The following is a 57,671-nucleotide window of genomic DNA, read 5'->3' as shown; positions in this document are numbered from 1 at the left end:
CCGTTGCACCAGCTGTACTCAACAATGTTGCCATGATTGGGCGCTTGGAAATTGGTGTGAAGTTGCAAAAAAAATGGGTGACATATGAGGATGATCCAGAGCTGTTGGGGAAAATTCCTGGCACCTTGGCAGAAGGAGAGCCTGGAGCCGCACGCGAAACAGCAAAGCTTGTTTGGGCACTCAAAGAGGATGCTCAGAGTGGCACTTTCTTTCCCGTTTATATTTTACAAGATGGTGTTCTGATTGATCAAAAATCACCCTCATTGCTTGAACCCGCCATGCAAGCTATTGCGACGTACGACCGTGCCCATGGGCATTATATCGTGAGTGGCTGCCGTGTGAGCGCATTGGGAGCAAATAACGGTTGCCAAGTGTTTAGTATTCAAGAAGGAGAAGCCAATATCAATGGCTTTAAACGCAAACGCTTAGCCGCCTTGCGCCATGAAGAGCCAGAGGATTTTTCGACAAGCGTTGTTCCAAGCGAAACGCATATTTTTGCGCCTCCAAAAGGGAAAACAAGTTTTACCTTTAAACCCTATTATTTTCCTATTGCTGATATTCAGTCTCTTTTGTTGACAAAAGAAAAAACCGTTAACGTCACCCGTGGTGCCGTTGCCGCTGGGCGTGATGGTGTTCCTGATAAAAGCATCACCGCGTTTATCAAAATCGTTCAAGGAAGCAAGGAATTTAAAGAAGGCACAGATTTTAAAAAAACCGGAGACACCATTGATTGGGCACCCGTGGGAGACGAACCTTTAGCAGGGAGTAGCTATAAGGTGACTTACCGTTACCGCGCAAAAATCACGGCTGATAAAGTAACAGCACAGGAAATCACTGTCTCAGGTGGGGCGCAAGGTGGTGATATTATCGTCAGTTACACTTACAAATTGCCCCGCATTGACCGTATAGGTCTCAATACAGGGGGCAATGTGGTTTACATCAAAGGTATCTCGGCAGATCACCCCATGGCACCAAGTGTTCCTGATGATGTGTTGTCCCTTGCAACGATCACCAACAATTGGCTTGAAACGCCGGTTGTGGTCAATGATGGAACGCGTGTTGCCCCCTATGATGAGATGTGGCGCTATTTTCAACGGGTGCTCTCGCTTGACCGTCTCATGCAATTAGAGCGTATTAAAAGCAATGTTGACTCTAAAGAACCTGTTGCCAAAAAAGGCATGTTTGCTGATCCCTTTCTTGATGACTCTTACAGAGATGAAGGCTTTCAACAAAGCGGTGCTGTAGGCAATGGCATTTTACAGCTCGCCATTGACCCAATATTCTATACCGCTCCTTTAAAAGCGCCTGTTACGCTTGACTGGACAAATGAAGTGATCATTGCGCAAGAGTTGACAACCGCTTGCGAAAAAATCAACCCTTATCAAAATTTTGCACCCCTGCCTGGTACAGTAACCCTCACACCCGCGACAGACTTCTGGCACGAACAGCGCACCGATTGGCTCTCGGGTATCACCAATCAGATCATCATGGGCAGGAACCGTGGCAGAACTATTCGTAACACAGAAGTGCGTGATGACTTGGTCAATGAGACTCAAGAGCAAATCGATTTTTTGAGACAAATTACCCTTTCCTTCAAAATTGAAGGTTTTGGCAAGTGGGAACAATTAGAAAGCCTCACTTTTGATGGTGTGAATGTCTTGCCGAATTATCTCATTTTTGCCGATTCTTATGGCGCCATTGAGGGCACTTTTAAAATTCCACAAAACATTACCGCTGGTACAAAAAATGTTGTGGCACGAGGCAGAGGTGGAACAATTGCAACAGGTCTTTTTACTGGTCAAGGTGTGATTGATGTGAAAGTGATGCGGCGCACCACCACGGTGAAGATATGGACGCAAGTTGACCCACAAGCGCAAGTTTTTACCCCCGATGAAACACGGCAAATAACAGGGATTGACTTTCATCTTTGCAAAATCGGTAATCATAACCATGATTTGGTGATTGATTTGGTCACCACTGAAAACGGTTATCCGACCGCCGATATCCAAGCACAAAGCTTTTATTCCATGAAGGGCGCAAAAACTGGTTGGGCAGAGGCACGCTATGATGTACCACTCCTTGTCCCCGATGACCGCTTAACGGCTTTCGTTATCAAGACAGATGATGCTGATCATTCCGTCTCTTTAGCAAAGCTTGGGGATTTTGATGCAGAACACCAGAGATACGTCTCAAGCCACCCTTACGTGACCGGTCCACGCTTTTCTTCTGTCAATGCGCAAAGCTGGACAGCCCATCAAGATGAGGCTTTAGCCTTTCGTGTGTTGGCAGCCCGCTACACACAAACAGAAAAAACCATTGATCTTGGCACTTTTGACCTTGTGGACTGCTCTGATTTGCAAGTACGCGCGGCGATTGAATTACCTTCAAGCGATTGTTCTGTCATCTTTGAAATTGAACGAAACAATGGCACGGTTTATCAACTCCTACCCTTTCAATTGCTAAGCCTTACCGAATATATCAGTGAAAAGGTAAAGCTTCGTGCCATTCTCAAAGGCACCGAAAAGCTCTCACCTATCTTGTTTGCTCCTGTCCAATTGATTGCAGGAAAGATCCATAAAACAGCCACTTATGTCACCCGTGCTTTTTCCTTTGGAGAAAAGGCAAGGCTGACCAGTTATATCAAAACCTTTTTACCGGGCGGTGCAACCTTCTCACTCGAGATGCAACTGGATGATGGTGCTTTCACCCCTTTGAAACTCGACGAAACAGAGCAGTTATCCGAACCACTTTGGACAGAGCGCAAATTTGTAAGCAGCGACAAAACAGCCAAACAAGCGCGCTTAAAACTCACCCTTACCGGCGGACCAGCGGCACGGTCAATGGTGAGTGATTTTGGCGCCGGTATATTGTGATGGGAGAACAGAGATGACCAAAACCAAAAAACTCGACATGGAATTGCCTAAAGAAGGACGCTTTATCAGTTCTGAATTCCCAATCTTGCGGGAAAACTTGACAAAAGTTGATCAAGCCATTGTTGATATTGAGGAAAAGGTAGACGAAAAAGTACCTTCAAAACACACGCATAGCATAAGTGATGTTGCAGATCTTGAAACAGCCCTCAATGGCAAAATGGCAGCGGATAAAACCTTCTCATTTGCTGATTTAAGCGATATCGAAGGCGCAAAAGATGCTGCCAACAATTATGTTCTCTATAAATCAAGCAACAATAACTTCACTTTTGGCAGTGCTGTCTCACTGTTAGGAACGCACCAGCATAAAACAGAAGATATTGTTGGATTGGATGAATTTAGAGCCAAGATCAATGAAGATCTCACAAGCTATGGGCGCCTCACAAGCCCAAATGAATGGCAAAGTTATAATAAATTTACCAGTAAAGTTACTATAAATGGTGGTTTAGAACTGTTGGGTAATTCGTCGTTTAATCTCACCCATAATGGTGAAGTGGTCACAAGTTTAAGTGCAACGGGAAGCATGTTGAAAGGACCGCTGAAAGTGGATGGTGACCTTATTTATACCAAATCACAAGTGGATGCAGCTATCTTAGCAGAAACAAAAAAGATCTTAAAAAAAGCTTTGAGTAATAAAGTCATTAATTGGTCTGCGCTTGTTGATGCTGAGTTACTTTATACACAGGATGGGAAAATTCAATGGCCAGATTGGGTAACCGATAAAACCAAAGTAGAAATCCAAGCATGGGGCGGTGGAGGTAGTGGTGGTTCCTCTTGGTCTTATGGTGATGGTGGAGGAGGAGGAGGCGGAGGTTGTTCCGTGTGGTATGGCTATAAATCCAGTTTAAACGGGCATGAGGATATCATCATTGGTAAAGGAGGAACTTCTGTTGCAAAGCATGGTGCGACAGGAAACTCTGGAGGAACAACAACCGTTGGAAAGAATTTTATTACCGCTACAGGAGGACATGGTGGTGGGGGTGCTTATTATAGTATATCAAGGGGAAATACTTATTACTATTCAGGCACTGGTGGAACTGGGGGCATTGGTGGAAATTTTGGTTGGGCAACAGATGATCTCCTAGGACTTGCCAAAGGAGGAAATGGTTATGCTGGGACGAAAGGAATTGAAGGAGACACAAGTGGTAACGGAGGTGATGCTGGAGGCGATACATCAAGGGGAGGTGGTGGAGGAACGGCAGATGGTAGCTTTCCTTCAGGAAAAGCAGGACGTGGTTTTGGGGGCGGAGGTGCCGGTGCTAGTAGGGATGGATATGACAGCGGTGCTGGAGCTGATGGCGCTGTTCTTATAAGATTATGGAAAGATTAAATACAAAACTAAAAATAGCACAAGTCAAATGGATAGCTGTTGTATAAGCAGGCTTATATGTTTTTAAGTCCTTTAAAGCCCTTTGAAAGGGCTTTTTTTGACTGACAGTGTCAGTCTTATGGAGCATGGTGATGCTTGTTATAGTCTCTTCATTGATTTGGAGAGCAAGATGGCAATAGAATTTAAATTTCGTATTCACTTTATTAAGAATGGCAAGGGATCTAAGTTTTTAGCAATATTTGATCAGACAGCCGTTGGTATGGTCGTAAAATCATTGATGTTAACGTGCAAATTTATCCCCTCCATACACCTATTCTTCTCTTTACGCACGATGTGGAGAAACAGGATAGTGTTCTGTTTCATAAGCTTCAATTAACAAAACAAGAGTTTTCATTCTATCAAATTCTGGAGTATTCTCTTTAGGTTGCTTGTCAAACATTGCAGACACAATTTCTAAAGCTTCTTGGTAATCTCTCTCTGTACAAATTGGTTTGATATTCATTTCTTAAATTACACAGTATTGATGTTATACTGTTTAGATTGTAATGGTTTTTAAGTTAATTGCAAAGAAGACTATCTATGACTATACGCAATCCTAATCGTTGTCCTACTCATCCAGGAGAAGTTTTAGCAGATATTATTCCTGAAACAGGCAAAACAAAGTCAGAAATTGCACAAATGCTCGGTATATCACGCCAACATCTCTATGATATTTTAAATGCCAAAAAGCCTGTCTCTCCTTCTCTTTCGGCTTGTCTTGGCAAAATGTTTGGGAATGGAGCTGCCATATGGTTACGTATGCAAGCCAATTATGATGCGTGGCATGCTGAACGTGAAACAGATGTTAGCAAAGTTCCAATACTCCACGCTGTTTGACTTTGTGACTCAATCTCTAGAGACTTTTCCAAGTGGTTTTATTGCTTTAACTTCTTTAATTTTAAGTGCAATTTTACGAACGAAAGCGAGGCTAAAACGCCCTTGTGGTTTTAAATCTTCAAAGTCAAACAAAGATTCGCAAGGAACAACATTAAATTCATCAACACGCACCCAAGATTGCTTTTGCAACCCCGCACGTCTACATTCTATCTCAGGTACTTTTAAGCTATATTGTAAATTAATAGGCTCCTGAGAAGTAATAGGAAACAAAAAAATATGGCTTTCAGTTTTAACCATAACACAGGAAGGACGCGCTTTACGTCCTGAATGTTCACCTTTTTGCGCTTGTTCGTGCCATAAATAATAATATTGAACAACATCCCCTGCTTTAAACATGTTCATCACTATTCAAAATGTCATCTAAACCACGATCTAAATCGTCTAATATATTTTGCGGTGCATCTGCATAAACAAAAGATTGTGCACCAGAACGTGCTTTTATTAATTCATGATATAAATCAACAGGAAGCATAATGATTTTTTCACGCCCTCGCTTTGTCAAAGCTACAGGTGTAGACATAGCCTCGTCTAAAATATCGCCTGCCCCGCGGTTTACATCTGTAAAACTATATTTTTTCATATGCACATCCTATCTTTAATGTATAATACGTATTATACGTACAATATGTATTATGTAAAGATATTTTACGGCATTAACCACCTCCCCGCCTAAAAGACGAGGAGATAAAATCATGTTTTTAAAGTTAAGCAGCTTTTACAACAGGGCTTGCTAAAACGCGCTTAGCTTCTTCAACAAGCGTTTTATAATGTTTGCTCTCTTCTGCTAGTGTAAAGGCTTTAACAAGATGCATGTGAAGCGGTCCATAAATGTAAACAGCTTTTTCAGTAGGTCCCATTTCATCCCAGTTGCTTGGAAAATCAAAACGTGTATCACGGTCACTATCAATTAACTGGTTTTTAAAATCATAGAAAGCTTTTACAAGCGCTTTTTTGAATGCACGCACCGTATCATTGTTACGCATATAGGTCATGAGTAGAGTGGCTTGTGGTTCGTTGAGGATAGCAACTTCTCTCTTTTTACCGCCTTTACCGTCTCTTTTACTCACTTGGATTTCAAATCCAAGTGAACCAAACTCTTCAAAATCCTTACGATTATTGCGTACTAACTGTATAACTGTTTTATGCGTATTACCCACACCCTCTGCAATTTTTAAAGAAGTTGTAACAGCAATACCAGCATTGTTGATTGTCACTAAATTGTTCATGATGAACTCCTAATGGTCTTAATGTCTCTATTGACACCCCCAAGGGTGCCGGGCGTTAGAAACACGGCCATTAGTCCGTCGCTATGTCTTCCCCTCGTGAGAAGGTATTGTATAGCATAGCTACACCCGACAAAATCGTTATATGCCAATAATAGCATAAAAGACAATCAGTATTTTAAATGCATGGGAGAGATCTTACGTGACCTATCCGCTAATGGTTTAGTGTTTCTAGCACTTGTGATTCGAATAACATGAGGGTTTATTAGTGTCAATATGCTTTTAAAAAATTATTTCACATATTGTTGTTTTCAAAGGATCGCATTTGAAATGCTACCCTTTACTATTCACTCGCATTTGAAATGCGAGTGAACCAAAATCCTTATGATTTGCTGTTTTAAAGGGCGCGATTTCAAATCCAACCCTCATTTTTTCCCATTCATTTTCATTCACCCCTCATTTAAAGGAGCATAAAGTATGGCAAAAGGTTTTCTACACGGTGTTGAAGTTGTCGAGGTTGACGACTGCACCCGTCCCCTTCGCGCGGTACAATCGGCAGTTATCGGAATTGTTGGCACAGCACCTGATGCCGATGACCGAGCATTTCCTCTTAACACACCCGTTTTGGTAACGGGTTCTCTTTCACAAGCCGCTAAACTGGATAAAACGGGTAAGCGTCAAGGTACCTTACCCAATGCCCTTGATCTTATTTTTAAACAAGTAGGAGCAATTGTCGTTGTCGTGCGTGTGAACGAAGGTGACAATGAAAATGCAACACTCACCAATGTTCTAGGTGGTGTGAATGCAAATGGCGCTTATGAAGGCGTCCATGCTTTGATTGGAGCGGGGTCCATTGTGGGACAAACACCACGCATTCTCATCGCTCCAGGCTTTACACACAAACGCCCTTCCAGTGTGAATATTGAAGAGAATGGAACTGGTGCAACTGCCAACCCCGTCGCAGCAGAACTCATTGGCATTGCAGAGCGTCTGCGTGCTATTGTGGTGCTTGATGCACCAAACACAACAGATGAAGCAGCCCTTAGCACAGCAAAGGATTTTGATTCAAAGCGCGCTATTATCGTTGACCCGTTTGTAAAAGTGAATCGTGATGGAAAAATCTTAGAACAGCCAGCAAGTGCAGCAGTTGCTGGTGTCATTGCTAAAACTGATTTTACACACGGTTTTTGGCATTCTCCTTCAAACAAAGTGATTAATGGCATTGTTGGCACTGCGCGCCCCATTGATTTTTCCATTGGTGATCGATCAAGCCGCGCTAACCTTCTTAACGAACAAAACATCACAACAATTATCCGCGAAAATGGTTATCGTCTTTGGGGGAATCGCACCCTTTCAAGCGATACAAAGTTTGCTTTCTTATCGGTGGTGAGAACCGCAGATATGATCAATGACGCCATTTTGCGCGGGCATCTATGGGCTGTCGACCGCAATATCAAAAAAACCTACATGAATGATGTCAGTGAAAGCGTCAATGCCTATTTGCGTGATTTAAAAGCACAAGGCGCCATTCTTGGTGGGCGTTGTACGCCTGATCCAGAGTTGAATACAGCAAGCGCTATTGAAGGCGGCAGAGTCTATTTCAATGTCGAATTCACACCAACAACACCAGCAGAACACATCACATTCCGTTCACGCATTGTGAATGATTATTTAGAGGAGATTTTTTAATGGCTATCCCCGTTTTACCAAGAGTTTTGAAATATTTTAACATTTTTGTCGACGGCATTCCCTATCAAGCAAAATGTGAAAGCGTAACATTACCGAATTTGAACTTGGTTGTTGAAAGTTATCGTGGCGGAGGCATGGACTCCTCCATTGAAGTTGATCTTGGTCTTGAAACTCTCACACTTAGCATGACCATTTCTGATTGCTCTCCAGAGTTAATGGCACTGTTGGGGCGCACTGATGTCGACATTTCATTACGAAGTTCAATGCAAGCGCAAGGCACACCCGCAGAAGGTGTTGTCATTACCATGAGAGGACTATGCAAAGGCTTTGAAATGGCAGAATGGCAACCGGGGAGCAAAGCAACATCCACAGCAACATTCACATTACAGTATTTCAAATATGTCCAGAAGGACGTTGAAATTGTTGAGATAGACGCCCTCAACCTCATCAGAAAATTCAATGGCGTCAATCAATTAGCAGATCATAGAGAAAACATAGGATTATAAAAATGACAGTACAAACAAGCATTACACATAAATTACTTGTACCGGTTACCTTTGAAGGAAAAGAGCATACCGAAATCACCTTACATCGCCCCAAAACAAAAGATGTGCAAGCAATCGACAAAAAAGAAGGCATAGAGCAAACAATTGCTATGGTTGCACGCCTTTCTGGATGGGCACATGAAGCGGTTGGAGAACTCGATATTAATGACTTGTCGAGCATTGGAGAGATTTTAGAGTCTTTTATCAAGCGGCGGGATACCTCGACTGGGAAACTGCCGCGAAACTCATAGCCGATATTGCCATTGTTTTTCATTGGTCCCTTTCAAAGATGATGGAAATGGAACCGCAAGAACTCATATTCTGGCGAAAACAAGCAGTAGAAAGGTATAAGACAAAATGAGTGAAAAAGTTGCTGATGCAAAGGTGAAACTGTCTCTTGAAGACAAACTCACCGCGCCTCTTAAACGTGTACAAAAAAAATTCGATACATTGTCTAAAACACTCTCACATAGTTTGGGTATTCCGCGCTTTTCTGCTGCTGTCAAAAACATGACAAAAAGCCTTCATGGCGTTCAAAGTGCTCTTGGAGTGGCGGCAAGCCGTGCTTCGGTCTTTACCGGTGTCTTAGGGCTTGCTGGTGGTGGTCTTGTGGCAAGTGTAGCTGCCCTCACCATGAAAACCATGCATCTGGGAGATAGTCTTTATCACGCATCACACCATTTAAATATGAGTGTTGCATCACTTCAATTATGGGGTGATGCAGCCGATAATTCAGGCACTTCTGCCGAACTTTTTCAACAATCCTTAGCGGTTTTAAATAGGCGTTCAGCACAAGCCTATGCTGGACAAAAAAGAGGCTTGATGGGCTTTGAAGCACTTGGCATTTCTGTCAAAAACACTTCTGGAAAACTCAAATCCACTTCTGTCTTGTTAGAAGAAATTACCGACAAGATGAGTAAGATGAAAAATCAAGCACAAAGACAGCATATTGCCGCTCTGCTGTTTGGGGGCGATGGTAAAGAAATGGCGACCATGCTTGCACAAGGCATGGCACCCATTAAAGAACTGTTTGCAAAGGCGCGAAAAGGAAAATGGCTCATAGGTGCCGATGTTGCACGCTATGCAGCAGATTTGAGTGATAAGCTTGGTGCTTTTAAGAAAAAAATAGGCGGTATCGCGAGCTTTATTGGCGCCCGTTTCATGCCCGTGATTAATGATATGATTGACGGTTTTTCAAAGTTGATTGATGAAAACCGCGACCTCATTCAAACAACCGTTGCGAGCTGGGCAAAAACCTTAAGAAAAGTCCTTAATGATTTGCTTAATCCTACCTCCGATTTAAGAAAAGGCATCAGTGATCTCACAGAGAGAATTAAAGGCTGGTTCCAATGGCTAGAACCTCTGATTGGTGAAATAACCCTTTTCAAGGTAGGACTTGTGGCACTTGGTTCGTTCATTTTTGGTCCACTCATTGCCGCATTAGCAGCCGTAGGAACAGCGTTTGTTAGCCTTGGTATCACAATTATGACGACACCTATCGGTTGGTTAATGGGTGGCATTGCAGCGCTCTTCGTCCTCTATCAATATTGGGACAAACTCAATGGTTGGGTAGCAGCATCCTTAGCTGCAGTTGGAGCAGTTCTTACTGGGGCATTCATTTCGGCAATGGCACCGGCTGCTTCCGCAATTGCTGGTCTTGCTGTAACTCTTGTAGCTTCACTCATTCCAGCAATAACTGCCGTTAGTTCTGCTTTTATATCGCTTGGTATCGCAATCATGACCACTCCTATCGGCTGGATCGCTGGCGGCATAGCAGCCCTTGTTGGAGTTGGATATCTGCTCTACAAAAATTGGGATACGGTAGTAAGCTTCATAAGTAACTTGTGGAATTCTTTTGCGAGCTTATGTAGTAACGTTTTCAATAACCTCTTGACGCTCTTTAAAAACTTTTCACCGCTCTCTTGGATTTCAAAAAAAATCAATGCATTGATTGAGTGGCTGTTTAGCATCGATTTAATGGAAGCAGGTTCCAATCTCATTGGTAGCTTGTGGGACGGCATCAAAAGCCAATGGAATGCTCTGTCTGATTGGTTTGGCGGCATGATAAGCAAATTAACCAGCTGGATGCCTAATTGGATGAAAAAAAAGCTAGGCTTTAATGTTTCAATCAACAAAACTTCAACCCAGACCATTAAAACCTTTACCAATGAAACCAATGCACGGGCAAAAAAAATGCTGGATACAGTAGTGGTTACAAACACCCCGCCTGAAAAACGCAAGAGTGGTTTTAATACAAGTGTCGTTGAAACAGGACAAATGCAGGCAACAAATAAAGTGGGTGCCTTTAAAGCTCCAAAGCCAATTACGGTTCATAAACCTGTTGAAGTAGATGCCCGTGTAACCATTACAAATCTAAATATTTCAGTACCAAATGGTCTCAAAGACGAAATCAGAGACGCTGTCAATCAAGCACTTGAACGCTATGCAAAACAGCAACGTTTAGCCATAGCCTCTAGCCTTTCGGATTAAATACCATGATGTTAGCTTTGGATGGTTTTATTTTTTCGATTGAAACAGCAGCTTACCAAACACTTGATATGTCTTATGGTGTTCCATGGGTGGAGCAAGGGCGATTGGGGAGAAAGGCTGCTCTTCAATTGCCTGCTGTTGCAAATGCGGAATTTTCTTTAACTGGCGTGATTTATCCAGATTTCAAAGGTGGTCACAGACAGCTCGAATATTTGCGACAAATAGCGCATATGGGACCTCACATTCTTGTGACCGGTCAAGGCAAAATCTTAGGTAAGTTTGTCATTCTTTCTGTAGAGGAAAAACAAAGCGTTTTTCATCATAACGGCACCCCCAAAAAACAAGAATTTACGATAAAGTTGAGAGAATATGGTGAAGACCTATGAGTGACCTTATATATGACCAAAGATGGCGATATGGTGGATGCCATTTGCTGGAAATACTATGCCAAAGGTCAACAAGCGCTTGCTGTTGAACGCGTCTATGCAGCGAATTTGGGGCTTGCAGACTATGGACCCATTTTAAAAGCAGGCATCACCATAGTTTTGCCGTCCCTCCCCTATCCGAAAGCCACACCAGTGATCAGAATTTGGGGTAGCAAATCATGAAACCTTTTTGCATGGTTCTGGCAAATGGAGAAGACATCACCAAAACGCTCATGGATTATGTTTTATCAATTGAAATTACCGATGAAGCAGAAAACAAAAGTGATCGTATCACTATAGAGCTTGATGACCGTGCGCGTGACAGTGATAACGGCTTTCTTGATATTCCTCTTATCGGGACAGTTATTTCCATAACACTTGGCTATGAAGGCGGGAAAAACCGCGATATGGGAGCCTATCTGATAGACGAAATTTCTGTAAGCAGCCCACCGCAAAGCTTAAGTGTTACAGGACGCGCCGCATCAATGAACACGTCTTACAGAACCCCAAAAAGCCAATCCTACCACCAGAAAACCCTTGGCAGTATTGTTCAAGAGATAGCAGAGCGTAATGGCTATACACCAAAGGTTGATCCTTCTCTTGCAAAAATCGTTGTGCGTCACATTGACCAAACAGCTGAAAGCGATATGGCTTTTGCTACACGCCTTGCAGAAGAATATGATGCGGTAGCAAAGCCCGTTGATGGCAAACTTGTGCTCGCCAAACGGGGTGAAGGCAAAGCCATCACCGGTGAAACACTCCCTATTGTTGTTATTCATGAGAAACATTGCACCTCTTGGGATTTTAAATACAGCGCACGAGATGAAGCAGCTGCAGCCAATGGCTTAGAAACGGATGTGGGGGACGATCAAAAAGCTGCAGCTGATGCACGAGAACCAGAAGAGATTGATGATGATGAAAACTTTATCCATATGGATGACAATGACAGAGCAACACCATCATCATCTGAATCGGAAAAAGCAGAAACAACACCTGAGAAAGAAGAAGACAAAGAGAAAAAAGGCGGTGTTCTCGCAACCTATCATGATATCCGCAGTGGTGAAAAAAAAGAAGTCAAAGTTGGTAACCCACCGTTCCATGAACTCAAATACACCTACCATAACCAATCAGAGGCTGTTGCGGCCATTGCTGCTTATCGCAATAAATCATCACGCGGTAAGTCTTCTTTCTCATGTGATATCGGTGGTGATCCGTTTGTGCAAGCAGAAGCAAAGCTTGTTCAAGAGCCCCCTTTCCGCCCCTATATTCCAGCAGAATGGCGTATCAAAAGTGTTAAGCACAAACTTGATAAAACGAGTGGTTACACCACAAAAATAGAGTGCGAACTTTTTGATAAAGCGCAAGAAGATGCGGCTGGAAACGTTGCAAACACAACACCAGACAAGGATGATACCCTTGATCCAAACGCTCCACCAGACGCATGTGATGAAGGTGAAGGCGTTATCCATATGGATGAAGAGGATACATGATAGGTTATAAACTAGATGTAGAGCCCCTCATTAAAAATGATTGCTTAAATACCTCCCTTCCCCATCTTTAAAGGTGGGGAGTGGAACTAAAGTTACACGTGTGGAACTGGTCGTTCAAGAGGCTGTACAGCCAAACGAAACCCCATGGTACGCAGTAAAGCATTCAAGCTGCGGAACTCTGGATTACCTTTTTCTGAAAGTGTACGGTAAAGTTGTGTTGGGTTCAAGTTGGCTGCTTTAGCTACAGCTTGAACACCACCATAAGCTTTGGCCATTTGGCGTAGAGTTACAAGCAGCTCACCCTGATCACCATCTGCTAGGATTGCATCAAGGGTAGCTGCTGCCAACTCAGGATCATCACGGAATATTTCTGCCATTGCATCATCATGGTTACGGTCTTTCATTTTTGCACTCCTTTAATCTTCACGGTTTTGCCAATCACGCCAGCAAGCACATGCACGAGTGATATCAGTCTCTTGTGTTTTTTTGCTGCCACCGCATAATAGCAACAATACGGTCTTTCCAGATTGGACATAATAAACTCGGTAGCCAGGACCAACATTAATACGCAATTCATGAACACCCTCACGAAGCGGCTTGAAATCGCCAAAGTTTCCCTGCTCTAAACGATTAAGGCGGCGAATAATTGCAGTTTTAGCCTGCATATCACGGAGCTTTCGCAGCCAATCAGCTATCAAGTCTTTGCCATCAGAAGTAAGGTAGTGACGTATTTCAAACATGATGTATATTCGTTTATAAACGAATATTTGTCAAGAAAGAAATTAAAAGTTGAGAAAAAATCTTCTTTTATTCCAATGAAAAAGTGACATGAAGCTTAACCAAGCTATCTTTCCGAATGAAAAAGATGTCAATTTTTTAATCCAGCTCTGCTTTTTGCGGAGCTTTTTTTATGGAGAAGCATATGCGAAAAATATCATCAGAAGGACTAGCACTTATCAAACAATGGGAAGGCTTGCGTTTAAACGCCTACAAAGATACCATTGGGGTGTGGACAATAGGCTATGGACATACAAACAATGCTGGAAAGCCTTTTGTTTATGAAGGCATGACCATCACGGAAAAGCAAGCAGAAGAACTTCTTTGCCAAGACTTAAGACAATTTGAAAATGTCGTTGAACGCGCTGTTACAGTTTCATTAACAGATGAACAATTCGCGGCGTTAGTGTCGTTTTGCTATAATGTAGGAACAGGAGCCTTTTGTAACTCGACACTGTTAAAAAAGCTCAATCAAGGTGAATATGAAGCTGTCCCTGCCGAGCTACAGAAATGGACCAAAGCAGGCGGGAAGCGTCTTGAAGGTCTCGCACACCGGCGTGCGGCAGAAACAGGCTTATGGGCAAAAGGGGCTTATGTTTCCTCCAATTATCAAACAGTAGAAACGCAAGCACCAACGGGGGTTTTCAAAGCAGAAGCACTTGCACCGATTATTGGTTCTTTTTCTGGGCTTGGTGGTTTGTTAGCAGGCAATGGACCCATCCAATGGGCTTTGGCAACCATTATGGTTTTAGCCGCATGTGCTGGTATTTTCTTTGTTGCTAAACGCTTTCAGGAGCATCGTCTATGATCTTATGGATAAAAAGAAATCTGATGCTAACAGGTGCGGCTTTAGCCGCTTTTTTTATTGCATTAGCAAGAGCTTTTACTCTTGGGAAAAAAGCAGAGCAACAAAAGCAAACAGAAAAAGCTTTAAAAGCAGCCACAACACGTCTGGAGGTGGAAAGTGAAGTTAATCAAAAAAGTGATGCTGATGTGCGTGCTGCTCTCTCTGATTGGTTGCGCGACAAATAAATATGCTTCTTCTTGTGTTGGCTGGTTGCCAATTTATTTAAGCCGGAAAGATCTGAACACCATCAGTTCAAACTTAGCAAGAGAGATCTTAAAGCACAATAATCTAGGTGAACGCTTGTGTGGGTGGAAACATGGCTAGAAAAAAAACACAAGACGATATAGAGCTTACAGAAGCAGAAAAAGAAATACTTCAAGAAATCATCATGACCTACAAAAGTGTAAAAGTGATGTCTCGTTATACGAAATGGATTGTACTCATTATACTCTTATTAGCGCTTGATTTTTCACGTATTATGGATGCGTTTGTAAGTATTTTTACACAAAAACCAAATATCCGACTCTAAACATACTCTGAGACGCGCGAAATTCTTTAGAAAATGGATTCTTAAATTTGCTCGTCTCATGGAGACGATAGACAATGTCTTCTTCCATTTAAAACAGTGGATTTCAAAGAATTAATCTTTGAATTAATTGTTTCATGAATTTAAAGCTTCTAATAAACTGTATTTGATATGAACAGCTTCGAAATTTTAATCCTTTAAGGATGAAGAGGAAGTCAAATCTTTGTAAAACGACACAATTGATTGTCTTTTATAGATTAGAGTGGATAATGAGAACAAATTTAAGTGGCCGCGTAAGAAATACATCTTTACCAGAAAATCATGCTCTACTGCCTCTTTTTGAAGCAGTTGTAAATTCTATTCATTCCATTGAAGAAATAGGAAATGATTTTTCCTCACGCTACATTATAGTTTCAGTCATAAGATCGAAGCAAGCTTCACTACCACTTGAAAAAGATACTGAAAAACGAAACAAAACACAAATTATAGGTTTTAAAGTAATCGATAATGGTACAGGCTTTAATGATTATAATTTTCAATCATTTGAAACTTTAGACTCAGATCATAAAATAAAAAAAGGTTGCCATGGTATAGGACGACTTTTATGGCTTAAAGCTTTTGATAATATAAAAATCCGGAGTATTTATGAAACAGATAGAGGATTAAAAGGGCGTGAATTCTTATTCGACGCTGTTCAAGGTATAAAAGCATTACACGAATTTCAAGATAATTGTACAAAGAGAGAAACTGTTGTTGAGTTAACAGGTCTACAACAAAAATATAAAAATCATATTCCTAAAAAGCTACAATCTATTGCAAAAGCACTCTTAGAACATTGTCTCTGGTATTTTGCAAGAACCGGTAGTTGTCCCTCTATAACTATTGAAGATGACTCAGAAAAGATATTATTGAATGATCTATATGAACAATGCATGCATGGAGCCGTTTTTAATGAAAAAATAATAATAGAAAAGTATAACTTTTCTATTATGCATCTTAAATTTAGGTCCTTACCTTTAGAAAACCAGGCTTTATATTTTTGTGCCGCCAACAGAGTTATCACAAAAGAAGGATTATCTCATAACGTTCCTGGTATTCATGCAAAACTGCAAGATGATATAGGTGAATTTATCTACTCTTGCTACGTAAGCTCTCCTTTTTTGGATGAAAGAGTACGTGCTGAAAGAATAGGCTTTGATATTCAAGAAAATACTGAAGGGTTACTAGAGAAGGTAGAGATATCATTTGATAAAATACGGAAAGCTGTAGTCCCTAGTATTCAAAAATACTTAGATAAAGAATTAAAGCAAAACATTCAAAACAGTAAGAAAATAATTGAAAAATTCGTAGCTGAAAAAGCACCACGTTACCGTACAGTTCTAAAACATTTAACTGAAAATGACTACATAGCGTCTCCCTCAAGCTCTGACCAAAGCTTAGAGCTTCTCCTTCATAAACATCTTACTAAATTAGAAGAAAAGGCTTTAAAAGAAGGTCATGATATTTTGCAAGCTGAACAAAACGCAAATTATGAAGAATACTTAAGTAAAGTTAGCGCATATGTAGAAACTGTAAATGATCTTAATCGCTCTGATCTAATAGGTTACTTATGCCACAGAAAAGTTATCTTAGATCTTCTAGAAAAGGCTTTAAAGAAAAGCGATAAAGGCTACGCTAAAGAAAATATTATTCACAAACTCATAATGCCAATGAAGTGTGATTCCAATGACATTTCTATGGATAATTGTAATTTATGGTTAATAGATGAAAAGTTAGTTTTTCATGATTATTTAGCTTCTGACATCTCATTGAAAGCAATGCCTATTACAGGTTCTACAGAAGATAAAAGACCTGATATATGTGCCTTAAATGTATACGACACCCCTATATACGACAATCCTATTTTAATATCAGACGAAGAGCCTATGAAATTGGCATCTCTTTTTATAATAGAAATTAAACGCCCAATGAGAGATGATGCACAATCGGGAGATAAAACAGATCCTATTAAACAAGTGTTTGATTATCTAGACGAAATTAGAAAAGGTAAAGTACAAACATTCGATGGTCGTCCTATAAAAGACTCTCTTGATATACCTGGTTATTGTTATATTATCTGTGATTTAACTGATAGTATAAGGAAATGTTGCAAAAACTCGAATTTAAGAATAACAGGTGATAACATGGGGTATTTTGGATATAACGAGAATTATAAAGCTTATATAGAAGTGATTTCATTTGACAAGCTTATAGATAATGCCAAGAAAAGGCATCGGTTATTTTTCGATAAGATGAATTTGCCAATAAAATGATTTCTCCCTCCCCACTTTTGAAATGGGGAGATGAATCGTGTTTTAAACTAAGCCGCTTTCACAACAGATCTTGCTAGAACGCGCTTGGCTTCTTTTGTAACTGATTTGTAATGATCAAGCTCTTTTTCGATTTCATCTATTTTTAAAAGACGACCAAAGATAATACCCATGATTTTAGGATAATTTGTCAAAACATATTGGCGAAGATAGTTAAAATCATCAAAGCATGTATCATTATCATAATCAACAGCTTGGGTTCTCAGTTTCTTTTCACATTCAATAAAGTAACGGCGTGCTTGACGTCCTTTCTCATTGCGTTCAACCATGGAAAGTTCTTTCGCCATGTCTAAGGTGAGGTGATATTCTATGCTTGGACGACCGCCTTTAGGTTTTACTCTTTTTTGAGTAAAACTCACAAAGTCTTGATTTTCTTGAAAAGAATATTCTTCAATCCGTCGTGAAATCCAATCGTTGAAGCGTATATTAACGTCTAAAAACGTATGTAACTCACGCGCGTTAACGGTTTGAACAGTTTGCTGATCAATGATTTGTTCCGTAATTTCTATAAGAGTGTTCATAGCGAACTCCTAGTTGTTAGATGTTTTTCATTGACACTTTTTATAAAAATGCCGGGTGCTGAAAAACACGGCAACTAGCCCGTCGTTATGCTTTCCCCGTAAAGGGTATTATATGGCATAACCACACCCGACAAAGCCATTATATGCGTCTAGCATACAATGAGTCAAAGCTTTTAAATTGCGGAAGATCAGTTATTTCGGCAACCAATCCGCTAGTTGTTTTAAGGTGTTTTTCAAGCACCTCATTCGACAATAGACACATTGTTATAATCCTGTCAAGCCTCTCCTGATATAAAAGACGCCCACTGCTCTAAAAGAACATGTCGCTGTTCTAAAAAATCCGTTCGCATATAAGCTTTTGTCACTGAACTCCCAACTGAATGGGCAAGAACAGTTTCGGCAATTTCAAACGGTGTTGACGTTGTCTCTGCTATCCAATCCCGTAAGCTTGAACGAAAACCATGGGGACGATAAGTTAAGCCGCAAACTGTCATATATTTTGCCATACTTGCATCAGAAATTGGCTTGCCGGTAAGACCAGAAAAGAGAAAACCTTTTTTCTCAAAAGGGAGAGATTTTTCAATTACTTTCAAAGCTTCACGACTTAATGGCACGCGAAAATCTGAAACTTTCCCTACAATACCTTTCATGTTTTCTTTTGGTATCGTCCATATATTTTTGTCAATTTGTTCAAGGCGTAAATAGCGCAATGGATATGACCGTGCTCCTGTCAAAATCAATAACTTCAGTGCTAAATTTGAAAGGATCTTATCATCCAAGCTTTGATAAAATGCCGGAACCTCTTGCCATGGCATAGCAGGAATATTTGTTGATGTCGCACGTGGTTTTCCTAAAAGCGCGCGTGCCTTCATACAAGCCTGTAGATCAACATCTAAACCAAGAGCCGCAGCATATTTCAAACAAATATTGATACGGTTAAGTGCTTTTCGCGCTGTGTCTGCTTTTTCATGCCAAAGGGGTGCGAGAACATTGCGAATGATATTGGCTGTTAATTTTTCTATAGGTAAATTACCAATGTGTGGAATCACGTGCAACTCTAGTGGAGAAAACCAGCGGCCGTTTTTACCTTCATTTTTCAACTCTGCTTTTTTGCTTTCAAAAGCCGCTTTTGCAATTTCTTGAAAAATATTGCTTTGCTGTTTTAAAATAGTCTGTTCTCGAAAGACAATAGGATCATTGCCTTCTTTAAGAATATCACTATAATATCTTGTAAGCTCACGCGCTTCTTTTAAAGAGAGTTTCGTAACAGGACCAAGTCCCATTTCACGGCGCTTATTGTGGTGCGTATAGCGAAAAAACCAAGAGCGTGTATTGTCTTTTCGAACATTCAACCACAACCCTGCCCCGTCACAATATTTACCCTGCGGAGACGTCTTTACGAATGATGCTGATAACCGATGAATCGCCCTCACTTAACGTCCCCTCTCGTCCACCTTTTCAAGCATTGCTCGTCCACCTTTTTGGGTCCACCTTTTAGACCACCTTTAATTTCTGATTTGAGATTTTTTCTTTAATACTTACTTTTTTTATTGAATCATAAAAAGCTATAGACATCAATACGCCCTTACACATCTTTATATACTTTGAATCTTGTTGCTAAGCCCCTGCTTGCCGGCATGCGGCACCGCATTTTCTCTTTTTCATATTAGAACATATAGATTTTTATTTAATTATCTGTTTGAAGACCACCTTCTACAGTTTATATAATTTTACCTAATTTGTTCTTATTTTCTTTGGAGTAAAGGCTAAGATCTCTTTCTTTCTCCATCTCACTGCTCTCCCTAGCTTATATGGCTCCGGAAACAACCCCTGAAGCACCCAATTGCGAATCGTTGTTGTGGATACACTAAAAAGCTGTACACATTCACGGGTTGTTACATATCTATCGCCATCATCAAATATCATCTCATTACCTTTCTCTTTTTTATGTTATGTAAATGGGCGGAGATACTAGGAGGAGAGAACCTCCCATATCTTCAAGCGGCTTTTTGTTAAAATCTTTTGTATCTCTTGTGCTATTGCCTCTAAAAAGATTTCAATAGCTTGATTGATTTGTTTAAGACGCTTCTGGAAACGTAGCCAATACAACACTAGACAAAGATGATACCATTGTCCCCGAATGCCCCATAAAACACTTCGTATGAAAAAGACGAAAGCGTTATTCATATGGAAAAATATATGAAACCGAAATCATCGTTCAAGTTTATTACAATACAATATTCTTTACAACACTATCCAATATCATTGGTCCATATATTGAATATGCTCCACTACTATATTGTTTTAGTTGGAAACAGACTACTAGAGAGGGAGAAAATATCGATTATGTTTTTATATAACATTTTATTTAAAATCCTTCATAAAGATATTTTTTAAGAAAATTAAGCAATTAGAGGAAAAAATAAATAACAGTTAAATTCACTATAGATTTTTTGATTAAATATGTATAATACGTTACGTGTATATCGTGTTGATTCTAAGATAATTTATAGATCTATAATATTCAACTGTAATGTTTTTTTGTTTTTATGAAAATAATTCTATGGTGGAAGTTATGGGTTATGCAATTACTTGAAAATCAATACCTATTATTTCATTACTTATTATATCTCTTATTTTTTTGTTAAAAAATGCTTTTTTTCATCAGGATTATTGAAGTTTTTTAAGTAAAGTTCTTCTAAATCATTCTGGATCAACTGTAAGAATTTATGAGTAAAATCTATCTGATTATAAATGGATTTATTATAAAGTTATTATCTTGAGATGGAGATCAATTGCTGCAAAATGAATGGTGTTTAGCATAATATTTGTTCAAAAAATGATATGAGTTTTAACATAACTCACTATGGATATTTTGAATTTATTATGCCCTTTCGCTGTTCTGTTCTTAAAAATGAGTAGATGTAAGTTTTCGATTCATATCCTGCTTTGTGTAGGTTTTTTTATAGGTAAGAATAATGCGAAAAATATCAAAAGAAGGGCTTGCATTGATTAAGCAATTGGAAGGCTTACGTTTATCGGCTTATGAATATTCTGGTGGTGTATGGACAATTGGTTATGGACATACAAATGCTGCTGGTGCTCCAAGCGTCCACAAAGACATGCAAATTACGGAAAAAGAAGCTGAAAAAATCCTTTGTCAGGATTTGAGAGAGTGTGAACTCGTTGTTGAAAAAGCCGTTACCGTTCCTTTAAACAATGAACAATTCGCGGCATTAGTATCATTTTGCTATAACGTAGGAATAACAGCCTTTTGCAATTCTACACTTTTAAAAAAGCTCAATAAAGGTGCATATGAAGTGGTACCAACTGAATTGCAAAAATGGACAAGAGTAGGAGGAAAACGTATCCAAGGTCTTGTCAATCGCCGAGCAGCCGAAGCAGGATTATGGGCGAAAGGATCTCATGTTGCCCCAAATTATCATGTAGTAGAATCAGAAGGTGTAACAGGTATTTGCAAAGTAGAAGCTCTTGCACCAATCATAGGTTCTTTTTCAGGGCTTGGAGGGTTTTTTTCAGGAAATGGTCCTGTTCAATGGGTTTTAGCAGGCATTATGGTTTTAGCTGCTTGTACAGCTATGGTATACATTGCTAAACGCTTTCAAGAACACCGCCTATGATCTTATGGATAAAAAATATCTAACAATGACGTCAGTGACCATAGCAACTTTTCTTATAGCTTTAGTGAAAGCCTTTTTTCTTGGGAAACAAGTTGAGAAGTAAAAGAAAACAAAGGAAGCTTTCAAGATAGGACAACACGGCTTAAGGTAGAAAATGAAGATTAATAAGAAAAGTGATGCTGCTATGCGTACTAAGCTTTCTAACTGGCTGCGCGACGAATGAACGAACTTCTTGTATTAGATGGCTGCCAATTTATTTGAATCGACAAGATATCAATGTGATTAATCCAAATTTGGCGAGAGATATTTAAAACATAACGAACAAGGTGCAGGTCTATGTGGTTGGAGACATAAACGGAAAATAAAGTGCTAAAGATACAATTCCTCTGAAATATTAATCAATGAAACGATTTGAAAGAGGTCGATATATTCAGATTAAACGTAAAAGAACTTAAAGGATAAAAACACTCTGGTGGTCGATTGGATTTAATTAGAGTGACGGAGATGTCTGAGTTGAAGCGAAAGAATTCAACAAGGTTATATTTGTATAAAGTGATTGAGTCTATTGATGTATTCCAAGAGCATCTTTGTTATCCTATCAAAAGAAGATGAGAAAAGATTTTACGGATTGCACTGCTATCATCGTTCAAAGAACTAATGATACACAACGTTCTGTCTTCAACAAAATAGGGTTTGGCATGCTTAAGAAAAGCAACCCACGGGATTGTATAATGAATAATGGACAGCTTTTATGTGATTTGTGAATGACGTTTTTTCAGCTTTCTAATCGTAATAATGATGTTGAAGATAAGATAAATAGTTTCGCACGGTATCTGCTTTTTCATGCTAAAGTGACGCAAAAACATTGTGAGTGATATTGGCTGTTAATTTTTCTGTAATAAATTCCCTATGTGGGAAATAACATGCAACTCTAGTGGAGAAAACCAGCAACCGTTTTTACCTTCATTTTTCAACTCTGCTTTTTTGCTTTCAAAAGCCGCTTTTGCAATTTCTTGAAAAATATTGCTTTGCTGTTTTAAGATAACTTATTCCTGAAATAAAATGGGACCATTACCTTCTTTTAAAATATCACTCTAATATCTTGCAAACTCATATGCTGCTTTTAGAGAAAGTTTGTAACAGAACCGTGCCTTTCACGGCGTTTATTGTGATGTGTATAACGGAAAAATTAAGAGTGCGTATTATCTTTTCGAATATTCAACCACAATCTTACTTCATCACAATATTTACCTTGGGGAGATACTTTTACAAAAGATGCTGATAATCTATAAATCGCCCTCACCTAATTCACCTTCTCGTTCATCCTTCTATGCATTGCCCGTCCACCTTTTAAACCGCCTTAAATTTTTGATATAGAATTTTTTCTTTAGTTTTTATTTTTTATTGAATCATAAAAATGATCTGTACCAATCTTGCCTCTATGCATCTTTATACATTTTGATTCTTGTTTCTAAAGCCCAGTCTACCAGCATATCACTCTGTTTTTTATATTTAATATATATTTTTAGATTTATTCGTAACTTGCTAGAAAAGTTTCTATATTTTGATAGCAAATCTTCTATCAGTTCACTTTTTTCAAAAGATTCTGAAAGGATTCTCAAAAAGTCTACAAATTTAAAGACTCTTTAATACGTATTGTTTCTTTTTTAGAAATCAAAATTGGTGATGCCCCATTCCTTACCAGAAATTGTATTATTTGAAGAGCAATCTGTATAAGATGATGTAATCTCTTTTATGAAGTTACCTAAAGTTTTTTGAATTTCTAGCATATTGTTTAAAGACAAAAGAAACCTCCCTTTTATTTATGCAAGCAGCTTAGACATCGGCTGATAATTCTCCCGCTTATAAAAAGCTTTTCTGGAATAACCTTCAGAACCACAATAAAGTGGTGAAAAATAAAACAAGGTTTTTAGATGATCATAACGCACAATAAAATCAGACCAGTTTAAATGTTCAATGCTAACACCTGCTAAACAGAGGCAAATAAGTTTTAGCACGCCTTCAAATTGGAAAGACTTAAACCCACACGCTACGACGGATTTCAACTCTCATCATACGATTTACCTTCCCTCTAAAACTTAATCGCTGTAAATATAAAAACCTTGAAGCCCGTTCTAAATCCGTGAGAGTTGCTGGGTCTTGCTGTATTAAACGTTGAAACTCTTCACAGCTACTCATCTGAAATGCTAGCCTTTTTCATAAAAGGATGATAGTGGCGTTGTAACATCCCCAAAAAGTTTACGACATCATCTGAGATGATTATTGCTGATTTCAGGGGATAGAATCAATTTCTGCTCAAAGAAAATCCCACCCATACCAATAAATCTACATGCTATGAGGAATGTCCTCAATAATTTTGATAATTTTTTTAGTCAAATTTCTTTTGTTACCAATATCAGCAGCAACTGTTGTGGAATTAACAGAATTATAATTTTTTATCTTAAAATGTATCCATTATTTTTTATATTCTTTCATCTATCTTAGCCTTCTTTTCCCAGCTTCAAATGATAAAAAGTAACTGCAATGTTAAGTTGTCTTGCATCGAACAAATTTCTCGCAAACTATCCCTATTGGCTAGATGACAACACATCCTCTATTTAAAGAAAGAAAACTTTTCTTTTTTATTCAGCGATATAGTAAATATTATCCAATTACTTATGAGAGTAATTCGATCAAATGGAAACTGTAATTCTTTCTACTCTGAGTAATCTTGTACCCGTTTATATAGGTTTAGGAAAGCATGCTGTTATGAATATTCATAAAAATGCTTTAAAAATTGATATCAGCAAAACTTCTGTTTAAAAAGGGAAAAGATTTTCTCTTACTTACTACTGAAAAAACTGTTCAGATTTGTCTTGATATTGCTGTAGAGCTTCAAAAAACATAAAGTTATCCCAACGTTTACAAGTGTGCCAACAATTCAACTTTGAGATAATATATCTGTGCTAGAGTTATGCCAATCTCACCAATCTGTTGTTGTCTATGAAGAGCATAGTATCAATGGAGAAGCCTAGAGATGCTATTGTTAAATCGCTTATAGAACAAAACATTCTATGCCAATTTGTATCATTAGGAATACCTAACGACCCCATCTGTAATAAAAACAAACTGGATTTTTTAACAAATTATGAAATCAATAGAGAAAGCATAAACAGTGTTAGCAATGACATACTATACAAAAAATATTCAACTGCTTCCTAATATGTTCGCCAGTTCAAAAACATCATAACTCATTGAGTGATGTAAGAAAATAAGAAAGAAAAGCACATTAATTCACGCAGTCTTGCTCTCAGTAAACGAGATTTTTTAAAGATTGTATGGGTATTTTTTCATTGCTTAAAAATGTACTCCATAAAAACAATATCATATCCATATAATATATTACCAATAAAATTAATATAAATAATATATAGATTATATAAATATTATTTATTAGATCCATTTTTTATTATAATTATAGCTTGCAATAAATACATATTGACATTTTTAATAATTTTATTTATATGCCATAATTAATATTATTATATATTAAAATAAAACTAAATGAAGTTTATAAATTTACGTTTTATGCTAATGTTGGAAAGAAGTAATTAACATGTTATATTTTTATATATAGGAGGGAAAAATGCTCACAGCATTATTTATATCTATTTTTTCTATATCAACAATTGTTTTACCTTTAATATCAGCGCTTGTTCCTTTTTATCCATAGAATGAGCTTTTAATAAAATAAGTAAAAGATGTATGCAATGTTATTAGTGTTTTTTTTGTGTTTATTATTATTAAGATTTTTGCGTTAAATATTATTGTATTTACGGAGTATTATTTTAGTTACTGAGTATTTTCTGTGATTTTATAGAGGAGCTTTTTGATCTTTTCTATTTAAATTTAACTGTCAACATATTTGTAAAATATATAATTATGCTCCTCTATAAAAAGACTTTCTTTTTCTGAAAGCAGTATAACATATTGCTTTCATTGCTTAAAAACATCTATATTTACTAGACTCTTGCGTGTAATATCTTTGATTGTCTGAGTGCCGGTCAGTGTCATAGCTACCCGCATTTCATTGGCAAAAAGATCAAGGAGATGCATAACACCTTTCTTACCTGCTGCTGCAAGCGCATAAACAAAAGCACGGCCAATCATAACAGCATCCGCACCTTGTGCTATCATGCGTACAACATCAAGACCAGAACGAACACCTGAGTCCGCTAAAATAGTCAAATGATCCTTTACAGCATCCGCAATTGCAGGCAACGCTCGTGTTGTTGATAATACACCATCAAGCTGACGTCCGCCGTGATTAGAAACAACAATACCATCCGCACCAAATTTTACTGCTTCTCGTGCATCTTCTGGATCAAGAATACCTTTCAAAATCATTTTTCCTTTCCAAAAATCGCGAATCCATTGTAAATCATGCCAACCAATTGATGGATCAAAATTTGCACCAAGCCAACCAACGTAATCATCCAATGCAATTTTCTTTTTGAGATAAGTGGAGACATTTCCAAGATCATGGGGGCGCCCCATAACACCAACGTTCCAAGCCCAATATGGATGAGTAAACGCTTGTAAAAAACGACGTAATCCAGCATAAGGACCAGACATCCCCGAATGCGCATCACGATAACGTGCACCAGGAACTGGCATATCAACTGTAAAAACCAACGTGCGTACACCAGCTAACCAAGCCCGTTCTAGTGCATCACGCATGAAACCGCGATCTTTGAGAACATAAAGTTGAAACCAAAATGCATCTCCAACCGCTTCTTGCACTTCCGCAATGGGACAAACTGAAACAGAGGATAGAGTAAAAGGAATCCCTTTTGCCACTGCGGCACGCGCTGCTTTTACCTCTCCACGACGTGTATACATGCCCGTTAGCCCAACAGGTGCAAGTACAATCGGTAAATCAAGTGTCTGATCAAAAAGCTTGATTGAAAGATCAACTTCACCAACTTGCCTTAGAATCCTTTGACGCAGTGCAAGAGCTTGAAGATCTTTACAGTTACGTCGCATCGTTTCTTCAGCATAAGCCCCACCATCAATATAGTGAAAAAGAAAGGGAGGAAGACGACGCTTTGCTGCCTTACGATAATCAAGTGTTGAAGAAATAATCATTGATGGCACCATTGTTCCTAAATAAAAAGAGAAGATATCCTAAAACGCATAAAAGCGAATCCGTGTAACTTCCTACTCGATATTCTCCCAAAACGCTCTATTGAATAGATAGAAGCAACAGAGATTGCAACTTTCTAAAAAAACTAATTGATAAAAACAATGTCTTTATTTCTCCTATCCAAATTTAAAATCTCACAGTATGGGGTATCATTAATAACGTATCCACTCATATATTGTTCATGTACAATTGAAGTGTTATACTTTCTTTAAACAAATACCTCTTCGAAAGCGATTGCTCCGCAGCTTAATTAGTTATAATTTAAAGTCGTTTCTCCCTCCAAAGGTCCTTAAATTATCGGTTATAAGAATATAGAGCCTGTAGTCATTAAGTATAAACCATAATCTCCCCCAAAAGATAAAAAAATCCTTTATTAATACTGGAAATAAAGCTATCGCATACATCCAGAAATCTTCTTATATCAATACTCAAAACTGAGACCTATTACTTATTCATGAAAGTTTATAAAAATATACAGTGCCTAATTCACATAAAGCATAAAAAAGTTTTTAACGTTCATACGAGTAGAAGCTCTCCATATTGAATTGAATAATTTTCTAGCAATATTTTATATCTTGAAGCTATAAATGAGTTACTAAAAGTAGAACAATGTTTATTAAAAAAATTGTTACTAAACTGTAGTGCAAAACTTCTTTATTGGCTCTTAAGGATAATTTTTATACGAAATAAAATATACTGGTCATTCAAGCTCTAGAAAAATGGAGCAATAGCAGCATCCAATCTCGCATGTTTACTTTGAAAAGCAAATACGTTACTGTTATATTGAATTTTAGTAATTTATTGATTTATTATAATCAATAAATACGAATAACATATTGAATATAGTAAAATTCTTTCATTTTAGATTTTTTCATGATGAAATAATCAAAACTATTCTTTTTTACATCATAAACGAAGTTCGTATAGATACAGCCTCTTGAAAAAAAGAAGTAAAAATGCCTCTCAAATGCAAGGGATGCAATAACTTTGGAAACTAAAAATAGAATGAATGGCGCCGGTTTTGCGAAGAACAAAATTTTCTTTTATCCAAAATACACTTTCTGGATACATGTTATCAAAATTCGTAGTTTCCAACTCATTTAAAATGCTTGGACAACTTTAAACCCTGTGCTTGATAATGTGATCCAACATCATGTCCATAAAGGGTTGATGGTCGATTAAGCATATGCTCATAGACCAAACGGCCAATCATTTGACCATGCTCTAAGATAAAAGGAACTTCATGGCTCCGCACTTCTAAAACCGCTCTTGCTCCTTTTCCACCCGCTTCCATATGCCCAAATCCTGGATCAAAAAAGCCTGCATAATGCACCCTAAACTCACCAACTAAAGGATCAAAAGGAGTCATTTCTGCGGCATAAAGCGGAGGCACATGAACAGACTCTCGTGAAACTAAAATATAAAATTCATCAGGATCAAGAACCAACTCCCTTTGACCACGATCAAAAAGAGGTTCCCAAAAATCTAAAACGTGGGCAACAGCACGTTTATCAATATCAATAACACTTGTATGATGTTTACCACGATAACCTATAAGCCCGTTTTCGTCTCCCTTTAAATTAATGGAAAGACCAATACCACCAGCGCTAATATTAGGAAGATCCTCCGATATCAGTGTTTCTTGCTTTTGCAAAGTGTGTAACTCAACTTCATTTAAATAACTTTGCCCTTTTCTAAACCGAAGCTGTGATAAATGTGAGCCTTTATGCACCAAAATTGGAAATGTGCGTGGACTAATTTCCAAATAAAGTGGACCATGATAACCAGCACAAATTTTATCAAACTCCTGAGCATTATCCGTAATGACACGCGTAAAAATATCTAATCGGCCTGTAGAACTTTTGGGATTGGCAACAGCAGATAAAAATTCTGGTAAAGCTAAATTTTCCAAAAGAGGAACAATATAAACACACCCCGTTTCCAAAACGGCTCCGTCTCGTAAGTCAAACTCATGCAACTTTAACCGTTCAAGCTTATCCAAAACTTTTGTATTAGGGCCCGGCATAAAAGAAGCACGTATACGATAAGCTTTCTCCCCTAAACGAAGATCAAGGCTTGCTGGTTGTATTTGAGATCTATCAAATGGATACTGAGCCTTGAGAAAGTTATTCTCAATCAAAGCTTGTATATCACTATCTGCTAAAATACCGCTTATACGCGCCATATATATTGCCTTCCCTTTTTACATTGTTTCTTTTTTGACCTAGATGATAAATTGGTGCAAGCTATTTTAAGGTAATAAAAACTATTTTTTCTGTTTTTTCCAACCGATTTGTTAACATAAAATAAAATAGGAGGTATTGTAAAAATAATACCTTCCATACTCTCTTATTCTTGAATGTCGCGCAAATGATGTTATCATAATTTTTTATAGAAGCCTTAAGATTCCTGTTAGAATTTATTATGATTATACGCCATCTTAGCGAAAATATTATTAATCAAATCGCCGCTGGTGAAGTTATTGAACGACCAGCAAATGTTGTCAAAGAACTTGTTGAAAATGCTATTGATGCTGGTGCAACACGCATCGAAATTATTACAGCAAATGGTGGAAAAAATTTTATAAAGGTGAGTGACAATGGTTATGGAATTCCTGCAGATCAGTTAACTTTAGCAGTTTCTCGCCATTGTACCTCAAAGATTACCGATGACGTACACAATATCTGCTTCCTTGGGTTTAGAGGAGAAGCCCTCCCCTCTATTGGTTCTGTTGCTAAACTTAAACTCATTTCACGAACAAAAGATGCTGAGAGCGCCGCTGAAATTTCCGTTACTGCAGGAAAAATTGTAGGACCCAAACCAGCTGCTGCAAACCTTGGAACAATTGTTGAAGTTCGTGATCTTTTCTTTGTCACGCCGGCACGATTAAAATTTATGAAAACCGATCGGGCTGAAACAAATGCTATTAGCGATATGATTAAGCGAATTGCTATCGCATTTCCACATATCCGCTTTTCTCTTTCAGGACTAGACAGAACATCTATGGAACTGTCCGCTACAGAAAATAATATTCAAGGACAATTACAACGTATTACGCAAATTATGGGAAAAGAATTCGCCCCTAATAGCATCGCACTGAATGCTGAACGCGAAGCAGTGCGCTTAACGGGTTTTGCCTGTTTGCCATCCTTCAACCGAAATAACAGCCTTCATCAATTTGCTTATGTTAATGGGCGTCCCGTGCGTGATAAATTTCTATGGGGCGCTATCCGAGGCGCTTATGCTGATGTCATGACACGAGATCGTTATCCTGTCGCTATTCTTTTTATTGATCTCCCACCTGCTGAGGTAGATGTTAATGTACATCCAGCCAAAGCTGATGTACGATTCCGTGATCCAGGATTAATTCGTGGTTTGATCGTTGGAGCTATTCGTGAAGCATTACAGCAATCTGGTATTCGTCCTACTTCAACCCGTTCTGAAGCAACGCTAGCTGCATTTCAAATACAAAAACCATTGGCACAACAACCGTTAGGCAATTTTAAGAACACGTACCAGTCCTCTTCTTATAGCCCACAGCCTCATCATTTTTCCACCGCTTCAATGGTTCACAAACCATTGGATATGACTAGTTCTTCTGGTTTGAAAGAAGATGCTACTCCTATTATGGAGGGCTTAAATATACCAAGTGGGGATGCATACATTCCAAACACTACATCTTCATCAGAAGAGTTATCTTATCCACTAGGAGCGGCCAGAGCACAAATCCATAAAAACTATATTATCGCCCAAACACAAGATAGTTTGATCATTGTCGATCAGCATGCAGCTCACGAACGATTGGTTTATGAAGCACTCAAAAATGCACTCTATTCCAAACCGCTTCCTTCACAGTTATTACTTATTCCTGAAATTGTAGAACTCTCTGAAGAGGATGCAACATGCCTTTTAACCCATAAAGATGCTTTGCAAAAATTTGGATTAGGAATAGAACCATTTGGACCAGGAGCAATTGTTGTGCGTGAAACACCTTCCATGTTAGGAGAGATCAACGTCCAAGCCCTTATTAAAGATCTCGCAGATGAAGCCGCTGAGTATGATACAACAAACAATTTAAAAGCAATGCTTGATTATGTTGCAGCAACGATGGCTTGTCACGGTTCAATACGGTCAGGCCGCCTTTTACGCCCCGAAGAAATGAACACACTGTTGCGACAAATGGAGGCAATACCCAATACAAGTACATGTAATCATGGACGCCCTACTTATATTGAACTCAAATTAGCAGATATAGAACGGCTTTTTGGCAGAAAATAAACTCTTAACTATTTTGACAAGAAAAATACTTTTAAATTAACTCTCAACTTTATAATATATCTTATGGCACTTTTCTTGAATCTCTTGTATCAGTAAAAAGGAATTATAATGTTTTCCGATAGTGAACGCGAAGCAAAAATTCATTATTCTAATAATGGATATGACATTATAGAATATGGTACCTATACCATTTGTGCTGTTAGCGGACAAAAAATCCCTATAGATGATTTAAAATATTGGAATCATCACCGTCAAGAAGCATATGCTAGTTGTGAAATCTCCTATCAGCGCGAACTTGAGTGCAACCCATATCTCAAGCAATTGTTAAAAACAAAAGAAAAATAAACCCTCGAAAGCTATAAATTTAGCCTTTACCTTTTAGACAAGAAAATTCAAGGGAACGTTTTCTAAAGCGGGTCATGACCTCCTCAAGGACCATACGACAGAAATCTTTTTGAACAAAATCGACATTCACATCAAAGACAATAAGATTTTTCAAATCTTTTTGCGTGTGAATTGTCTGTATACGGATATAATCTTTAGCTGTTGTTGCTAGCCATAAATTGTGCATTTTAGCCTTTTGTATAAGGCTTTTTAAATTTTTATCTGTGAAAAAATAGTGGTCTGGATATATGTAAGTTTGCACCACATGACCAGACAATTCTTTAATAGATTTAAAAAATTTATCTGGATTGCCAATACCGGCAAATGCCAAAAATGATTTTCCTGAAACCTCATCAGAGGCACTGGCTTTAAGATGAGCACGATATAAAGGCTTTCCAGTACGAGAAACAAGAAAAGCAATATTATCAGGCGCATCGGAGTGACCAATCAATAAAACACTATCCATAAAAGTAAACTGCGTTTTTAATGGTACGCGCAAAGGTCCTGCTGGGAAGACAGCTCCATTACCAAAACCACGCATCGCATCAACAACGAGTAACGTATAATCCATATAAAGACGGCGACTTTGAAATCCATCATCCATTAAAATAAGATTACATCCCTCTTTTTTCAGCCGTTGTGCCGCTGCATAACGATTAGGTGATACAGCTACAAAAGCATGCCGTGCAAGTAAAAGTGCCTCATCTCCAACATTGTGTGGAGTATCATATTTCTCATTTACAAGATGTACCCCTTTAACTGATCCACCATAACCACGTGATACAACACCAGGTACGAAACCAAGTTCTTTAGCCACTTTGGTAAAAGCAATAACAACCGGCGTTTTACCCGCACCGCCACATGTAAAATTTCCAATACACAAAACTGGCAAATCAATCACGGGAGGCTGTCTTGCCATAAAACGACTTGAAAAATAACCATACCCCCATGAAACTGGAGCTAATACAAAACGCAAAAAGCTTTTATTTTTCCACCAAAAATGGGGGGCGCTAATATGCATATCTACCCTGACGCTGACGTAAACCTGTTTGTATTACAAGGGGTTGTAAAAATGGATCTAAAATCTTTAATGTGCGCTCAAGTGCACCTGCCATATCTGTCGCCACTTCATGAGCCTTATCAACCATTTCTTGTCGCAATGTTTCATTTGTTAAAAGCTTATACACCTGAATAGCAAGCTGTTTTGTATCTTGAACCATATATGCTGCATCATGCGTTAAAAATTGTTCGAACATCTCTTGAAAATTTGAAACATGGGGACCTGTCAAAATAGCGGAACCAAGCAAAGCCAATTCCAATGGATTGTGTCCACCATTTCCACATAACGACTTACCAACGAAAGAAACTTTCGATAAGCGAAGAAAAAGACCCATTTCTCCAATTGTATCTCCCCATAAAATATCGGTATTCATGTTTGGAACAGCATCTCTACTCCTACGAATAAAACGTAATCCCTTATTGTCGCATTTTCTGATAAGATCTTCTGAACGTTCAGGATGACGAGGCACAATAATTGTTAATAAATCTGGCAAATAATTTTTAACAATCTTATGGACCTCAAAAGCAATCTCCTCTTCCCCTTCATGCGTTGAAACAGCAGCCCAAACTGGGCGATTGCCGATAGCATTACGATAACGTGCAAGCAATGCTTGATTTTCAACCAGAAAAACATCAGCCTTGAGATTACCAGAAAACGTAACAGATTTTACGCCAAGTGTATGGTAATAAGCTACATCTCTTTCGTTTTGACCAATCGCCAAATCAATATCCTTAAAAATATGTTTGGCAAGAACGCGTCGTTTTTGCCAAGCTTTAAAAGAATGTTCAGACATATGGGCATTAACCAAAATCTGCGGAATACGCATTTTTGCAAGTTCTTTAATACGAAGAGGCCAAATTTCTGATTCACAAATCAAGGCAAGATCAGGCTTCCAATGACTAATAAAACGGCGCACTGCAAAATCTAAATCCAAAGGAGCATATTGATGAATCAACCTATTACCAAAATGTTTTTTCACAAGAGTAGAAGATGTTACAGTCCCAGTTGTCATTAATACATTGATTTTTAATGATAAAATATAGTTTACAAGTGGAACAAGTGCAAGTGTTTCTCCAACACTTGCTGCATGCAACCAAACTAACGAACCTTGGGGGCGTACATGAGAACTTTTACCTAAACGCTCTTTTTTGCGACACCACTCTTCTTTTCCACGAATAGCACGAAAGAACAAATAAAAAGGAATAACAGGACATAAGCAAAAACCAATCATCCGATAGCTTAAAAGAGCCGTATGTGCCTTTAATTCTACCATTTAAATCACCTCATCCAGCTACTTTAAGATATTTATATGCTTATTTTGTTAAAAAATTCATCAACACTATTAGTTACATCCATATTTTTTTAATATTATCCATATCTTGAATAAAAAACGCTTCACCCATGAGAAAATTCAATACATAAAGGACAAAAAACGTAATTTTATCGCCATATTTTTTTAAATTTCCCTATAAAGATAACATATACACATTATTTATTTAAATCTCTTTTAATGAAATTTTGTCACTTATATCGATTTTATCACTGTATTCTGCACCCTATAAAAAATCTTACTTAAAAAATAACAAAGCTACATTTCAGTCGATTATAATTTTGAAAATATAAATGATAAATATCATACAACCTATAACATAGATTGTATCAATTTTTTTCAGCTCACTGAATAAATACTTATTATGATTTTAGTAAAACTTTGAATTTTGCACGTTGGTATTTTAGAGAAAAAACTTATTTTTACATATATTATGTATTATCAATTTTTCAAAAAATAAAATATGTTTAAAAAAAGCCTAATCTCTATGATTTCATTTCAATAAAATGAATATATAAAACTAATCTTAAAAAAAACTTTTGAACGGTATAAAGTTCTCATTTTAAATTGTGATATAATCTCTTAAAGGTAATCCAGAAAAATCTAATCTTGTTTAATAGAAAATTTTTTAAAAGTCTTAAAACAATTTAAATAAGAGTTTTCAAAATTTTAAATCCTCTCTTTTCAGGAGATCGCATGGTGTATTATTCCTTTTAAGATTGTGTATAATCAACACAAAATAATTAATTTATAGATTGTAGTTTTAAACGAGTACTCAAAAAAACTTATGAGGTAAGTTAACTTCATCAATCTATTCAGTTTTTCTAAGTTTCTAATTTTGGTAAGTTTCTAACGACTTTCATGGTTTCTAAGCTTATAGTGATAACTTGTTGGAAAAATTCCAATGGATAAGTAGGGAGTGCTAATAATCTCAACGAAGTAGTAATTGGTATCATTAATAATGCTACTCTTTTTATTAATCTGAACGCATTAATGTTTCATACTCCATTCAAAAGCAGAGTGACTATTCACAATATAATCATAAACTTCGAGTGATCGCTCGTCATGATAATATTGCTGTTGTAAATAGGTTAATAGAACTGTCTTGCATTTTTATTAAGCGTAAAGATGGTGGTGCAACAATGGATTTTATAACTTGCACGAACACCATTATGGGATGTGCTTGGGTGCTTTGAAAGATGTTTCCTTAAGAAAACATATGAATTTTAAACAACAAGCATATTCTTTTTTACGGCATTCTATTTTACCCGAAGAACGTACCTATGGAAAGAACGATTAAACAAAAGCGTGAAGCAATCTACAGGCTATAATGACCAAATATTCAAGCTTTACTCTGCATCGCCTAACTCAGCATCAAGAAACTGATGCAAATCTACAATGTAATAGCGTTGTAATGCATTATCTACACTGCTTTGTGCTTTTGCCTGCCACGCTTCTTGAGCGGATTGATAATCTGAGAAAATACCAACCACATCTAAATCATCAGGATTCTTAAATTGATTACTGTTAAGATTTTTTAATTCCCCACCAAATACAAGATATAAATATTGTTTTTTTTCGTTGGTTTCAGTCATATGTGCCTCCATATCATTTAGATTATTTTAGCGCGCTTTTACGTGATTAAACTAACTTTGTTTGACGAACAACATCTATCATATCTTGACAGCAATTATTTTTACCAGCAATTAAAAGTCCATATTGGTAAGGTTCAATTCCGTAAGATAGTAAAGGGGCATCAAGCGATAAAAAACACCCTCCACACTCCTGCAAAATAAGATCAGCAGCGGCAATATCCCATTCATGACAATTCGGACGAACTAATACGATATCAATTTCATCTTGAGCAACAAGAACAATACGATAAGCAAGAGAAGGAAGATAATGGTAAAGACTGACTCGATTGAGAAAATCATCTGGTAATTTTTGTGCGAGCGATTTATCAAGCGAAATTTTATATTTTCGATGCCCCCCCGAGGCTAAACGAGGAAGTTTTATCCCATTTAATGTTGCCCCTCCACCCGTTACAGCTGCATAAATATCTCCTTGAGCCGGACATTGTAGAACGCCCACTATAGGACGCCCATTCTCAATAATGGCAACCGAAATACACCAATAAGGACTGCCAGAAAGAAAACCTCGTGTTCCATCAATAGGATCAACCACAAAGGAGCGTTCATAATCTTGTTGTTCTCGATTATCTTTTGTTTCTTCTGAAATCCATCCATAATTTGGACGCGCTCCAAGAAGCTTCTCTTTCAAAAAATGATCAACAGCAAAATCTGCCTCACTGACCGGTGAATTACCCTCTTTAATCCAAACATCCAACGTGCATCCAAAATACCGCATTGCTAAATCTCCTGCCTCTCGACAAACATCCCGCAAAAGATTTAAATCAGAAGAATGATGCGTGTTATTTTCCTGCAAGTGTCATCCCTTCAATTAACAATGTTGGAGCCGCCGTACCATAACGCCGATCAATATCATTGGCAGGTGTTAAATGTGCTAACATATGAAGCAAATCAGAACCTAGCGTTACTTCACTCACCGGATAAGCAATTTCACCATTTTCAATCCAAAAACCGGAAGCCCCACGACTATACTGACCAGTAATAAAATCAATGCCGTGACCGAATAATTCGGTCACATAAAATCCATTTCGCAAATCTTTTATCATATCGCAAGGCGATACTAAACCCGGTTCAATAGCAAAATTTGTACTTGTCGGTTGCACTAATGATGCCGAACGCACACCGTGTCCATTTGTTTTAAGTCCCAACTCACGTGCTGTAGATGATGAAAGAAGCCAATTTTTTAAAATACCATTTTCAATAATATTGAGTGCTTGCCCCTCTACCCCTTCTCCATCAAAAGGATGAGAAGCGTTTCCACGTAATCGCAAAGGTTGATCGGTTACATTAACATTAGGCTTCATCACTTCCTTGCCTAGGAAATTCTGTAAAAGACTCGTTTTACGAGCCACAGAGGCTCCATTGACCATAGATGCGATATGCCCTGCAATTCCGCGAGCCGTACGCGGACTAAAAATAACATCAACGCCCCCAGTCGCCGCACGAACTGCACCCAAACGTCGGACAGCACCAAACCCTGCATTCTTTCCAACAGTTTCTGCTGCCTCTAAATCAGAAAAATGTAAGGCTGTTGTATAATCATAATCCCGCTCCATTTGTGTTCCTTCACCTGCAAGAGCACTACAAGAACGTGAAAAGCAACTGGAGCGATAGGCTCCACAAAAACCATCGCTGGTCACAAGAATAAACCCACTCCGACCATAAGCTGTTGCAGCGCCACCAGAATTACTTACACCTTTAACATCAAGAGCTGCTGCCTCTGTTTTTAAAGCATCTTCTGTTAAAAAATGACTGCTTGGCACAAAATCATCAAAAAGATCAAGATCTTTAGGAGACTTAACCAAACACTCTTTATCTGCCAAACCTTCAAATAAACTATCGGGAGAAGCTTTAGCCATCGCAACAGCACGTTCCGCAAGTTCTTGCGGATAAGACGCTAAATTAGCAGAAACACTTGCTACTTTTTTTCCAACAAAAACCCTTAGAGTAAAATCATTGCTCTCTGCTGCTTCTGTTGATTCGACTTTCCCAAAACGAACTGATACACTGGTAGAATGAGCATGAACAATAACGGCATCAGCAGCATCTGCCCCAGAACGCCTTGCTGCTTCAACCAGTGAAACAGCTTTCTCAATCTGGTTTTTGTCAGTCATTATAGACTCCCTGAAATATTTTATTATTTACATTGATAAGCACTCTGACAATTTTATATAAATCAGAATATAACTCTTGTATGTTTATTCATAAAATTACGCACATTTCATGCATTTTTTCTTTTAATGCATCGAATAATTCCCTTTTTAGCTTCTTTATGAAAAGACGCAATATGTCGTAAAATTTCTTTAGTTTCAAGATTTCTCATTGCCCCTTATCATTTTAGATAACCCAATCTGTACTGATAATCAAATCAACCGAAAACTTGGCAATCAACAAAAGACCTAGCAATAACACTTGAATTTAAGTCAAAATCCTCAAAAATTCGAAAAGCATAAAACAACTTAAGTCACAAGCCTTATGTCCTCTGGATAGTCAAGTAACTTCCTTCATTCCTATAGCATTCTTTAATTTCCAAGCAAGAATCAAGAAAATGCCTTATATTTGTGTATACCTCTTTGCTTCTATAAACTCTCTCATAATAAGATGGCAATCTTGTAAACAAAAAAACATAAACGGAATGAAAAATTTTTCCTTTCATTATGGTTTCAACAAAATGAGCAGTCATAAACTTCTTTACCCTCATGGACGTGGTATCACAAAGAACTCATTTTTTATATTTATCAGAAATAAGTTATGATCATAACATTCTCTCTCGGTTCTAATGCGTCTAATCGAGAGCATCTCTTTTTTCATGCGTCATCCTTAATCGGTTATTTTGTTATTAAACAGGCATAATTTGACCGACTTCTTTTTCCTGAAAAAAAAATTCTAAGATACTGGATAGATTTTGATTTAAGAACTATACTCTTTCCCCTCCATTAAAAAATAAAGAAGCGTAATATTGTCATAAAACGATAATCAATAAAGCTTTTATATGAAGCTCAACATTGTATCTATCTTTCAATACAATCTGCAAGAAGCGTATTCTTCCAATTAATTTTGACAAGTTTATCGCTCATAATTGTTTTAACAGATACAAAAATATTTGCAGAAACTAGGATATCTGTACGCATTTTAAAAAATCGCTTTTTTAAACATTTAAACCAAATATATAGAATGATACGAAATTAATTTTACGGAAATTAAGAGTGAGCTTATTTATCCTTTAGAGCCTTTTAAAGCTGTACTCTTTAGAAAGTCATCATCTTTTAATCAAAAAAACATTTTGATTTATAATCATTATTGATCATTTTGTAATCTTCATAAAAGAATCAAATATCATTAAACTTTCTCCATTTTAAACTTATTTATGTTGAGGAAATCACAACTATTCGCTCTCACATCATGAATAGAGGTAATACTGGTAAAAACTATTTAAGAAGAAGTCAAAATGCCTTTTATCAAGGCTCCCAAATCAAAAACTATCACAACACTAGAAACTGGCAAATATCATGACAATATCGACCTGCAGATTCACAAGAGCAGAAATAAGCTTCTACAACTTTCTTTATTTTCAGTAAAAATGCGCACCTCATAAGCTTTTATATATTGAATAAAATTCAATGACTCTTATAAGATCTTTGGTGCAAAATTAATTTTCTCAGATGATTTGACTCGATTTCAACGACTAATGAAAAACCAAATCATACCTCATCGATTTGCTATATACTCATAACTGATTTCATTCTAACAAGGCTAAGATTTCTGCGCCTTTGTAAAGGTATTAACTTCTTTATAAATGCCCCCCCTTACGAGATGATTTTGTTTTCAATAAGAGCACGTCTGCTCATTTCAATCATTGCATCACGAAGGTGTAACTTAATTTTTGACCCAATAACCATTCCAAAGAAAGGAGAAAGTAAACCAGACATGGTTACAGTATGGCGAATTTTGTTATTTGAAGAATCAGATTTTTTTGAACAAATATATTCATGATCAAAACTCATGTGAGTAAGAGGCAGTTTAGCATAATCAGAAAAGAAAACATTTTTTATAACTTTATCAAGTGTAAAAGTTACTGTAGGTCCCTTTTTAGGTTTCATGCGTCCTGTAGCCCCTTCTTTGAAAGGACCAGAAAGTTCTACCCACTCAAGTTCACTATCCCAGCAAGGCCATGATGACACATCTTCCCATATAGCCCAAATTTGCTCAGCACTCGCTTCTGTGTTAATTTCTTCGCTATATATCCATTTAAACATGATAATCTTCCCTGTTTTAGAAATCATTTAGCTTTATTGCTAAAGAATAATATAAAAATTATTCTTAAAAATGTAATAACGATAACACACTTAATACTTTCAGATTTACTTAATATATAATGATTAACTCAACAAGCGATATTAATAAATAAACACACAAATGTTCAGTATAAATGAACACTATTGTCTACCTTAAATAGAAAATATCTGTTTTAAGTTCATACAATAATAAAGATAAAAGTTACACACTATTTAGGATATAAATGCAGACTGCATAGTTGAAAGCTTTCAGCTGCTAATGAGATGTTGATGATTAATGTGCAGCCGAAAGAAATTAGACAAAAAGGTATCATAACTGTTGTCGTGAAATATATATCCTATTGGAGAAAAAACATTCATCGGTAGTAAAGCTAATAATACACTAAAGCTTTGACAATGTGTTACACTTTTAATGTAGATGAAATTAACAAATCAGCATATAACTTACAAAAATTAGCAGCAATACATACTGCTAATTTAGGTCCAATAGCATTACACCTCAAAGCAATTTTTGGCTAGACAGAAGAACAGATGGCCCCTCTATATTAAAGGGCGTATATTGTAAAAGACTCGCTCTTGGGGCTATGAAAAACTTCAAAAAATGAGAGATTCAGACAAAAAACATAATGAAATCAAAATTCATCAATTCCTTTAACATTAGAATCTTTTATTTATTTTCTGTTTAACCTTTTAAAAACCATATAAAATGAAGAAAACTGTAAAGAAGCATTTTTTCATCCTACCGGATAAAAACAAGAACTTTCTCAAAATGTAAGCGATCGTAATTTATAGAGACGTATTGCTGTCTCACCATAAAAACGCTCATCGTCTAGATAAAAGACATCAGGTAAATGAATCATTGTATCTTTCTTTTCTTCAAGTATGAAGAGTGTATCAGCTTTTGCCCACCCTCCTCGCAAAGCTTCTACGAAAGCACGTTCACCTAAACAACGGCTATAGGGAGGATCAGCGCAGATAACATCAAATGGAAGCATTGTGCCAATATTGCCAAGTTTTGTCGCATCACGACGCAAAATCCGTCCTATCGACTGTAATTCAAAGGCTTCTATATTTTTTTGAAGCAACCCACGCCCCTCAACCGAGTTTTCAACAAAAACAGCCGCCTTTGCTCCACGTGAAAGTGCTTCGATGCCTAAAGCACCAGTACCAGCAAAAAGATCAAGAATACGTTTATTGGTCCAAAATTGTTCTTCACGGCTAGAAAGAATATTAAAAAGGCTTTCACGTGTACGATCACTCGTTGGGCGAATCGACTGATTAACAGGCGAAAACAAAACGCGCCCAGCAAATTTACCGCCTATGATCCGCACGTGAACCTCCAAATCGCTTCGAAGTTTTTGCACCATCCCTATGTGGTTTAGATTTTTTCATAGCACCACCAAACGATTTTACCTTTTTCTTTCTCTCAAAAGAATGTTCCTCATGTCCACTTTTTATCATTTTCTCTTTATCCTTGAAAAAGCGATCTTTCTTACCAGAGGGATGCGTCTCGTCATAAGATGTTTTGCCACGTTTTTGAACAAAACTTCCCCTCTTCTCTTTGTGTAACGGACTTTCTTTTAGTTTTTCCTTGCCTCGATGAAAGGATTTTCTACCATCCAAATCGCTCTTATGATCATACGATTTCTCCTCACTATAGGAAGGCTTTCTACGTGTACTCTGCGGACGTGCACCAGGAGCCATCCAAACATTAGCACGGCGAGAACGCGGTAGAAAACGCTCTGCTTTTCCTTCCTCACTTTTCTCCTTCTTTACATTCTCATGAGACTTTGTACTTAATCGTGCACGACTATGTTCAACAGAACCATCTCTTGGTCGGCGCCGTATCGCCCTTTCACTTGAGAAAACCCAACCATCATTTGCAACAGAAAGATCTTTTTGGCTTTGCTTTTCTGCAACAACTGCAGAATTTGAAAATGGCTTAAGAATAGGAGCATCAAAATCTGCATTGGCTTGCATAATCAAACGCTCCCCCAATTGATCTCGTAACATCCGCCCTTTTAACTCTTGCACGGCTCCTTCTTCTAAATCAGAGAGATGAAATGGACCATAAGATACACGTATTAATCGATTAACTGATAATCCCAACGCCCCTAAAACATTCTTTATTTCACGATTTTTTCCTTCCCGCAAAGCGACAGAAAGCCATATATTAGATCCTTGTTCACGTTCAATTGATGCTTCGATCGAACCATAAAAAATACCATTAATCGCAATACCATTTTTAAGGTTATCCAGCGCGCTCTTCTTTACTCTTCCATGAGCACGGACGCGATATTTGCGGACCCATCCTGTTACAGGAAGCTCTAATACACGCGCTAAGCCACCATCATTGGTTAAAAGCAAAAGCCCTTCCGTGTTAATGTCAAGCCTTCCAACAGAAAGAACACGCGGCATTCCTTTTGGTAAATTACTAAATACTGTAGGTCTGCCTTCAGGATCACGGTTCGTGGTGACAAGGCCTGCTGGCTTATGGTAAAGCCATAAACGCGTTCGTTCTATAGGAGGTAAAGGTTTGCCATCAACTTTAATAACATCAGAGCGGCTAACATTAAAAGCAGGCGTTGTCACGACCGTACCATTTACAGAAATGCGACCTGCAACAATCATCATTTCTGCATCTCGACGCGAAGCAACACCAGCACGCGCTAACCTTTTAGCAATTCGTTCACTCTCATTATTTTCATTCATTTGCGTTTCAAACCAATCTTTGCCAGTATGTTTAGAAAATTATTCACATGCACCATACCGCTTATCCTGAAAAAGGAAGTAGCATAATCATTTATCATTTTCTATCCTTTAACGACAATAATGTATCTGTTGACTTGCACGTTTGTTTTAAACACTTTAAAAAATAGAGGTATTCCTTTCATTATAAAAGCGTAATAAATTATTCATTCCATCGCATTTCTTATCGAGATAACCTTTAGATTTTCTATACCTTCAGTAGAAAGAATATTATGACTTTGACGCCCATGGAAATAGCCCTTTTAGAAGCGCAATGGGCTGCAAAAAAAGATGAAGTTCCCGTAGGCGCTGTCATTACACGTGGAAAAGCTATCATTGCGCGCGCTGGTAACTTTATAAAATCTGCATATGACCCTACAGGACACGCAGAAATGCGCGCAATCCGTATGGCTTGCGAAACATTGCAAAGCGAAAGGCTTCCTGATTGCGACCTTTATGTAACACTTGAGCCTTGTGCTATGTGTGCTGCTGCCATTTCATTTGCACGCATACGACGTCTCTATTACGCAACAAATGATCCCAAAGGGGGAGCTATAGAAAATGGTCCACGTTTTTATCAGCAACCAACCTGCCATCACAAACCTGAGATTTATTCTGGTTTTAAAGAAAAAGAAGCTGCTCAATTACTTAAAGATTTTTTTGTACAAAAGCGATACTAAAAACAATTCTTCTTCCATAACTTTCACTCTTTAAAAACTATCCTATTTCTCAAAAAAAGACTATTAATTCCTCTGATACAGATATAGCAAAAGCCATTTCGAAGCATTTTTTCTCTCTTTTAATGCTGCATATTGCTTCTATTAGATGATACATTCACTCATAAGAATAATTCATTATTTTGTATATAAAATTCAAAATATCGTAGATATACTCCCATTTCAAATTATATTGAATCAATAAAAATCACTTTCTTGCACATCATAAGCGGGATTATCGTCTGGATAAAGAACGTTTTAGAAAAGACTAAAAACGTCCCTTATAAAGGCTCTCAAATGCAAGAATTGTCGCAACAATGGAGTCTGGAAAATAAAATGATGGTATCAGCTTTCTCCTTCCTAGCATAAAGATAATAGAGCACTATAGATTTTACGTTATACTATTCACATGAGCAATATTGTAAAATGAGCTTGAGAAATGTTTCTTGTTAGGAAACACGTAAGGATTCTCTCGATGCTGTTATTATGTTGTTATTTCATGAGAATAATACCTCTCTTACAGCAGTATTATAACTGTGCGTGAATAAAAGCTTGGTATCATAAGTAATTGGAAAAATACTTTACTTTAAATATTTGGTCTTTTCCCTATCGACCAATAGGTGCAGTTTTCGCCGGTTGGCGATAACTTAAAGGTGGTTCAGTGAGATAGCGACGGTATTTTGAACTTCCAACTTGTGCTCTCTGACGCCGTAAATATTCCTGTCGTTGCTTCGCATTCAACTGTGAAGGGCCTTCTGAACCAGCGCCATTAACTGACGATCCTTTGTGAGGAAAAGAAGTATTTCCTTGATGCTTCTTCGATGCTGCTATTTCATTGACAGATCTATCTTGTTGTGGCACCGGCAAAAATCTGCGCGAACTAGGGCTTGGTATTACAAGTTTTGGATGAGGTTTCATAACAATCTGGCTACTGTTATTTGTTGGTGTTAATGAAGTAATATTAGCAACATCTTCAAAAAACTGTATCGAAACTGGTTTATCTGTACCATAGGTAGGAGCGGATAAATTGCATCCCGTTAAAACAAAGCACATCCCTAAAATTCCTATTGGAAATATTTTTATTTCACGTTTTCTCACTGCCTATTCCATTTCCTAAGTATATGGCTGATTAATATTCCCGTTATTTATGAGAGAACGGTCCATACACAAATTTCCCCCCTGCAGATAAAACAACGGAATTTTTCTCGTACCACAAAAAACTATATTCATCAATATGAGAAATTTACTTGCATTTCTTTTCTTTGATCTAAAATTTTAAATCTTGCCAAGAATCTGCAATTCCCGCAAAGCAGCTGCATCACGAGCAGATACATCCGGATAAGCAGGATCACTCCCAACATCTTGTGTATAACGCCATGATCGAGCACATTTTTTTCCTAATGCCTTCTCTGGATATACACCAACACCTTCAACATCATTCAAAGTAAAAGCATCGGAAGGTATTGTATCTTGCGTAATTGTGAGTGCACTGGTAATACAGATCTCCGCCATATCCACATTTTCTAATGCTTCTCGTAAAGCCGGATTGGAAATAAAAACAACAGGAGCGGCTTCTAACGAGGACCCAATACGCTTATCAACGCGTTCAAGCTCTAAAGCACCTGTAACAACTTTACGGACCTGACGAATTTTTTTCCAACGCTCAGACAAAGATTGATTTTGCCATTCTTCTGGTACAGAGCGAAATTGTTCTAAATGCACCGATTGGCTTTCTGGGTAACGCTCTAACCAAGCTTCCTCCATAGTAAAAGGCAACATTGGAGCAAGCCATGTTACCATACGCTCAAAAATCTCACGGACAACCTGCAAGGAGGACTTGCGCTTTTTTGATGAAGGCGCATCACAATAAAGAGAATCCTTGCGGATATCAAAATAAAATGCTGATAACTCAATGATTGAAAAATCCAATAATGCACGCATAATCTTTTTAAAATCAAATTCATCGTAAGCGCGATTAATCAACTGATCAAGTTCAAAAAGCCTATGCAATATAAATTTTTCAAGATCCGGCAGTGCACCATAAGATATTTCTTCTCCATCATCATATGCTAAAGTTCCAAGCATCCAACGAATTGCATTGCGTAGTTTACGATATGAATCCACATTTGTTTGAAGGATTTTTTTGCCTAAACGCTGATCTTCCCAATAATCAGTTGTCATAACCCAGAGACGAAAAATATCAGCTCCAGATGTTTTAATGATTTCTTGCGGAACAACCGTATTGCCTAAAGATTTAGACATTTTCTTACCATTCTCATCCAAAGTAAAACCGTGTGTGATCACTGCCTTATAGGGAGAGCAAGCACGCGTACCACAGCTTTCCAAAAGAGAAGACTGAAACCATCCGCGATGTTGATCTGAACCTTCAAAATAAACATCAGCAGGCCATTTCAAATCAGCCCGATCTTCTAACACAAAGCTATGGCTTGCACCAGAATCAAACCAAACATCCAAAATATCATAAACCTGTACCCAAGGCTCATGTGCACGGTCACCTAAAAAACGTTCACGTGCTCCTTCAGCAAACCATGCATCTGCCCCTTCTGCTTCAAAAGCCCGTAAAATACGCTCGTTCACACCTTCATCTTTTAGAATAACACCATCCTCATTCGCAAAAATACAAATAGGAACACCCCAAGAACGCTGACGAGAAAGAACCCAATCAGGACGATCTTCTATCATAGAAGCTAGGCGGTTTTGCCCAGAAGACGGCACAAAACGCGTTTTTGAAACAGCTTCCAAAGCCCGACTACGTAAAGTTGAACCATCCCCAAAATCTTTATCCATTGAAATAAACCATTGCGGTGTATTGCGAAAAATAACGGGTTTTTTTGAACGCCAACTATGGGGATAGGAATGCTTTAAACGCCCCCTTGCAAACAATCGATCTGCTTTAATTAAAGCGTTAATGACCTCTTTATTAGCATCACCCATTTTTCCATTATCATCAATAACACGTGCAGATCCTCCTTCACGATCTGGTCCCAAACCTGGAACATCTTTCGTATAGAACCCTGCATCATCAACAGGAAACGGTATAGATGAATCAATCCCCGCTTGCTCCAGTAAGGACTTATAATCATTCCAAATTTCAAAGTCCTCACGCCCATGGCTTGGCGCTGTATGAACAAAACCTGTACCAGCACTCTCTGTTACGTGCGAACCATCAAGCAATGGAATTTTAAAGTTATACCCCCCAGCCAAACCTTTGAGTGGATGAGAAAGAACAAGAGCTTTCAATTCTTCAGCAGAAATAACACGCAAACGCTTCAAAACAAGTTTGGCTTTTTCTGCACAACTCATAGCTAACGCATCAGCAAAGAGAAGTTTTTCTCCGACTTGAGGACCAAAATCATTTTCAGTACTTTCAACTTCGTAAATACCATAAGAAATCTGCGAAGAATAACTCACTGCACGGTTAGCAGGAATTGTCCACGGCGTTGTTGTCCAAATGACGACATAAGCACCATATAAATCATCAGAATTTGCTTCAAAGACAGGAAACTTAACCCAAAGCACCTCTGATTCATGATCATGATATTCAATCTCAGCCTCTGCCAAAGCCGTACGCTCCACAACAGACCACATCACCGGCTTGGAACCACGATAAATCTGATCTGACATAGCAAATTTTATCAATTCACTGGCAATGCGTGCTTCTGCATGAAAAGCCATTGTAGTATAAGGCGTGTTAAAATCTCCCACGACACCAAGGCGTTTAAATTCTTCACTTTGAACGGTTACCCAATGCTGTGCAAATTCACGGCATTCTTTACGAAACTCGTTAAGAGGTACCTCATCCTTATTTTTTCCTTGTGCTCGATATTTTTCTTCAATTTTCCATTCAATTGGAAGCCCATGGCAATCCCAACCAGGTACATAATTTGCATTAAAACCGCGCATTTGGAATGAACGGACAACCACATCCTTTAGAACTTTGTTTAAAGCATGCCCAATATGAATATGACCATTTGCATAAGGTGGACCATCATGAAGAATATAAAATGGACGATCTTTTGCTTGTTGGCGCAATTGCGCATAAAGCCCCATATTTTCCCAACGCGCCATCAATTCAAGCTCTTTTTGCGGAAGCCCTGCACGCATAGGAAAATTTGTCTGTGGGAGATAAAGAGTTTTTGAATAATCTATTGTTTCATTTTTCACAGTCATTGTGAAATATTCCTGTCCACTTTTACGATTTCATTTTTGCATAACTTCCCTGAACCCTGCAACTCTGGTTTTTATCTATAGGGAAAGCCGAGCTTATCATTCGTATTAAGCAGCGATCAGGAAAATATATCATCACACTCTATGGGCTTTATCATGAAATTCACAAGAAAAGAAACCAAAAATTGATCTTTTAAAAAATAAAGGCTCCACTAATAGTGGAGCCTTTTAGAAATTTACTCTTTTAAAAATTAGAATTTATAAGCTACACCAACACGGAAATCATTGGTTTTGTAGTTAACTTCAAGTTTTTCCTTTGCAAATTTCTTTTTACCAAAATCAGAGTAACGATATTCTGCACGTACAATCACATTATCCAAAACCGAGAAATCAACGCCACCACCAAGTGTGTAACCAATCATGGTTTTTGTTTCATCAGATAAGTTCTTAGAAGAAACGACTCTTCCCTCCTCATCCTTAACGGATATTGATACAGTGTCTTGGAACTGCCCATAAGCAATACCGCCAGCAAGATAAGGCATAAAGCGATCAGCAGCAAAACCAATACGTACCCGTGTAGCACCACCCCAATTTTGTTTGAAAGTATGATTTAAAGTTTCAACTTCATCCTCTTGATCAATACCAAGTTCAGAAGCCAGCTTTTTCATTTGTTCTATACCATATGCACTGGAATTGTTCTTATCCACCGCTTGTGTACTTTGTGCACCGTGTCCAGCCATATTCTGTCCACCATGAGAACGAGAAGCATGTGGACTAGCACCATGCGGATTAGAATTTCCGCTACCATGATGAGCACTATGATGACCTCCGTGTTGGGCTCCGCTTGTTCCATTGGAAGCTTTTGTATCTGATCCATTGGATGATCCTGATCTCGCGAGTACAAGTGCCCTTCCGCTCGGTACTGTTCCTTCTGCTGCTGATGGTTGTACCGAGGTAGCTGTTTTTTCTGCTGGCTGTGCTCCTGGTGCGGTTACGGTGGGTTTTACTGGTGCAGGTTGTACTTGTGCGGACCCTACTGATACAGTAGCTGATTTTACAGATGCATCAGCTCCATTTGCCCTTGCCCCTGATGATTGATCTCCTTGAGCTGATTGTGCTGCTGACGATGCAGCTGGCGTTTCTGATGCTGGTGTTGAATTAGCACTGCCAGAATTTCCAGTTGCTGGTGATTGTTGAGCTGCCTTTACTCCTTGAGCTGGTGCTGGACCGGGTCGAGTTTCAGCAGATTTTTGTGACTTGGATCCTGCTGCTTGAGCCCCTCCTTGTGTAGATCCTGCACCTGGTGCTCCTGAGGCGGCTTGTTGTTGTGTTCCTGCTTGCGGTGTTGGAGACGTTTGTGGGCTTGTGGATCTGCGGGATCTTACAACTGCATTTTCTACTGTAGTGTTATCAGCCGCACCTATGGTAATTGTCTTTGTGTGTTTTTTACCAGATATAATTAAATCCGTATCGACACCAAAAATAAAGTTATCACCGAGATCAATATTAGAACCTGCATAAAAACCACCTACAAAACCCGAAAGTTTAGGAGAGAACTCTTTATCTAGTGGCAAATTCTTTTCTTGATCAACAAGAGCCATATCAGATTTGCTCGAAAAACCACCAGCTTGGACACCTAAATAAAGACCTGTCCATGAAAAAGTAGGCGCAACAATGGTAGAAGATGTCGATGGTGCTGGTTGATGAGGAATCATAACATCAGCAGCTAGTGCTGTAGACGCTGAAATTAAAGAAAAAATAGATGCTGTTATTAAACGTTTTGTATTCATAAAATCTCTCCAAATATCCAAAATGATGTGTATATAGAGCATCTTTTTTGAAAGATCTGTAGCAAAAATGACACACTCACAAAAAAATAAAGATTTTTTGAAAATAAGGCTTCTTAAACTTTCAATTTTGCATTCAATGAGAATTTATAAACTAAATCACACTAGAGTTATGAGTCTTAAAGTTGGATTCATTTTCATTAAATTTTCGCATAACTGTTAATGATAATATTCTTTATAAATTTCTTTTTACCGAAATCTGAATAACAGTATTCTGCATGCAATAAACTATCATCTGTCATTGCAAAATCAATGCCAAAGCAAACAGTGAAATCAAATATTGCCTTTTTTAAAACCAAGCGCCATCAGAGTTTCCTCTATTTATCAACATGATCTACTTTTGGTGCTTTAGCGATAGTATTTTGTATCTAAAATTAAGAGAAACAAAGGACTTATTCAAACACTCGCAAAAAAAACTTTTAGATTCTTTGCGTAAATATCTTCATCATGACACATCGGTTTAATTTATAAGGATAATTTATTGTTTTCATGTTGAATGAAAAAACTAATACTGTAGGATTCTATCATTAAAAACCTGTTCTATGTTGTATTAATCAAAACCATGTCTCTCGATAGCGGAAACAGTCTGTGGATAAAAAATTAAAAGAATTTTAAATGCCTCTTATGAACGCTTTTAACAGCCAAGGTCTGTCCACAACATTGGTGGCTGGCAAAGTTGTATGATGATACTAGCTTGCTCTTTTTATTAATCGTGTAACGATAGTGGTGCCCTATAGATTTTATATTATTTCATTGGGAGGTTTTACCGTCTTATATCACTCACGGATACTGACATGAAGTGGGCTTGATGTACTTTGAAAAATATTTCTTTAAAACAAATGTGTGAATACACAACAACAAGTGTATTTCGTTTGGGGCGTTCTGTTTTGTATGAGGAGTGTGATCACATAAAAAGAATGCAATAAACAAAAACGTAAGACAATGCATCATCTTTATTTTCATTATTTAAAAGATATTGCTCTAAATGCTTTTGAAAATCGTAAAGCTAAATTAAAAGAAAATGGTAAAGTTGGAAACTGGTTTCTATCTTTACATCTTCATATTCTTCCCCAATGAAACTGTATTTCCCAAAGCTTACTCCAACAGATATACGTAATACGCTTGCTCTAATCTGGCATATGCAGAATAAAGTTAGTCACTGGTTATGATCTTTTCCTATTTCTGAGATTAATTGAATACTTTTCCTTATGCGTAAAATGATAGCCGTGATATAAGATTTTATGTAATCAGTAGCTATAAAATCCATATATACCACCAATTAGCCCTCTATAATATAAAACTTTTTTCTTTAAAGTCTTATAGCACAAAATGATACAAGTAAAAATAGAAGGGATTAAGAGATATAGAATAGAGAGCTAATAAAATAAAGGCCCCGTTAAACAAGGCCTTAGTATTTTTTATGCTTCTAATTTCATTTTTACGAAATCAGAATTTGTAAGCGACACCTACACGGAAGTCATTGGTTTTGTAATTGAATTCACGTGTGTCGTTTGCGAATTTCTTTTTACCAAAATCGGAGTAACGGTATTCTGCACGTAAAAGAACGTTGTCTGTCATTGCAAAGTCAACTCCACCACCAATAGTGAAACCAAGCATTGTCTTCGTGTCATCAGCCCAAGTACCACCAGTCAAATCTATGGCTTGCTTAGCCCCTGCCTCTGGCACTTTTCCATCCCCGTCAGCTTTCTGTTCAACTTTAGCTCTCTCTCCTTTTCCTGCAACGGATTGAATGCCCTGTACCTGCGCATAGGCAATACCACCAGCAACATAAGGCATAATACGGTCAACAGCAGCAAAACCGATACGGACGCGTGTCGCACCAGACCATTTTTCTTTGTAACTGTGCGTTTCTGTTACCTTGTCATCTTTTTCAAACCGTTGCTGACCTTTTAATTCAACCTTAGCTTTTTCAAGGGCATTATTAAAATTTGCTGCATCTTTTTCAGTAAGAGTCAATTCACGGGCTTTTTTTGATTCTTCACGGTCTGCCCAAACTGCATCGGTTTCAACACCGAGAATGAGACCATTTCCGAGGTCTACGTTAGACCCTGCATAAATACCACCCATGAAACCAGAAGGACTAGGTATGTTATCTTTTTTGAAAAGCTCTTTATCTGCTCCTGGAATAGTTACTTTGGTTTTACTCGAAAAGTTGCCAACTTGACCACCAAGATAAAAACCCGTCCAAGAAAACGAAGGTGCTGCTGCGATAACTGCTGGTGCGACTTCATGAGGGATCATCACATCAGCAGCCTGTGCTGCAGAAGCTGAAATTAAAGCGGCAGCAGAAGTTGCTATTAAATATTTTGTATTCATAATTTTGCTCCTAAATTAACTATAAAATGACCTTACAAGATTATAGATAGAAAAGCTGTAGTAAAAATGTCACAGTCATACAAATAAAAGCCCAGAAAACAGCAGTTTTGTCAAAGTCAAGATCTCTTGAAAATTTAATTTTTTATTAATACTTTGTATTCATAATCGCACTTTTGATGAAATTAGAACTTGTAAGCGACACCTACACGAAAGTCTTTGTTTTGTGGCCTAGTTTAAGGTAATCCTTTTTAAATTCCTTCTTACCAAAGTCTGAGTAACAGTATTCCGCACGAAGCAGAATATAATTTGTCATCGCGAAATCTATACCACCACCAAGGGTGAAACCCACCATCGTTTTTGTTTTATCAAATACCGTAGCAGAAACTTCTTTACTTGATTTACCATTTGCCGACTTTTTTGTTTCTGAAACTTTATCGACACCTTGTATTTGCGCATAAGCAATACCATTGGCAACATAAGGCATAATGCGGTCAGCGACGGAAAAACCAACACAAACCCGTGTTGCACCAGACTATTTTTCTTTGAAAACAATACGATACACTGCTGTGTCGCTTTTTTGAAACTTTTTATTTTCATCCAATACAACAACACCAATGCAACACCAGCATCTTCAAATTTATCATTAAAATCATTAAATTCATCAATCGCAAGAATCTTTGAGACCGTCTTCGTTTCTCCTCGGCCTATCCAGACTGCATCGGTTTCAACACCTAGAATGAGGACATTTCCAAGATCTATGTTGGAACCTAAATAAATACCACCTATGAAACCTCAAGGCTTAGGTAGTCCATCTTTATCTGAAGTTTTTTCTTTTGTTTCTAAATCAAATACATCAATTTTGACTTGAAAAGTTGCCAACTTGACCACCGAAATAAAAATCTGTCCAAGAAAATGAAGGGGCTGCAATGACTGCTGGGGCTGTTTCACGAGGAACGATAATATCAGCAGCTTGTGCTGCAGAAGCTGCTGCCATAGCGATAATAGAAATTGTGACTAAAGATTTTATATTCGTAAACTTTGCTCCTCATTTATTTAGAGGATAATGCTACAAGATTACATAAAGAAAAGCTGTAGTAAAAAATAATACAGTCATAGAAAATGGAGGATGCACTCAAAACAAAATCGCTGCATGACTTTACAACGTTATTAACTTCACTCCGTACGAGAATTCGTAAGTTAACTTATCGATTTTGAATGTAATTCTTGTCTGTCGTTTATGAAAACATTTTTATATCTCCAATAAATATGGAGTGAGTAATAATATAACAACAGAAAATAATAGAGGCCCTGTCTTTGACAGAGCCTCTTGGAAATTTATTTCGTTGTTTACAAAATTAGAATTTGTAAGCTACACCAACACGGAAATCATTGGTTTTGTATTGAAGTTCAGCTGTGTCTTTAAAGTATTTCTTTTTACCGTAGTCTGAGTAACGGTATTCTGCACGCAACAGAACATTGTCTGTCATTGCAAAGTCAACACCAGCACCAAGGGTGAAACCAACAAGGGTCTTTGTTTCATCATGTACGGTACCAGAAGCAACAACCTTATTAGCATTTTCAGGCAACAACTTATTTTTTCTCACTTCAATTGCGGAAATGCCCTGCATCTGCGTATAAGCAACACCACCAGCGATATAAGGCATGATACGATCAGTAGCAAAACCTATACGAACGCGTGTAGCACCAGACCACTTTTCTTTAATAGTAATACTTTCTCTGTATTCATCCGCGCCTGCAACTTCTAGACCATCGTTCTTTTTGATCTTAGCATCATCGAGGAGTTTATTAATTTCCTCAAGACTTTTACCAGTTGTCTGTCCAACAACCATGTTCATACCATCAATTGTGTCTTTTTTACCAATAAAAGTGACATCTGTATCCAAGCCGAAGATCACACCATTGCCGAGATCAACATTGTAACCTGTGTATAGGCCACCGAGCATACCGGAAAGCTTAAGATCGTGCCAACCTAAAGTGCTAGAACCTTTGTCAGATTTCATTGAACGACCACCAATCTGAGCACCAAGATAAAAACCTGTCCAAGAATAGGCAGGGGCTGCTGAGATGACTGCTGGGGCTGTTTCACGAGGGATGATAACATCAGCAGCTTGTGCTGCAGAAGCTGCTGCCATAGCGATAACAGAAGTTGTTACTAAAGATTTTATATTCATAAACTTTGCTCCTAATTTATTTATGAACACAGTGCTACAAGATTACAGAAAGAAAAGCTGTAGTAAAAATGATACAGTCACAGAAAATGGAGGGCACATCCCAGATAAAATCGCTTCATAGCTTTGTTTTGCACGAAAAACCTAAAAAATATATATAAATAACTTATTGATTTTTAAATGTAATTGTTGTTTATTGCTTATGAATTTTTTTAAGAAAATCTGAATAATATCTTTTCACATCCACAATAAATTATGTATTGTGTGATAATATAGCAACAGAGAATAACGGAGGCGCTGTCAAAGACAGCGCCTCTGTTATTTAACTTATCATCTGTTAAAATTTGTAAGCAACACCAACTCGGAAATCATTGGTTTTGTAAGATGTCTCATATTTATCATTTGAGAATTTCTTTTTACCAAAATCAGAGTAACGATATTCCGCACGGACAATAACGTTATTGGTCATTGCTAAATCAACACCAGCACCCAGAGTGTAACCAACAAGGGTCTTTGTTTCATCAGACAAGGTACCAGAAGCTATTACTTTATCTGAATCTTTGCCTGTTATTGAAATCGATGCAGTATCTTGAAGCTGCGTATAGGCGATACCACCAGCAACATAAGGCATAATGCGTTCAGCTGCAAAACCAATACGTACACGTGTCGCACCAGCCCACTTTTCTTTAAAAGTGAAACTGTGGGTCCGTTTAGCACCAGCTTCAAGCGCATCTTTACCAATATTAATTCCAGATTCTGTTAATATCTTCTTAATATAATTTATGTGATTTGGAAGAATAACATATGTGTTTCCTGTCTTCGTGTCATCTTTATTAGACCACACGATATCTGTATCAACACCTAAAATAAGGCCATTACCGAGATCAACGTTGGAACCTGCGTAAAGACCACCCATGAAACCAGATAGTTTAGGCAAAAGGTCATCAGGCGCTGGAATCTTTTTTCCGTTACTGAGAATATCCATTTTCGTTTTACCCGAAAAACCACCAAGTTGCCCACCAAGGTAGAAACCTGTCCAAGAAAAAGTTGGAGCAACAATAACGGGAGCAACAGGTGTTGGACTTGGGGGAACAATAACATCTGCTGCTTGCGCCGCTGAAACTGAAACAAAAGCGAAAGCAGAAGCTGTTATTAACCATTTCATATTCATATTTTCTCTCCATAGCTGAATATTTATTTGAACACATCATTTCATATAGAGCCCAAACTTCAGATATCTGTAGCAAAAATGATACACTCATAAAAAAAACAAAAAGCCAATGAAAGCATCCTGAATTGCTTGATCTCTTAATAAATAAGAATTGAATTATGCCAATGTACAAATGATTTTCTCTTGTCACATTTGCTCTTCTTTATAAATTTTTCAAAAATATCTGCGTTATCACCGTGGAAAGCATGTGCTCTTGTCTAATGAAAAATTATCCTTTTATATTAAATTCAAATGCTCTCATCTTAAACCATTGTATATTCAAGCAACAAAAATCATCCCTCTATACATTACAAACGAGCAAGTATGTGAAACCGTTAAAAAACTAAAAAGGTCACTTATGAATGTTTTCAATATCAAGAACTGTCAAATGCAATCGTTCTATTTAGATTTATACAAATAACGTTTTTACCTTCATCCTTAGCATGACAAAATGTGAAGGCTATGTATTTGTTTTTTTCATAAAAAAATGCTTATATTACAAATAAACTTGTATCGCACATAAACAAGACTTCCAATAATCCACGGATTGAAACAAGATCATATGCAACTTGCCTGCTCTTTGTTTTTACTTTAGGCATTTATTGTTTTTTAATATTTACCATTTTTTGCTTATCTCAACCTCATAGAAAGTCTTTTTCAGAGTTTCATCTTATTTGTAGGCTATCTATTTCATATTCTTTTATAAACGAAACTGTAAAAAATGCCTCAAGACAGGCAACTGGTATGATAAATGCTGACATCTATATTAAAACTCTCCCTAAAGCAAAAAAGATGAGAGATCTTTCTTAAAGTGTTCACACCAAACTTTTCTTTGAAAATCATTAATTGAGCAAACAATTTGGCAGAAAAAATATCTGATATTGCATCATAGACAAATAAAAAATATTTTTAAATCTAAGTCGAACAATAGATTGATTATAAACATAACTCATCATTTCGCATATTGAATAAGAAATCCGAATATCGTAAGATTCTCCCATTCCAAATCGGTTGTATGTTGCAATCACTCAAAACCATTTGATTGCATGTTACAAGCAGAAAAAGCCTTGTGGATAAAAACTGTACAAAAAAGGACTAAAAACGCTTCTTATGAAGAAGTCTCACATACCAAAGGCTGTCACAATATTGAGAGCTAGCAAAGTGTGTGATGAATGCCGTCTTGTCCCCTTCATAAGTATAAATAAGTATAAAGATGGTGGTACTCAATGGGTTTACCATTATACCCTTCATAGATAGCGTCGCGAAATGGGTTTGGGAGCATTGAAAAATGCTTCTTTAAAACAAGCGCACGTAAGTATGCAACTCAATGGCGTTTTATTTTTTGAAACACACTAAGATCAAAAGGTTAACATTAAAATAAATACTTGGTTTTCTCCTCGATTTGGACAAAGCGTTCTATCAGACCCTGTCTGCAAATAGTCCAGATTTTTGTCGAGTGGATTTCATTTAGCTTTCCATTCATGTATCATTAACCAAAGGTTCTATAGACAAGTCCTTCACTAATCCCGCCACGTACTCTAAAAACACTTATTAAGGCGTTTTACATGCCTTATATAATCACACTTAAAATGACGATATTTACGGCATAACAAAATAACTCAAAATCTCTAGGCTATATTCATCTAAACCCATGAATTTTGTAATGACTGATTGCTATTATACTGTGTTATTCGTTCACTGAAACCTTCCTGTTCGTATCTTTTCCGAACAGTCCTCTTCATTCTCACCGTGCACAATCATAACACCCTTTAAACAAATAGCTCCCCTCCTGTTTTCAGGTGATAATATCTCCTTTTTTCAATTCTCGAGCATACGTTACACCTCTCAATGTTGTTTTCTCACTTTTTAAAAACTCATTGGACTTCGTGTAAATAGGTTTGGCCGTCCTCTTTTCCCTGGTCCTTTTTTAGGATTATATCCTCTTTTTTTACCAGAATGTGACACAGGTACTAACTTAGCTGCTGTTATGTATTCACTGTTATTTGTGCAAGAAAGTTCTATTTGAAAAACTTCAGATAAGACCTTGCGAAGCTGTTCACTAGAAAAAAGACCTATTGGAGGAACAGCCGAAGATGCTCTCTGTATAAGGTTTTGAGACGCTAAAAAACTCGCCCCCTGAGCGATAGAAATTGAAGCAAAAGTAGCAAAAGCTGTAATAAAATATTTTATGTTCATAAATTTAACCTCATCAAATATCCATAATGGATTTTACCTAGTGCCTTCATTACAAATTTCTAGAGAAAAATAATATGTTTATAGATAAAAAGTGAAAATCCTTACAAATAAAGCTTTGGAGCCCTTTTGATTTTAAAATAAAAGCAAATTGCCCTGCTCTACCAACATAGAAATCACTTATTGAGTAATAAATTAAAGGCACGAAGTATCGTCTGAAAATAATAAACTATACGAGCCTCACATAAACATATTGATTTATAAATATAATTTATATTTCCTCACACAAAATGAGCGCCTCG

The 57,671-nt window shown here is 37.6% G+C and carries 46 protein-coding genes and 3 pseudogenes (1 of these 49 only partly in view); 20 read left to right on the top strand and 29 right to left on the bottom strand.

Annotated elements, in window-relative coordinates; all coding sequences use genetic code 11:
* Together ACFIJQ_RS03885 and ACFIJQ_RS03880 are read left to right on the top strand one after the other, a co-directional pair.
* Nucleotides 1-2,873, top strand: partial view of a DUF4815 domain-containing protein gene (locus ACFIJQ_RS03885; protein WP_375628625.1) — the 3' portion only. 271 nt of this gene lie to the left of the window's left edge; only the last 2,873 of its 3,144 coding nucleotides appear in the window; its start codon lies off the left edge, out of view; it ends in the stop codon at nt 2,871-2,873.
* A 13-nt stretch (nt 2,874-2,886) separates the two neighbouring features.
* Nucleotides 2,887-4,260, top strand: a complete 1,374-nt coding sequence (locus tag ACFIJQ_RS03880) for a Bgr_08870 family protein (RefSeq protein ID WP_375628624.1) — start codon at nt 2,887-2,889, stop codon at nt 4,258-4,260.
* A 322-nt stretch (nt 4,261-4,582) separates the two neighbouring features.
* Here ACFIJQ_RS03880 and ACFIJQ_RS03875 read toward each other — a convergent pair whose 3' ends face one another.
* Complete coding sequence (locus ACFIJQ_RS03875) at nt 4,583-4,762, bottom strand: hypothetical protein (protein WP_375628622.1); 180 nt, start codon at nt 4,760-4,762, stop codon at nt 4,583-4,585.
* A 77-nt stretch (nt 4,763-4,839) separates the two neighbouring features.
* On the opposite strand from ACFIJQ_RS03875, the gene ACFIJQ_RS03870 reads away from it, so the two are divergent.
* A complete protein-coding gene (locus ACFIJQ_RS03870) occupies nt 4,840-5,136 on the top strand; it encodes a HigA family addiction module antitoxin (protein WP_375628620.1) in 297 nt (98 codons plus the stop codon).
* Nucleotides 5,137-5,145: 9 nt separating this feature from the next.
* On the opposite strand, the gene ACFIJQ_RS03865 is transcribed toward ACFIJQ_RS03870, so the two are convergent.
* The 3 genes from ACFIJQ_RS03865 to ACFIJQ_RS03855 all read right to left on the bottom strand — a co-directional run bounded on the left by ACFIJQ_RS03865 (nt 5,146) and on the right by ACFIJQ_RS03855 (nt 6,422).
* On the bottom strand, nt 5,146-5,532 hold the full coding sequence (locus ACFIJQ_RS03865) for a hypothetical protein (RefSeq protein ID WP_375628618.1): 387 nt from the start codon (nt 5,530-5,532) through the stop codon (nt 5,146-5,148).
* On the bottom strand, nt 5,525-5,776 hold the full coding sequence (locus tag ACFIJQ_RS03860) for a type II toxin-antitoxin system prevent-host-death family antitoxin (protein ID WP_375628617.1): 252 nt from the start codon (nt 5,774-5,776) through the stop codon (nt 5,525-5,527). Before ACFIJQ_RS03860 ends, ACFIJQ_RS03865 begins: the two co-directional genes overlap by 8 nt.
* A 124-nt stretch (nt 5,777-5,900) precedes the next feature.
* The gene (locus tag ACFIJQ_RS03855; RefSeq protein ID WP_375628615.1) at nt 5,901-6,422 is read right to left on the bottom strand and encodes a Rha family transcriptional regulator; all 522 of its coding nucleotides are present in this window, start codon (nt 6,420-6,422) and stop codon (nt 5,901-5,903) included.
* Nucleotides 6,423-6,896: 474 nt separating this feature from the next.
* Between ACFIJQ_RS03855 and ACFIJQ_RS03850 the strand changes: the two genes are divergently transcribed.
* The 8 genes from ACFIJQ_RS03850 to ACFIJQ_RS03815 are packed head-to-tail and all read left to right on the top strand — an operon-like array spanning nt 6,897 to nt 13,058.
* The gene (locus ACFIJQ_RS03850; protein WP_375628614.1) at nt 6,897-8,108 is read left to right on the top strand and encodes a phage tail sheath subtilisin-like domain-containing protein; all 1,212 of its coding nucleotides are present in this window, start codon (nt 6,897-6,899) and stop codon (nt 8,106-8,108) included.
* Nucleotides 8,108-8,614 carry a phage major tail tube protein gene (locus ACFIJQ_RS03845; RefSeq protein ID WP_375628612.1) on the top strand — a complete coding sequence of 169 codons (507 nt, stop codon included), beginning with the start codon at nt 8,108-8,110 and terminating at the stop codon, nt 8,612-8,614. Before ACFIJQ_RS03850 ends, ACFIJQ_RS03845 begins: the two co-directional genes overlap by 1 nt.
* A gap of 2 nt (nt 8,615-8,616) precedes the next feature.
* A complete protein-coding gene (locus ACFIJQ_RS03840; protein ID WP_375628611.1) occupies nt 8,617-8,904 on the top strand; it encodes a phage tail assembly protein in 288 nt (95 codons plus the stop codon).
* Nucleotides 8,905-8,942: 38 nt separating this feature from the next.
* The gene (locus ACFIJQ_RS03835) at nt 8,943-9,014 is read left to right on the top strand and encodes a GpE family phage tail protein (RefSeq protein ID WP_375628648.1); all 72 of its coding nucleotides are present in this window, start codon (nt 8,943-8,945) and stop codon (nt 9,012-9,014) included.
* Nucleotides 9,011-11,143, top strand: a complete 2,133-nt coding sequence (locus ACFIJQ_RS03830; protein ID WP_375628609.1) for a phage tail tape measure protein — start codon at nt 9,011-9,013, stop codon at nt 11,141-11,143. Before ACFIJQ_RS03835 ends, ACFIJQ_RS03830 begins: the two co-directional genes overlap by 4 nt.
* Before the next feature lie 5 nt (nt 11,144-11,148).
* Nucleotides 11,149-11,529: a phage tail protein gene (locus ACFIJQ_RS03825; protein ID WP_375628607.1), complete on the top strand. Its 381-nt coding sequence runs from the start codon at nt 11,149-11,151 to the stop codon at nt 11,527-11,529.
* 12 nt (nt 11,530-11,541) lie between these two features.
* Complete coding sequence (locus ACFIJQ_RS03820; protein WP_375628646.1) at nt 11,542-11,751, top strand: tail protein X; 210 nt, start codon at nt 11,542-11,544, stop codon at nt 11,749-11,751.
* Nucleotides 11,748-13,058, top strand: a complete 1,311-nt coding sequence (locus ACFIJQ_RS03815) for a contractile injection system protein, VgrG/Pvc8 family (RefSeq protein ID WP_375628605.1) — start codon at nt 11,748-11,750, stop codon at nt 13,056-13,058. The genes ACFIJQ_RS03820 and ACFIJQ_RS03815 overlap by 4 nt, the downstream gene beginning before the upstream one ends.
* A 92-nt stretch (nt 13,059-13,150) precedes the next feature.
* On the opposite strand, the gene ACFIJQ_RS03810 is transcribed toward ACFIJQ_RS03815, so the two are convergent.
* Nucleotides 13,151-13,462: a DNA-binding protein gene (locus tag ACFIJQ_RS03810; RefSeq protein ID WP_208439803.1), complete on the bottom strand. Its 312-nt coding sequence runs from the start codon at nt 13,460-13,462 to the stop codon at nt 13,151-13,153.
* A gap of 12 nt (nt 13,463-13,474) precedes the next feature.
* Nucleotides 13,475-13,798: a type II toxin-antitoxin system RelE/ParE family toxin gene (locus tag ACFIJQ_RS03805; RefSeq protein ID WP_015857128.1), complete on the bottom strand. Its 324-nt coding sequence runs from the start codon at nt 13,796-13,798 to the stop codon at nt 13,475-13,477.
* A 182-nt stretch (nt 13,799-13,980) separates the two neighbouring features.
* On the opposite strand from ACFIJQ_RS03805, the gene ACFIJQ_RS03800 reads away from it, so the two are divergent.
* The 4 genes from ACFIJQ_RS03800 (at nt 13,981) to ACFIJQ_RS03785 (ending at nt 17,520) form a co-directional block, all read left to right on the top strand.
* Nucleotides 13,981-14,643, top strand: a complete 663-nt coding sequence (locus ACFIJQ_RS03800; protein WP_375628603.1) for a lysozyme — start codon at nt 13,981-13,983, stop codon at nt 14,641-14,643.
* Nucleotides 14,640-14,867, top strand: coding sequence for a hypothetical protein (locus tag ACFIJQ_RS03795; RefSeq protein ID WP_375628601.1), 228 nt, complete (start codon nt 14,640-14,642; stop codon nt 14,865-14,867). Before ACFIJQ_RS03800 ends, ACFIJQ_RS03795 begins: the two co-directional genes overlap by 4 nt.
* A 131-nt stretch (nt 14,868-14,998) precedes the next feature.
* Complete coding sequence (locus ACFIJQ_RS03790; protein ID WP_015856478.1) at nt 14,999-15,211, top strand: hypothetical protein; 213 nt, start codon at nt 14,999-15,001, stop codon at nt 15,209-15,211.
* A gap of 266 nt (nt 15,212-15,477) precedes the next feature.
* Nucleotides 15,478-17,520 carry a hypothetical protein gene (locus ACFIJQ_RS03785; protein ID WP_375628599.1) on the top strand — a complete coding sequence of 681 codons (2,043 nt, stop codon included), beginning with the start codon at nt 15,478-15,480 and terminating at the stop codon, nt 17,518-17,520.
* A 47-nt stretch (nt 17,521-17,567) separates the two neighbouring features.
* Here ACFIJQ_RS03785 and ACFIJQ_RS03780 read toward each other — a convergent pair whose 3' ends face one another.
* From ACFIJQ_RS03780 to ACFIJQ_RS03770, 3 genes are all read right to left on the bottom strand, one after another.
* A complete protein-coding gene (locus ACFIJQ_RS03780) occupies nt 17,568-18,098 on the bottom strand; it encodes an antA/AntB antirepressor family protein (protein WP_375628597.1) in 531 nt (176 codons plus the stop codon).
* Nucleotides 18,099-18,373: 275 nt separating this feature from the next.
* The gene (locus ACFIJQ_RS03775; protein ID WP_375628595.1) at nt 18,374-19,531 is read right to left on the bottom strand and encodes a tyrosine-type recombinase/integrase; all 1,158 of its coding nucleotides are present in this window, start codon (nt 19,529-19,531) and stop codon (nt 18,374-18,376) included.
* Between the two features lie 301 nt (nt 19,532-19,832).
* Complete coding sequence (locus ACFIJQ_RS03770; RefSeq protein ID WP_012754684.1) at nt 19,833-20,024, bottom strand: AlpA family transcriptional regulator; 192 nt, start codon at nt 20,022-20,024, stop codon at nt 19,833-19,835.
* Between the two features lie 1,052 nt (nt 20,025-21,076).
* Between ACFIJQ_RS03770 and ACFIJQ_RS03765 the strand changes: the two genes are divergently transcribed.
* Nucleotides 21,077-21,739, top strand: a complete 663-nt coding sequence (locus ACFIJQ_RS03765) for a lysozyme (protein WP_375628593.1) — start codon at nt 21,077-21,079, stop codon at nt 21,737-21,739.
* 849 nt (nt 21,740-22,588) lie between these two features.
* Here the strand turns inward: ACFIJQ_RS03765 and ACFIJQ_RS03760 are convergent.
* A pseudogene (locus tag ACFIJQ_RS03760) lies at nt 22,589-23,042 on the bottom strand (integrase); the annotation flags it as partial.
* A 1,394-nt stretch (nt 23,043-24,436) separates the two neighbouring features.
* Here ACFIJQ_RS03760 and ACFIJQ_RS03755 point away from each other — a divergent pair.
* Nucleotides 24,437-24,562, top strand: a complete 126-nt coding sequence (locus ACFIJQ_RS03755) for a hypothetical protein (RefSeq protein WP_273787837.1) — start codon at nt 24,437-24,439, stop codon at nt 24,560-24,562.
* 1,173 nt (nt 24,563-25,735) lie between these two features.
* Here the strand turns inward: ACFIJQ_RS03755 and lldD are convergent.
* Together lldD and ACFIJQ_RS03745 are read right to left on the bottom strand one after the other, a co-directional pair.
* A complete protein-coding gene (gene lldD / locus ACFIJQ_RS03750; RefSeq protein ID WP_273787836.1) occupies nt 25,736-26,887 on the bottom strand; it encodes an FMN-dependent L-lactate dehydrogenase LldD in 1,152 nt (383 codons plus the stop codon).
* A gap of 1,154 nt (nt 26,888-28,041) precedes the next feature.
* On the bottom strand, nt 28,042-29,130 hold the full coding sequence (locus tag ACFIJQ_RS03745; RefSeq protein WP_273787835.1) for a 2'-deoxycytidine 5'-triphosphate deaminase: 1,089 nt from the start codon (nt 29,128-29,130) through the stop codon (nt 28,042-28,044).
* A 239-nt stretch (nt 29,131-29,369) separates the two neighbouring features.
* Here ACFIJQ_RS03745 and mutL point away from each other — a divergent pair, with 239 nt between their 5' ends.
* Together mutL and ACFIJQ_RS03735 are read left to right on the top strand one after the other, a co-directional pair.
* The gene (gene mutL, locus ACFIJQ_RS03740) at nt 29,370-31,223 is read left to right on the top strand and encodes a DNA mismatch repair endonuclease MutL (protein ID WP_273787834.1); all 1,854 of its coding nucleotides are present in this window, start codon (nt 29,370-29,372) and stop codon (nt 31,221-31,223) included.
* A 108-nt stretch (nt 31,224-31,331) separates the two neighbouring features.
* The gene (locus ACFIJQ_RS03735; protein ID WP_273787833.1) at nt 31,332-31,568 is read left to right on the top strand and encodes a DUF2093 domain-containing protein; all 237 of its coding nucleotides are present in this window, start codon (nt 31,332-31,334) and stop codon (nt 31,566-31,568) included.
* Nucleotides 31,569-31,587: 19 nt separating this feature from the next.
* Here the strand turns inward: ACFIJQ_RS03735 and lpxK are convergent, their stop codons facing one another.
* The 9 genes and pseudogenes from lpxK to ACFIJQ_RS03690 form a co-directional block, all read right to left on the bottom strand.
* On the bottom strand, nt 31,588-32,628 hold the full coding sequence (gene lpxK, locus ACFIJQ_RS03730; RefSeq protein WP_375628590.1) for a tetraacyldisaccharide 4'-kinase: 1,041 nt from the start codon (nt 32,626-32,628) through the stop codon (nt 31,588-31,590).
* Nucleotides 32,618-33,940 carry a lipid IV(A) 3-deoxy-D-manno-octulosonic acid transferase gene (gene waaA, locus ACFIJQ_RS03725; RefSeq protein ID WP_012754675.1) on the bottom strand — a complete coding sequence of 441 codons (1,323 nt, stop codon included), beginning with the start codon at nt 33,938-33,940 and terminating at the stop codon, nt 32,618-32,620. Before waaA ends, lpxK begins: the two co-directional genes overlap by 11 nt.
* A gap of 881 nt (nt 33,941-34,821) precedes the next feature.
* Nucleotides 34,822-35,085 (bottom strand): annotated as a pseudogene (locus ACFIJQ_RS03720) (type ISP restriction/modification enzyme); the annotation flags it as partial.
* A gap of 261 nt (nt 35,086-35,346) precedes the next feature.
* On the bottom strand, nt 35,347-35,592 hold the full coding sequence (locus ACFIJQ_RS03715; protein ID WP_012754674.1) for a DUF4170 domain-containing protein: 246 nt from the start codon (nt 35,590-35,592) through the stop codon (nt 35,347-35,349).
* Nucleotides 35,593-35,638: 46 nt separating this feature from the next.
* Nucleotides 35,639-36,442 (bottom strand): 3'(2'),5'-bisphosphate nucleotidase CysQ, encoded by an 804-nt coding sequence (locus ACFIJQ_RS03710; RefSeq protein WP_026500223.1) that lies wholly within the window; start codon nt 36,440-36,442, stop codon nt 35,639-35,641.
* On the bottom strand, nt 36,429-37,760 hold the full coding sequence (locus tag ACFIJQ_RS03705; RefSeq protein ID WP_273787830.1) for a TldD/PmbA family protein: 1,332 nt from the start codon (nt 37,758-37,760) through the stop codon (nt 36,429-36,431). Before ACFIJQ_RS03705 ends, ACFIJQ_RS03710 begins: the two co-directional genes overlap by 14 nt.
* A 1,692-nt stretch (nt 37,761-39,452) precedes the next feature.
* Nucleotides 39,453-39,902 carry a hypothetical protein gene (locus ACFIJQ_RS03700; protein ID WP_375628586.1) on the bottom strand — a complete coding sequence of 150 codons (450 nt, stop codon included), beginning with the start codon at nt 39,900-39,902 and terminating at the stop codon, nt 39,453-39,455.
* An 803-nt stretch (nt 39,903-40,705) separates the two neighbouring features.
* Nucleotides 40,706-41,272: a 16S rRNA (guanine(966)-N(2))-methyltransferase RsmD gene (rsmD, locus tag ACFIJQ_RS03695; RefSeq protein ID WP_273787828.1), complete on the bottom strand. Its 567-nt coding sequence runs from the start codon at nt 41,270-41,272 to the stop codon at nt 40,706-40,708.
* Nucleotides 41,253-42,653 (bottom strand): pseudouridine synthase, encoded by a 1,401-nt coding sequence (locus tag ACFIJQ_RS03690; RefSeq protein ID WP_375628584.1) that lies wholly within the window; start codon nt 42,651-42,653, stop codon nt 41,253-41,255. Before ACFIJQ_RS03690 ends, rsmD begins: the two co-directional genes overlap by 20 nt.
* 269 nt (nt 42,654-42,922) lie before the next feature.
* Between ACFIJQ_RS03690 and ACFIJQ_RS03685 the strand changes: the two genes are divergently transcribed.
* A complete protein-coding gene (locus ACFIJQ_RS03685; protein WP_012754668.1) occupies nt 42,923-43,369 on the top strand; it encodes a nucleoside deaminase in 447 nt (148 codons plus the stop codon).
* Nucleotides 43,370-44,011: 642 nt separating this feature from the next.
* On the opposite strand, the gene ACFIJQ_RS03680 is transcribed toward ACFIJQ_RS03685, so the two are convergent.
* The 8 genes and pseudogenes from ACFIJQ_RS03680 to ACFIJQ_RS03645 all read right to left on the bottom strand — a co-directional run bounded on the left by ACFIJQ_RS03680 (nt 44,012) and on the right by ACFIJQ_RS03645 (nt 57,372).
* Nucleotides 44,012-44,503, bottom strand: coding sequence for a hypothetical protein (locus ACFIJQ_RS03680; protein ID WP_273787826.1), 492 nt, complete (start codon nt 44,501-44,503; stop codon nt 44,012-44,014).
* Between the two features lie 177 nt (nt 44,504-44,680).
* Nucleotides 44,681-47,596, bottom strand: coding sequence for an isoleucine--tRNA ligase (gene ileS / locus ACFIJQ_RS03675; protein WP_375628581.1), 2,916 nt, complete (start codon nt 47,594-47,596; stop codon nt 44,681-44,683).
* Between the two features lie 248 nt (nt 47,597-47,844).
* Nucleotides 47,845-49,383: a porin gene (locus ACFIJQ_RS03670; protein ID WP_375628579.1), complete on the bottom strand. Its 1,539-nt coding sequence runs from the start codon at nt 49,381-49,383 to the stop codon at nt 47,845-47,847.
* A 1,503-nt stretch (nt 49,384-50,886) separates the two neighbouring features.
* Nucleotides 50,887-51,777, bottom strand: coding sequence for an outer membrane protein (locus ACFIJQ_RS03665; protein WP_375628577.1), 891 nt, complete (start codon nt 51,775-51,777; stop codon nt 50,887-50,889).
* Nucleotides 51,778-51,959: 182 nt separating this feature from the next.
* Nucleotides 51,960-52,771 (bottom strand): annotated as a pseudogene (locus ACFIJQ_RS03660) (outer membrane protein).
* Between the two features lie 361 nt (nt 52,772-53,132).
* Nucleotides 53,133-53,969 carry an outer membrane protein gene (locus ACFIJQ_RS03655; RefSeq protein ID WP_375628575.1) on the bottom strand — a complete coding sequence of 279 codons (837 nt, stop codon included), beginning with the start codon at nt 53,967-53,969 and terminating at the stop codon, nt 53,133-53,135.
* Between the two features lie 334 nt (nt 53,970-54,303).
* Complete coding sequence (locus tag ACFIJQ_RS03650; RefSeq protein ID WP_375628573.1) at nt 54,304-55,137, bottom strand: outer membrane protein; 834 nt, start codon at nt 55,135-55,137, stop codon at nt 54,304-54,306.
* Nucleotides 55,138-57,042: 1,905 nt separating this feature from the next.
* Nucleotides 57,043-57,372, bottom strand: coding sequence for a hypothetical protein (locus tag ACFIJQ_RS03645; protein ID WP_273787820.1), 330 nt, complete (start codon nt 57,370-57,372; stop codon nt 57,043-57,045).
* Between the last annotated feature and the right edge of the window lie 299 nt (nt 57,373-57,671).

The organism is Bartonella sp. TT67HLJMS (assembly GCF_042193375.1).
GTDB classification, from domain to species: Bacteria; Pseudomonadota; Alphaproteobacteria; order Rhizobiales; family Rhizobiaceae; genus Bartonella; species Bartonella grahamii.
This window is presented reverse-complemented; position numbering and strand designations above follow the sequence as displayed.

What these genes read in the sequence shown, in the direction of transcription:
- ACFIJQ_RS03880 (WP_375628624.1), top strand. Translation starts at nt 2,887, where the DNA reads ATGACCAAAACCAAAAAACTCGACATGGAATTGCCTAAAGAAGGACGC.
- ACFIJQ_RS03875 (WP_375628622.1), bottom strand. Translation starts at nt 4,762, where the DNA reads ATGAATATCAAACCAATTTGTACAGAGAGAGATTACCAAGAAGCTTTA.
- ACFIJQ_RS03870 (WP_375628620.1), top strand. Translation starts at nt 4,840, where the DNA reads ATGACTATACGCAATCCTAATCGTTGTCCTACTCATCCAGGAGAAGTT.
- ACFIJQ_RS03865 (WP_375628618.1), bottom strand. Translation starts at nt 5,532, where the DNA reads ATGTTTAAAGCAGGGGATGTTGTTCAATATTATTATTTATGGCACGAA.
- ACFIJQ_RS03860 (WP_375628617.1), bottom strand. Translation starts at nt 5,776, where the DNA reads ATGAAAAAATATAGTTTTACAGATGTAAACCGCGGGGCAGGCGATATT.
- ACFIJQ_RS03855 (WP_375628615.1), bottom strand. Translation starts at nt 6,422, where the DNA reads ATGAACAATTTAGTGACAATCAACAATGCTGGTATTGCTGTTACAACT.
- ACFIJQ_RS03850 (WP_375628614.1), top strand. Translation starts at nt 6,897, where the DNA reads ATGGCAAAAGGTTTTCTACACGGTGTTGAAGTTGTCGAGGTTGACGAC.
- ACFIJQ_RS03845 (WP_375628612.1), top strand. Translation starts at nt 8,108, where the DNA reads ATGGCTATCCCCGTTTTACCAAGAGTTTTGAAATATTTTAACATTTTT.
- ACFIJQ_RS03840 (WP_375628611.1), top strand. Translation starts at nt 8,617, where the DNA reads ATGACAGTACAAACAAGCATTACACATAAATTACTTGTACCGGTTACC.
- ACFIJQ_RS03830 (WP_375628609.1), top strand. Translation starts at nt 9,011, where the DNA reads ATGAGTGAAAAAGTTGCTGATGCAAAGGTGAAACTGTCTCTTGAAGAC.
- ACFIJQ_RS03825 (WP_375628607.1), top strand. Translation starts at nt 11,149, where the DNA reads ATGATGTTAGCTTTGGATGGTTTTATTTTTTCGATTGAAACAGCAGCT.
- ACFIJQ_RS03820 (WP_375628646.1), top strand. Translation starts at nt 11,542, where the DNA reads ATGACCAAAGATGGCGATATGGTGGATGCCATTTGCTGGAAATACTAT.
- ACFIJQ_RS03815 (WP_375628605.1), top strand. Translation starts at nt 11,748, where the DNA reads ATGAAACCTTTTTGCATGGTTCTGGCAAATGGAGAAGACATCACCAAA.
- ACFIJQ_RS03810 (WP_208439803.1), bottom strand. Translation starts at nt 13,462, where the DNA reads ATGAAAGACCGTAACCATGATGATGCAATGGCAGAAATATTCCGTGAT.
- ACFIJQ_RS03805 (WP_015857128.1), bottom strand. Translation starts at nt 13,798, where the DNA reads ATGTTTGAAATACGTCACTACCTTACTTCTGATGGCAAAGACTTGATA.
- ACFIJQ_RS03800 (WP_375628603.1), top strand. Translation starts at nt 13,981, where the DNA reads ATGCGAAAAATATCATCAGAAGGACTAGCACTTATCAAACAATGGGAA.
- ACFIJQ_RS03795 (WP_375628601.1), top strand. Translation starts at nt 14,640, where the DNA reads ATGATCTTATGGATAAAAAGAAATCTGATGCTAACAGGTGCGGCTTTA.
- ACFIJQ_RS03790 (WP_015856478.1), top strand. Translation starts at nt 14,999, where the DNA reads ATGGCTAGAAAAAAAACACAAGACGATATAGAGCTTACAGAAGCAGAA.
- ACFIJQ_RS03785 (WP_375628599.1), top strand. Translation starts at nt 15,478, where the DNA reads ATGAGAACAAATTTAAGTGGCCGCGTAAGAAATACATCTTTACCAGAA.
- ACFIJQ_RS03780 (WP_375628597.1), bottom strand. Translation starts at nt 18,098, where the DNA reads ATGAACACTCTTATAGAAATTACGGAACAAATCATTGATCAGCAAACT.
- ACFIJQ_RS03770 (WP_012754684.1), bottom strand. Translation starts at nt 20,024, where the DNA reads ATGATATTTGATGATGGCGATAGATATGTAACAACCCGTGAATGTGTA.
- ACFIJQ_RS03765 (WP_375628593.1), top strand. Translation starts at nt 21,077, where the DNA reads ATGCGAAAAATATCAAAAGAAGGGCTTGCATTGATTAAGCAATTGGAA.
- ACFIJQ_RS03755 (WP_273787837.1), top strand. Translation starts at nt 24,437, where the DNA reads ATGGAAACTGTAATTCTTTCTACTCTGAGTAATCTTGTACCCGTTTAT.
- lldD (WP_273787836.1), bottom strand. Translation starts at nt 26,887, where the DNA reads ATGATTATTTCTTCAACACTTGATTATCGTAAGGCAGCAAAGCGTCGT.
- ACFIJQ_RS03745 (WP_273787835.1), bottom strand. Translation starts at nt 29,130, where the DNA reads ATGGCGCGTATAAGCGGTATTTTAGCAGATAGTGATATACAAGCTTTG.
- mutL (WP_273787834.1), top strand. Translation starts at nt 29,370, where the DNA reads ATGATTATACGCCATCTTAGCGAAAATATTATTAATCAAATCGCCGCT.
- ACFIJQ_RS03735 (WP_273787833.1), top strand. Translation starts at nt 31,332, where the DNA reads ATGTTTTCCGATAGTGAACGCGAAGCAAAAATTCATTATTCTAATAAT.
- lpxK (WP_375628590.1), bottom strand. Translation starts at nt 32,628, where the DNA reads ATGCATATTAGCGCCCCCCATTTTTGGTGGAAAAATAAAAGCTTTTTG.
- waaA (WP_012754675.1), bottom strand. Translation starts at nt 33,940, where the DNA reads ATGGTAGAATTAAAGGCACATACGGCTCTTTTAAGCTATCGGATGATT.
- ACFIJQ_RS03715 (WP_012754674.1), bottom strand. Translation starts at nt 35,592, where the DNA reads ATGACTGAAACCAACGAAAAAAAACAATATTTATATCTTGTATTTGGT.
- ACFIJQ_RS03705 (WP_273787830.1), bottom strand. Translation starts at nt 37,760, where the DNA reads ATGACTGACAAAAACCAGATTGAGAAAGCTGTTTCACTGGTTGAAGCA.
- ACFIJQ_RS03700 (WP_375628586.1), bottom strand. Translation starts at nt 39,902, where the DNA reads ATGTTTAAATGGATATATAGCGAAGAAATTAACACAGAAGCGAGTGCT.
- ACFIJQ_RS03690 (WP_375628584.1), bottom strand. Translation starts at nt 42,653, where the DNA reads ATGAATGAAAATAATGAGAGTGAACGAATTGCTAAAAGGTTAGCGCGT.
- ACFIJQ_RS03685 (WP_012754668.1), top strand. Translation starts at nt 42,923, where the DNA reads ATGACTTTGACGCCCATGGAAATAGCCCTTTTAGAAGCGCAATGGGCT.
- ileS (WP_375628581.1), bottom strand. Translation starts at nt 47,596, where the DNA reads ATGACTGTGAAAAATGAAACAATAGATTATTCAAAAACTCTTTATCTC.
- ACFIJQ_RS03670 (WP_375628579.1), bottom strand. Translation starts at nt 49,383, where the DNA reads ATGAATACAAAACGTTTAATAACAGCATCTATTTTTTCTTTAATTTCA.
- ACFIJQ_RS03665 (WP_375628577.1), bottom strand. Translation starts at nt 51,777, where the DNA reads ATGAATACAAAATATTTAATAGCAACTTCTGCTGCCGCTTTAATTTCA.
- ACFIJQ_RS03655 (WP_375628575.1), bottom strand. Translation starts at nt 53,969, where the DNA reads ATGAATATAAAATCTTTAGTAACAACTTCTGTTATCGCTATGGCAGCA.
- ACFIJQ_RS03650 (WP_375628573.1), bottom strand. Translation starts at nt 55,137, where the DNA reads ATGAATATGAAATGGTTAATAACAGCTTCTGCTTTCGCTTTTGTTTCA.
- ACFIJQ_RS03645 (WP_273787820.1), bottom strand. Translation starts at nt 57,372, where the DNA reads ATGAACATAAAATATTTTATTACAGCTTTTGCTACTTTTGCTTCAATT.